Below are 57,671 nucleotides of genomic sequence, written 5' to 3'. Positions count from 1 at the left end.
TAGCTGCGCCGGCCAAGCAATTGCAGGTCGCCGGCGATGGTCGCGGTGCCGCTTACGTTCAAGCGGTCTCCGACGTTCAGCGCCAGACGCCCGTTACTGTCCTGGGTATAGTTCCCGTTGACCGATAGCACCGCGCTATTGACCTGCAGCGTGCCGGCATTGTCGACCCGCCCGCCGATCCTGCCGGCGCCGATCAGGCTCGCCCCATTGGCGATACCCACCCGTGCACTCTGCAGGCTGGCGGTCTGCAAGGTGCCGCCAAGTACCTGGGTGTCGCCGGTGAAGGTATTGGCCGTGCCGCCCAAGACCAGCGTGCCGGTTCCGCGCTTGGTCAGGCCACCGCTGCCACTGATGTCGTTGGCCCAGGTGGAACGCAAGGTGTTCACGTTGACGTCCACCGTGCCCCAGTCGAACCGCGCCGGCCCCAGTACCGCCTTGCCCACATTGAGCAGCCCATAGCCGAACACCGGATCGACGCCTGCTGCACCCAGATCGGTGGCCGTTCCCAGCAGCGTCTGGCGCACCAGATCATTGCTGAAATACGGAAATGCCTGCCATACCAGCGCCGCTGCACCGGACACCAGTGGTGCGGCAAACGAGGTACCGCTGCCATAGAAATAACGGATGTTGCTGGCGGTGGCGTCGGGGTCGATGAACATCGACGTCCCCGGCGCTACCAGGCAATAGCGCATCGCCATGCCGCAAGCGTTGGAGTACGACGCCAGCTGCGTGGGATTGGCGGTATCCAGCGCACCGACGACCAGCCAGCCACGCTCCAGGTCCGCTGCCGGCAACGTGCCGGCGGGGCCCGGCTGACTGGGGAGTGCTGCCGTGTCGGAAGGCTGCGCACGCGACTCGTTGCCTGCGGCAAATACCACCAGGCCATCGTTGTTGATGACGAAAGAACGGTATTCCTGCGCCATCTGATTGGTGACCGATGCGTCGTTCCAGTACACACCGCCCCAGGAGTTATTCAAGATGCGCACGCCGGCACCGATCAGGTCTGCATGCACCGGTCCCAACCCGAGCGGGCCATCCACCTCATTGCCTTGGCCGCTGCCGTCATCGACCGGCGCCCGGTCATTGATGATGCGCGCAGACACCAGGCCCGCTCCGGGGGCGATGCCACCCGGCCATTGGCCCACTGCGCGTCCGGCCGCAAGCTCGGCGACGACGGTGCCGTGGCCAACAACGTCGCCCTTGGCGACGTTGTTGGTCCGCGGATCGACATAGATGAAGCTGTCGCTCACCCGCCCCTGCAGCGCCGGATGATTGGTGTTGATGCCGCTGTCGATGACCCCGATGCGATAGCCAGCGCCGGTGAAGCCCAAGGCCTGCGCCGCACGTGCATTGGTCAGTGCCAGATGCGCATCGATCGCAGGCTCCGGCGTCGGCGCAGTGGCCGGCGGTGGCGGAGACGTGGGCGGCGGCGGGGGCGGTGGTGGCGAGGTCGGCGGCGGCGCACTCGGTGCCGTCGAGCGGATACCTCCGCCGCCACCGCCACCACCACACGCGGTCAACGCCACAGCCAACGCCGAGGCCAGGACAGTCCTGGCGACGTCTCTCTTCCTCATTGTGTTGCTCTCCCCGAACCCATTCCATGGACGGACCCAACCCTGGGCCCGATTATTGATTTTTATACTGTATGCCATGCACTTGCTCCAGCACGGCGTGCGCTGGCGTGATCCGGCCATGAGGCAGATAATCGTTTCACTTTAAACGGTATCCACTCATGTCCGACATCGTCATCGTTGCTGCAAAACGCACCGCCATCGGCTCGTTCCTCGGCCAATTCAACGGAGTGCCGGCACCTGCGCTCGCCGCTGCCGCGATCGAAGGCGCGCTGGCGCAGTCGGGGGTCGCCCCGGCCGATGTCTCCGAGGTCATCGTTGGCTGCGTGCTGCCGGCCAATCTCGGCCAGGCGCCGGCGCGGCAGGCCGCCATCGCGGCAGGCATTCCGACCTCGACCGGCGCCACCACCATCAACAAGGTGTGCGGCTCGGGCATGAAGGCCATCATGTTCGGCCACGACCTGATCAAGGCCGGCTCGGCCAGCATCGTGGTCGCCGGCGGCATGGAGTCGATGAGCAACGCACCGCATCTGCTGCCCAATTCGCGCACCGGTAACCGCTACGGCAATTTCCAGGCCGTCGACCACATGGCCTGGGACGGCCTGACCAACCCGTACGACGGCCAGGCCATGGGCGTGTTCGGCGAAGCCACTGCCGAAAAGTTCGGTTTCAGCCGCGCCGACCAGGATGCATTCGCGATCGCCTCGGTGGAACGTGCACAGGCCGCACAGCACAGCGGCGCGTTCGCCGAGGAAATCGTTCCCTTCACGGTGGCCACGCGCAAGGGCGAGGTCATCGTTGATCGCGATGAGCAGCCCGGCAAATCCGACGTGGCCAAGATCCCGACCCTGAAACCGGCCTTCAGGAAGGACGGCACCGTGACCGCGGCCAGTTCGTCGAGTATTTCCGACGGCGCCGCGATCACCGTGCTAATGAGTGCCGACGACGCGCAACGTCGCGGCGTGACCCCGCTGGCACGCATCGTCGGCCATGTCACCCACTCGCAGGCGCCCGAGTGGTTCACCACCGCGCCGGTGGCGGCCATCCAGTCGCTGCTCGGCAAGATCGGCTGGCAACTGGACCAGGTGGACCTGTTCGAAATCAATGAAGCCTTCGCCGTGGTGGCGATGACGCCGATCAAGGAGCTGGGGATTTCGCACGACAGGGTCAACGTGCATGGCGGTGCCTGCGCGCTGGGTCATCCGATCGGTGCATCCGGTGCGCGATTGGTGGTGACATTGGTGAATGCGTTGCGCACGCGCGGAGGCAAGCGCGGGATCGCGACGCTGTGCATCGGCGGCGGTGAAGCGACCGCCATCGCTATCGAATTGATTTAACAGCCTTTAACGGCGATTTTGCAAAACTGAATGCGCGTGCGCTTGACACCCGTCTTGTGGCCGTCATCATGTCGGGGGCGCGCAATAGCGCGTTGCCTAATCTAACGACGAGGATTGAAACAATGACCATCAACAAGCTGCTGATCGCAATGGCTCTGGGCCTGGCCCTGACCGCTTGCTCGAAGCCGGAACAGGCTCAGGACGCTGCTGCTTCGGCTAACGAAGCTGCTGCCGACGCTCAGACCGCTGCCGACCAGGCTGCTGCCTCGGGCTCGCAGTCGGCTGACGCCGCTCAGGCTGCTGCCACCACCGCCGCTGCTTCGGCCGATACCGCTGCTGACGCTGCCCAGGCTGCTTCCGGCGCCGCGACCGACGCTGCTGCTGAGCAGGCTGCCGACGCTGCCAAGACGGCTGAAAACACCGCCGAAGCTGCTAAGGACACCGCTGAAGAAGCCAAGAAGTAATCACTTCTTCGCTTTAAGCGCGTTCGGAAAAAGCCGCTGGTTTCCAGCGGCTTTTTCTTTGCCTGTCATCCACGCTGGTTCTTTGCTGATCGCCAGGGATGCGTCACTGCATCGCCAACAGATCTATTGACTGGCCTGCATTGGGTAGCAGGCTGCACCTTGACGCAGGCTGCATCGGCCCCTGCCTAAGCTCCGCTCTCCACTACCGGAACAGGAACAGGACCACCCATGAAGACGATCCGCATGCTGTCGTTGAGCGCCATCGCTGCCCTCACTCTTGCTGCCTGCCAGGGCCCTGACGCCGAGCAGGCGCGCCGCGACGCCGCCTCGGCCGCCAAGCACGCTGCCGCCGCGACCGAACAGGCTGCCGACCGCGCCGCCGTGGAAGCCAAGGCCGCCACTGCCGATGCACGTGTCGCCGCACGCGAGCTGGCCGCCGACGCCAGCCGCGCCACCGCCAATGCCGCCGACGCCACTGCCGACAAGACCCGCGAGATGGCCAACAAGGCCGAGCAGAATGCCGACAAGCACGATGCCGAGCATCCCCAGCACTGAGCGCAATTGACGCTGGATGCGCTCATCCACAAGCGCGCATCCAGCGCATGAAGGCCGGTGTGACTATCGCCTGGACCCGGGCGTCAACACACCGCCCATCTCTGATGACGGACGCTTGCCAACAAGGCGCCAGAGCTACTCCCATTTCGTTGCATCACTTCGTTTGCGCGCCGGCCATTTCGTGCCGGCGCGCACGTCTCCGGCCGGGATCGCGCTCGTGTTGTCGAGGCTGGCACGCTAGCATTCGGCTATGCCCTCTTCCTTTACATCGCGCCGCCGCAACCAGCTGGCGCTGGCCTTCTCTGCGCTGATCTTTATCGCCATCGGCGTTGGCATCTTTGTCGGTGCACGTCGCTCGCTGGCCGATGCAGCGCTGGTATCGCATACGCATGAGGTGATCGGCCGGGTCGACGAGATCCAGGCGCGGTTGCTGGATGCCGAATCGGCGCAGCGCGGCTTCCTGCTGACCGGCAACGACGCCTACCTGCTGGATTACCAGACCAGCGTTGAGCGCCTGCCGATCCTGCTCGCCAACCTGCGCCGGCTGATCGTCGACAACCCCGCGCAGGAGCAGCATCTGGACCAGTTGCAGGCCCTGGTGCAGACGCGGCTGCAGCAGATTCAGCGGGTGCTGGATGTTTACGCGCAGAGCGGCCTGGAGCCGGCACGTGCGAACATCCGGCAGACCGCGTTCCGGACCACCAGCGCCATCCGCGAGCAGGCGCTGACGATGGTGCAGCGCGAACAGGAACTACTGGCACAACGCGCCGAAAGCAGCCGGCAGAGCGCCACCTTGCTGCTGGTACTGGCACTGGCCGGCATTCCGTTCGGGCTGTTGGTGGTCGGCGCGGTGTATGCCTTGCTGATGCGCGAATTGCGCCATCGGGCGCAGGCCGAACGCCTGGCTGCGCAGGCCAACCGCGAGCTGGGCGATAGCGTTGGCGCGCTGCAGCGCAGTACCGCCGATCTCAACCTGCTCAGCCGCTATACCGGGCTGCTGCAGAGCTGCATCAGTGCAGAGGAAGCATTGGTGGTCACCAGCCGCACCCTGGCCAGCCTGTTGCCCGGCGTTGCCGGAAGCGTGTACCTGCTGCGCGCCTCGCAGGACCGTGCCGAGGCGATCAGCCACTGGGGCGAACCGCTGGTACAAAGCGCCCCGCACCTGTTGCCGGAAGAATGCTGGGCCTTGCGCCGCGGCCAGCCGCATCTCGTCGACGACCTGCACCGGGATGCGGTGTGCGCGCATATCGAAATACCCGACACCGACCTGCCCGTCAGCACCGCGTGCCTGCCGATGTCGGCGCAGGGCACTCAACTCGGCTTCCTGTTTCTGTCCTCGCCTGGCCCGGGGCCGATGCCGCGGCTGGAGATCGCCGAAGCGGCGGCCGAGCAGCTGTCGCTGGCGTTGAGCAATCTGCGCCTGCGCGAATCGCTGCGCCGGCAATCGATCCGCGATGCGCTGACCGGCCTGTACAACCGCCGCTACCTGGAAGAGTCGCTCAGCCATGAGCTGGCGCGCTGCGCGCGCCGCGGGCTGCCGCTATCGGTGCTGATGCTGGATGTCGACCATTTCAAGCAGTTCAACGACAGCCAGGGGCATGCCGGCGGCGACCTGCTGCTGGCTGCAGTGGGCGAATTGCTGCTGACCCGCCTGCGCGCCGAGGACGTGGCCTGCCGCTACGGTGGCGAGGAATTCACCGTGATCCTGCCCGAGGCCGATGGCGACGAGGCGATGCGCGTGGCCGAGCAGATCCGTGGCCATATCGCGGCGCTGGCGGTCAGCGACGGCCAGCGTGCGTTGCCGCGGGTGACCGCCTCCATCGGCGTGGCCAGCTTCCCGGCCGATGGCGAACTGGGCGCCAGCCTGATCCAGAAGGCCGATGCCGCGCTGTATGCGGCCAAGCATCGGGGACGCAATCGGGTCGAGCGCCATGGCGCCGGAATGCCTGCGCTGGACTGAGCACGCACCGCGTCGATCCTGGATTGCGCGCGCTGTCACAAAAAAGATCGATTGACGCGGCGATAGTCGGCTTCGACCCCCGAAGCGAGGCAATCCGATGTCGATGTGGCGCGATCAAGGTCCCAACAAGAAAGACGGCGTTCCCCCTGCCCCAGAGGTTCCGGCCGCCGACGGACGGCTGTTCACCGCAGACGCCAGCCCGGCCCAGCCCGTGCCGGCCACCGCCACGCCCAGCGTGGCGCCCACGGCCACACCGTCGCCGCGGCAGAGCGAGGCCAAGGAGTCGCTGATCGCCGCCGATATCAGCATCGAGGGCAAGATCGAGGGCGCCGGCCATGTCCGTCTGGCCGGCCGCTTCAAGGGCGATGTCAACGTCAAGGGCGACCTCACCATCGAACGCGGCGCCAAGCTCAACGGCGGCGTGCGCGCCAACAAGGTCATCATTGCCGGTGAGCTGGAAGGCAATATCGAATCGGCCGCGCAGGTGGAGTTGCAGACTTCCGGCGTGCTGGTCGGCGACGTCAAGGCCGGCAGCCTCACCGTGGCCTCGGGTGCGCGGATGCGCGGCCAGGCGGATTTCGGCTGGGGCGAGGATGCGGCCAAGCCGGGCGGTGGCAGCAAGACGAACGGCAGTGGCGGCAGTGGCGCATCCGGCACCAGCGGCGGTGACGACAGCGGCGCCGTATGAGTGCACCCCGCCCGGGCACGCCCGGCGCTACCCGCAGCTGCCCGCATTGCAAGGCCACGATCCTGGAAAGCGCCAGCGTCTGCCCGGCCTGCAAGCACCACCTGCGCTTCGACTCGGCGGCTGCGCAGCACGCGCAGCCGGCGCCGATCGTGCCGCTCAAGGTCGACGGCACCATTCGCCATCCTGCCGATGGCGATCCGTGGGAATACACGGTGGTCGTGATCGTGCGCAATGGCAAAGGCGAGGAGATCCGCCGCCAGGTCGTCGACGTGGGCGCGATGCTGGGCGGCGAAGAACGCGGCTTCACCCTGGCAGTGGAAGCGACGGCCGTGCGTGCGCCTGGGCGGCGCACGCGGCATTAGCTCGAGCGAGTGCGGGACCAGCGCTGGATCCGTTGCCCGGTTGCGCGAGCGCTCTGGAGAAGAACTGGCCGCTGCCCTGTCAGTACGCGCGGTGCATCGCCTCACTCTCGATGGCTGCGCGATGATGTCCCATGCGACCCAGATGCAGGTAATGCCTTTCGCTTGACCGTGCTTTGCTGCCTGCTTGTCGCTATTGACTTGCTTGTCGCCACTTGCCTGTTTGCAACTTGTCTGTTTGCAACTTGGTACTGCTGTTCAGCAGTTCAGCTACTTGTCGCATGCAGATCAATGCGTACTGCGCATTACTTGTTACAAGAGGCGGTTCGCACCGTCGAAAAATCCCGATTTCCAGATCCCCGCATCTAAGACCGGCATCCCAGCACCGGTGATGCCGTCCAATCAGCAGCGATGGCTGGCCCACGCCCACCCGCACGATAGCGAGGCCACTTGAAACCCCTTGAGCGACGGGTCTTGCGACGCGTCTGCTGGTGCCTGATTGCCTGTCACCAGTGCATCAGGCCGCACGGCAACGCACGACTGGCGACGCGTTGTGCTTGACGGCTGGCGTCACGCGATCGGGGACGCGGCAGGAAGTGACGTCTGACACCGATGCAGTCGCAGGCAGACAAATGCCGATGTCGATTCGCTGTCGCGCCTGTTGCGTTGCTTGAAGCGGACCGTCGTGGCATGCCCCGATGCAGTATCCATGGTTATCGCCCTCGCGACAGGTGACGCCGCAGAACTCCGGTGCATGCGAGCTTGCGAGCATGAGCGGCGCGACGATGCCGGCAAAACTCTCGCACCTCGCACCTCGTAGCGTGCCTGGTGCATCGCACCGGCACCCGGCACCCGGCACCCGGCACAGAATCGTGCCCGCGTCATCGATGCAGCGTTCGTCCACCCGTCCAGGCGGCACCCAGCGCGTCCCATCCGCCTGCATCCATTCCCCATTCTCAGGATCTGCACATCGGCTTGGCCAGAGTTGGACCATGCATAACGGCAACGACACACGCGGCGATCTGGTGGTATTGGGACCCGAAGGGCTGTATTGCCCACAGGGCGACTTCCACATCGATCCCTGGCGGCCGGTGCCGCGCGCGGTGATTACCCATGGGCATGGCGACCACGCGCGCAGCGGCATGGGCGAGTACCACTGCACCCGCGAGAGCCTGCCGATCCTGCAGTGGCGGCTTGGCGAACAGGCCTATCACACGCACGCCGATGGTGAAGCGTTTACGTTGGGACGTGCCCGCGTGTCGCTGCATCCGGCCGGACACGTGCTGGGCTCGGCGCAGGTTCGCATCGAAGTGGATGGCGAAGTCTGGGTGGCCTCGGGCGACTACAAGCGCCAGCACGATCCCACCTGCAAGCCTTTCGAGGTGGTGCCGTGCGACACCTTCATCACCGAAGCGACGTTCGGCCTGCCGGTGTATCGCTGGCCGGACACCTCGGACGTTGCCGCCGACATCGTCGCCTGGCGCCACGAATGCGCCGAGCGCGGCGAGGCCGCCATCCTGTATTGCTACGCGCTGGGCAAGGCGCAGCGTGTGCTGGCCGAGCTAGCCGCCTGGGACACGCAACCGGCGTTGCTGCATGGCGCGATCGCTACCGGCGTGGAGGTGTATCGCCAGGCAGGCATCGCGATGCTGGACACCCAGCCGGTCAGTGAGCATGCGCGCGGTGCCGACTATGCCGGCCAGCTGGTGCTGGCACCGCCTTCGGCCGCGGGCAGCACCTGGATCCGCCGCTTCCGGCATGCGCAGCAGGGATTCGCCTCCGGCTGGATGCGCATCCGCGGCAACCGGCGGCGACGCAATTACGACCGCGGCTTCGTGGTGTCCGACCACGCCGATTGGCCGGACCTGTTGCGCACCATCGAAGACACCGGCGCTCGCCGCGTGATCGCCACCCATGGCAATACCGATGCACTGATCCAGCACCTGCGTGAGCGCGGTGTCGCAGCCGAAGCCTTCCGCACCGACTTTGGAGCCGAAGAATGAACCCGCTCCCCGCACGCCGGTATACGCGCGCACGTCCGCGCATTCGTCTGAGCGGCGCACTGGCGTTCCGCCGGCATGCGCTGGCTTTTCGCGTGTACCGCAGCGCGCCGGCCGCCGTCATCGGCCCACCCCGGCCGCAGCGCCGCCCACGCACGCTGGCTGCATTCACGCGCCGCGCGCTGGAGCTGCGCGCGGCCGACCGACACGCTACGGCGCAGGCACTGCCGTGAAGCGGTTTGCTGCGCTGTACCGCACCCTGGATCGCAGCACCGGCACGCTCGACAAGCGTGCCGCGCTGGTCGCCTATTTTCGCGACGCCGCTCCGCTGGATGCAGCATGGGCGCTTTACCTGCTGGCCGGCGGCAAGGTCGCCAGCAGCCGCATGCGCATTGCCAGCAGCGGCGAGTTGCGCGAATGGATCACCGACACCGCCGGGATCGCCGACTGGCTGGTGGCCGACAGCTACGACCACGTGGGCGATCTGGCCGAAACGCTGGCATTGCTGCTCGACGACCCGGCCACCGAAGCGGCCGATCTGCCGCTGGCCGACTGGATCGAACAGCGGCTGTTGCCGATCGCCAATCAGGACGTGGACGTGCGCAAGGCGTGCATCGTGCAGGCCTGGCGCAGCCTGGCTTTCGACGAGCGCCTGGTGTTCAACAAACTGCTGACCGGCGCCCTGCGCGTGGGCGTCTCGCAGCGGCTGGTGCAACAGGCGCTGGCCGAGTTGTCGGGCGTGGACATCGCCCGGATCGCGCAACGCATGCTGGGCAGCTGGCGCCCGCATCCCACCTACCTGGCCGATCTGTTGACCAGCGAGGAGCTGCCCGGCGACCGCCAGCAGCCCTACCCGTTCTTTCTCGCCTCCCCGCTGGAGGCGGATGTGGACACGCTGGGCGCCATCGACGACTGGCTGCTGGAATGGAAATGGGACGGCATCCGCCTGCAGCTGATCCGGCGCGCTGGCGAAGCCGCCCTGTGGTCGCGTGGCGAGGAACGCCTGGATGGCCGCTTCCCGGAGATCGAACAGGCGGCGCTGCAGTTGCCCGATGGGACCGTCATCGATGGCGAGCTGCTGGCCTGGCAGCCCGAGCAACCGCTGCCGATGGCGTTCACTGCCTTGCAGACGCGCATCCAGCGGCTCAAGCCTGGGCCCAAGACATTGGCGGCCGCGCCTGCACGCGTGGTGGCCTACGACCTGCTCGAGCTGGACGGCGTGGATCTGCGCGAGCGTTCTTTGCATGAGCGGCGCGCACTGCTGGAGGGCGTGCTCACCACGCTCGACGATTCGCGCATCGTTGCCTCGCCGCTGGTCCAGGCCAACGATTGGCAGGCCGCCGCACAGCTGCGCGTGCAAGCGCGCGAACGCGGCGTGGAAGGCCTGATGCTCAAGCGCGCCAACTCGGTGTACCAGGCCGGGCGACGCCGCGGCGACTGGTGGAAGTGGAAGATCGACCCGCTCACCATCGATGCAGTGCTGCTGTATGCCCAGGCCGGCCATGGCCGGCGCAGCACGCTGTACACCGACTACACCTTCGGACTCTGGCACGCCGGTCAGCTGGTGCCGATCGCCAAGGCCTATTCGGGCCTGGACGATACCGAGATCCTGCAGCTGGACCGCTGGATTCGCGCCAATACCACCGAACGTTTCGGGCCGGTGCGTGCGGTGAGCCCGCATCACGTGTTCGAGCTGGGATTTGAAGCGGTGAACCGCAGCGCGCGCCACAAGTCGGGCATTGCTGTGCGCTTCCCGCGTATCCTGCGCTGGCGGCACGACAAGCCGTTTGCCGAGGCCGACCATCTGAGCAGCCTGCAGGCACTGGCGCGGTGACGGTACCGCAGCAACTGCGTGCTACGCCGCTGCAGCAATGGCGCGCCTGGTTCGCGCAGCGCGGCTGGGCGCCGCTGCCGTTCCAGCGCGATGTCTGGAAGCGCTATCTCGACGGCGAATCCGGGTTGCTGCATACCCCCACCGGTAGCGGCAAGACGCTGGCGGCCTTCGGCGGTCCGCTGCTGGAAGCGCTGGCCGCGCGCGGACGCAAACCAGCGGCACGATCCGCCAGGCCCGCAGCCAGCGCGCGCCGGCAGCAACAACGCACGCTGCAGGTACTCTGGATCACGCCACTGCGTGCACTGGCCGCCGACACCGCGCGTGCGCTGCGTGAACCGGTGGATGCCTTGGGCCTGGATTGGCAGGTGGGCCTGCGTACCGGCGATGCCAGCGCGCGCGACAAGCGCCTGGCACGCAGCGGCAAGCTTGATGTGCTGGTCACCACGCCCGAATCGCTCGCCCTGTTGCTGTCGTACCCGGACACCGCGCCGCAGCTGTCGGCGTTGCGCTGCGTGATCGTGGACGAATGGCACGAGCTGCTGGGCAACAAGCGTGGCGTGCTGCTGCAGCTGTGCCTGGCGCGCCTGCGCGGCTGGACGCCGACCCTGCGTATCTGGGGCCTGTCGGCCACCTTGGGCAATCTGGCGCAGGCACGCGACGTGCTGCTGCCGCATCTGCCCCATGCCGCACTGGTGTCCGGCGTCAGGCCACGTGCCATGACGCTGGAGACGCTGCTGCCCGACAGCGGCGAGCGCTTTCCGTGGGCCGGCCACCTGGGCCTGGCGCAACTGGCGCGCGTGCTGCAGAAGATCCTGCAGCACGGCACCAGCCTGGTGTTTACCAATACGCGCGCACAGGCCGAGCTGTGGCATCAGGCCCTGAGCGCAGTGTGGCCAGACGATCTGGCCACGCTGGCGCTGCACCACGGCTCGCTGGACCCGAGCTTGCGCACGGCCGCCGAGCAAGGGCTGCGCGATGGCAGCTTGCGCTGTGTGGTCGCCACCTCCAGCCTGGATCTGGGCGTGGATTTTCCGGCGGTGGATCAGGTGCTGCAGGTCGGCAGCCCCAAGGGCATTGCGCGGTTGCTGCAACGCGCCGGCCGCGCGCGTCACCGGCCCGGCGAATCCGGCCACGTGGTGTGCGTGCCCTCGCATGCGCTGGAGCTGGTGGAGTACGCCGCTGCGCGTCGTGCGATTGCCCATGGCCACATCGAAGCGCGGCCGCCGCCGCGGCTGTCGCTGGACGTGCTGGCGCAGCACTGTGTGACCCTTGCGCTCGGCGGCGGCTTCGATGCCGATGCCTTGTTCGCGCAAGTCCGCGGCACCGATGCCTTCGCCGCACTGGACCCGGCCACCTGGACTGCAGTGCTCGATTTCATCGTGCAAGGCGGCAGCGCGTTGGCGCATTACCCGGATTTCCACAAGGTGGTACGCGACGACGATGGCATCTACCGCGTCACCGATCGGCGCGTTGCGCTGCGCCATCGGCTGTCCATCGGCACCATCACCAGCGACGGCAGCGTGCGCGTGCAGTTCCTGCGTGGCGGCCGGCTGGGTGCGGTGGAAGAGCAGTTCGTCGGCCGCCTGCGTCGCGGCGACCGTTTCCAGTTCGCCGGCCGGCTGCTGGAGCTGGTGCGCCTGGAAGACATGACCGCGTATGTACGCGTGGCAAAAGGCGGCAGCGGTGTGGTGCCCAAATGGATGGGCGGGCGCATGCCGCTGTCGTCGGCATTGGGGCGCGAAGTGGAAGCGCTATTTGCCGACCCCGGCGAGGCGCCGGAGATGCAGGCGCTGGCGCCGCTGGTGCAGCTGCAGGCCACGCTGTCTGCATTACCCGGCCCGAACCATCTGCTGGTGGAAAGCATCAAGGCGCGCGATGGCCGGCACGTGTTCGTGTATCCGTTTGCCGGCCGCCAGGTCAACGAAGGGTTGGCCGCGCTGTTGGCCGCACGCTGGGGCCGCCGCCAGCGCAATACCTTCAGCTTCGCCGCCAACGATTACGGCTTCGTGCTCTCGCCGGCGCAGGACGTCGAGATCGATGCTGGCCTGTTGCAGGCGCTGTTATCCCCGGTTGGTCTGTTCGACGATCTGCGCGACAGCCTCAACCTGGGCGAGCTGGCACGCCGCCAATTCCGCGAGATCGCACGCGTGGCCGGCCTGTTGTCGCCATCGTTGCCCGGCCGCGCACCGCGCAGCCTGCGCCAGCTGCAGGCCTCCAGCGGTTTGCTCTACGACGTTCTGCAGCGCTTCGATCCCGACCATCTGCTGCTGGCGCAAGCCGAACGCGAGGTGTTCGAAGGCCAGCTGGAACTGGCGCGCCTGGCGCATGCGCTGGAGGACTGCGCCCGGCGCGAGCTGCGCCTGTGCACGCCACGCAGCCTCACCCCGTTGTCGTTTCCGCTGTGGGCCGAGCGCGTGCGTGGCCAGCTGAGCACCGAAGACTGGAAAGCGCGCGTGTTGCGCGCCGCCGAACAACTGGAGCGCAAGCATGGGCGATAGCGTGCAGCTGCAGCTGGGCGGTGAAACCGTGGAACTGCTCGGCGAACGCGCGCTGTACCGGCCGGCGCGACGCGCCTTGCTGATTGCCGACCTGCATCTGGGCAAGGCCGATGTGTTCCGGCGTGCCGGCATCGGGCTGCCGGCAGGCGGCACCGCGCATGATCTGGACCGGCTGGATGCCTTGCTCGCTCAACGCGAGGTGGACGCACTATGGATCCTGGGCGACCTGCTGCATGGGCCGGCACCGCGTGCGGCCTGGCATCGGCGCTGGAGCGCCTGGCGCGAACAGCACTGCAGCCTGCGCGTAATCGCGATCCGCGGCAATCACGATCGCGCCCTGGCGGGTGCGGACCTGCATATCGAAGCAGCCGGCGAACAGGTCGAAGACGGCCCGTTCGTGCTGCGCCACGATCCGCTGCCACACCCCACCGGCCATGTGCTGTGCGGGCATCTGCATCCGCTGGCGGCACTGCCCGGGCTGTCGCGGCGCTGGCCGGCGTTCTGGTTGCGCGAAAAGGTGACGATCCTGCCGGCGTTTTCGCATTTCACCGCCGGCGTGGTGCCGACCCTGATCCAGGGCGAGCGTCTGGTTGCATGCGTGGAAGGCGATGCGGTGGCCTTGCCGGTGCGCTGACGCGGCGCTGCGGCGGGTGCGGGTGCGGGTGCGGCGCCCTTGGTCGGCTCGATCGTTGGCCGTGCGGGGTTGCAGCCCGGCGCTGGCTGCTCCTTCCCAGCTGGTCGGCCAGACATGCGTCGGTCGGACACGCCCATGTGTACCGCAGTTGCTCGTCCATCCCTGCGATGGAATGGATCGGCGGTGTATGCGGACACGGACTGCCGTTCCATTCGCGCACCGACCCGGCCGACATCGCGCCGACCAGGAGCAGCCACAAACACCTGCGCAGCGGCCACGCAGGCGCGGACCGTCATCGGAGTGCGGAGATACTCCTCTCCTGCACACACGTTCCTGCGCGCCACCTGAAAGCCGCTGGCTACCTTTTGTCGACCGCTCCAATACCGGCCACGCGCTAACGCGCCACTACCGAGTCGCCGACATTGCCGATCGGTTGCGGCAACGGCTGCGATAGCGCCTCCACAAACTCCGGCGCCAACGCCAGCTTGCCGAACCAGCCATGCTGGGTACCGCTGAGCACACGCAACATGTGTCCACGCCCGCCCGGCACGCGGCCCATCGGTTGCAGCAACAGGTCACGCCCGTAGGCCCACAGATCGCGCTCGGATTGAAACAGCGGCGTCAGCCAGCGGCTCCAGCGGTGATAGATCGCCACATGCGCCTGGCGTTCGCGCTGGTAGTGCAGCAAGGCGTCATCCAGATCGGCCCCGGCGCGCAGCGCGTCGCGCATTGCCAGCGCATCCAGCAACGCCATGTTCACTCCCTGACCCAGCTGCGGACTCATCGCATGTGCGGCATCGCCGGCCAATACGAAACGCCCGCGATGCCAACGCGTCATCACCGCATCGCGGTAACTGGCGCGTGCCAGCGCGGTATGGACCTGCACCGTCTGCAGGCGCGTGATCGCATCGGGCCACATCTGCGCCACTTCCTCGCGCCAGGCATCGATGCCGCGTTGTTCCCATGCAGCGAAATCGGTGCATGGCAGGCTCCAGAAAAAACTCAGGCGCGGAGTATCGTCTCCCGGCCGCGTTCCGACCGGCAGCAACCCGATCATCTTGCGTGCGCCGATATAGCGCTGACGCAGCTCGTCCACGAACGGCCAGTCCTCGCGCGGCAGCAGGCACCACAACGCCCCCCACGGGTATACCCGGTCCAGCCGCGTGCCTTGCACCTGCGCACGCAGTGTCGATGCCGAACCATCGGCCGCAATGATCAGATCGTAAGGACCGTGCCATTGCCCGCGCTGGTCCTGCACGCGCGTTCCGTCATGGTCGATCGCAGTGATCTGCGTATCGGTGTGCAGCTGCGCGTATTCGGGCCAGGCATCGCACAACAGCGAGAACAACGCTCCGCGCTGCATGCCCAGCCCCATCAGTCGCGGGTCCAGGTCGCGGTACTGCATGTCCATCACTGCGCGCCCGCAGGGTGTTTCGCCGTAGAGCCGCCGCACCGGCGCACCATGAGCCAGGGCTTGCGACAACAAGCCCATCTTCCACAGCACCTGCAGGCCGCTGGGCTGCAACAGGAAGCCGGCGCCAACCGGTCCAGGTGCCGCAGCACGTTCGAAGACATCCAATTGATGGCCGTCGGCACCCAGCAGCACCGCCAAGGCCTGACCCGCCGTTCCATAGCCCACTACCGCAATCCGCAATGTCCGTTGCATCGTTCCTGACTCTGTTCTGCTCTTGCCGCCCCCGCACGGGCCGGCGCAAAAAAAACCCCGCCATGGCGGGGTTCTTCAACCGCACAATCGAGTCAGCTTACTCGACCGGCGTGATGTTCGAAGCCTGGGCACCCTTGGGGCCCTGGGTCACGTCATAGCTGACGCGCTGGCCTTCCTGCAGGCTGCGGAAGCCCTTGGAGTTGATCGCGGAGAAGTGCGCGAAGACATCGGCGCTGCCGTCCTCCGGTGAGATGAAGCCAAATCCCTTGGCGTCGTTGAACCACTTGACGGTACCGTTCGGCATGGTGATGCGAGACCTTTGCAATAATTAATGGGTGGTGTACGGCGGTGCGTACGCGCCGAGTATGCAAAGCTTATGCCCCGATGACAATCACCCGCGTGCAAGTTCGCCAATCAGCTCCGGTAGCCCGGACGAGGCCGCATCCACGTTGGCCAACACCTCCGCCATGGTGATCTCCTGGGCGTCGCCACACCCGGCTGCCCAGTTGGCCACGATCGCCAGACACGCATATTCCAGGCCTTTTTCGCGCGCCAGCCCGGCTTCGGGCATGCCGGTCATACCGACCAGGTCGCAGCCGTCGCGGCGCATGCGCGCGATCTCTGCAATCGTTTCCAAGCGCGGTCCCTGCGTTGCGCCGTAGCATCCGCCCGCGACCAGCGAGACGCCGGTTACTTTCGCGGCGGCGATCACCTTGCTGCGGAACATCGGCGAGTACGGGTGGCCGAAATCCACGTGCTGCACCTCGCTCCCCGGCTCTTCGCAGAAGGTGGAAATGCGGCCCCAGGTGTAGTCGATCAGTTGGTCCGGGCACGCCAGCACGCGCGGTCCAAACTGGTCGGTGATGCCGCCCACCGTGTTGAGCGCAAGCACGCGCGAAGCACCAATTTGCTGCAGCGCAGCGATGTTTGCGCGGTAGTTGACCTTGTGCGGCGGCAGCGAATGCCCCTCGCCGTGCCGGGCCAGGAACGCCACGCGATGGCCGAGCAACATGCCGACACGGATCGGCCCGGACGGTGCGCCGTACGGGGTGTCGAGCTCATGCGTCTGCACGTCGTCGAGTTGCGCAAGCTTGTAGACACCGGTGCCGCCGATGACGGCCAAGGCGATGGAATTGGGGGACATGGGCGACCTCTGCTAAGAACGGACGTGGATGCGCGCGAGGCGCGCCAGGTTGCCCGCGCAGTGGCGGGCCAGGACCAACGACGCCGACCAGGCTGTCGGTGTCGCTATTGAACATGCGCGACTGCGCTCTGCGCACTCCCAGCTCGGCACGCGCGGCGTTGAACGTCGTCCACGCACTGCCCAGGCTTTGAGCGCAGTCGACACACTCGGCCGCGCCGCGTGGACCTGGGGCGGCTAACAAAACGTAGCCAGCAGCCGGTGAGTGTGGACAGCGCGTCTGGAACCAGAATGCAGGAGTGATGCATGCCGCACCGAGCACCGGCCACGCCGCTTGGCGGTTGCGCAGCCGTGTGTCAGCCGCTCTTACTGCTTCATCGCATAGATGGCGGGAATGCCGCGCAGTTGCTCGTTGACGTCCATGCCGAAGCCGAACACGTAGCGGTCGGGCACTTCCACGCCGACATAGTCAGCGGTCACGCCCGGCACGCAGCGGTCGTGACGCTTGACGGTCAACACCGCCACGCGTACGTCGGTGGCGCCCTGCTCCAGGCACCAATGACGTACGCCCTGCAGCGTGTAGCCCTCATCGAGGATGTCGTCGACCAGGATCACCCGGCGACCGAACAGCGCGGTGGCCGGGCGATGCTTCCACACCAGCTCGCCGCCGACGGTTTCGCCGCGGTAACGGGTGGCGTGCAGGTAATCGAACTGCAGGTCCTGACCGCGCGCACCCAGCTCCAGCGCCAGCTGGCCGGAGAACGGCAGCGCACCGTGCATGATGGTGAGGTACACCGGCACTTCGCCGGCATAGTCGCGTGCGATGGCGTCGGCGATGGTGGAGACGGCCGTGTCGATGGCGGGGCGATCGACCAGCAGATCGGCTTGGGCCAGGGCCTGGGAAATGGTGAGCGTGGACATCAGGCGAGTGTTCCGAAAGGGGCAGAAGGAGTGTTGAAGGAAGCGTCGGTGCCGGCCAGCAGGCCGTCCCAGCCGAGCGCACCGCGCCCGATCAGGCCGATCAGCGCGGCAGTATTGAGGTGGCGGCCCTGCACGGCCTGCAGCGACTCGTCGACCAGCTCCGGATGGCAGACCAGCACCACATCGCAGCCGGCATCCAGATGCGCATGCACACGCCCGGCCACACCGCCGGCGCTGAACGAGGCGGCCATGCCGATATCGTCGGAGAACACCACGCCGCGAAAGCCCAGTTGCCCGCGCAGGATCTGCTCGATCCAGCGCGACGAATAGCCGGCCGGTTCCGGCGCCACCTGCGGGTAAACCACGTGCGCCATCATCACCGCGTCGGCGCCGGCCTCGATGCCCGCCACGAACGGCAACAGGTCTTCGGCCTGCAGCACCTCCAGCGGACGCGGGTCGCTGGCGTGATCCACATGGGTGTCTTCCAGCACCGTGCCATGGCCAGGGAAGTGCTTGAGCGTGGCCGCCATGCCGGCGCCATGCAGGGCCTGCACATAGGCGCGGGTGAAGCTGGCCACGACCTGCGGGTCGTCGCTGAAGGCGCGATCGCCGATGGCACGGTTGCCGCGGCCCAGGTCCACCACCGGCGCAAAGCTCAGGTCCACGCCGCTGGCGCGGACTTCGCTGGCCATCAGCCGTGCATGCGCGCGCGCCGCAGCCAGCGCGCCCTCCGGGTCCTGCGCGTACTGCGCACCAAAACTCTGCAACGGCGCCAACGCGCTGAAGCCTTCGCGAAACCGCTGCACGCGGCCGCCTTCCTGGTCCACGCAGATCAACACCGGGCGCGGCGCGGCGGCACGGATGGAGGCGGACAATTCGGCCACTTGCGTGCGCGAGGCGAAATTACGCTTGAACAGCACCACGCCGGCGACCGCATCGTGCTGCAGCCAGTCGCGTTCCTGTGCGCTGAGTTCGGTACCGGCAACGCCGATCAAAAGCATGTTGGGGGACTCCCGGGCCAGGCGCCACGAGGGCGCAGCGCGGCATTGTCGCAGATGCGCGTTGCAGCGTCAGATTGCGCATTCAGGCAAGGGCTGGCGAACGCGAGCTGGAGCGCTCCTGCGCCACGGGACCCACCGCCCGTGCGCTGCCACCGAGCGCGGGGGGTCCTGGCTGACCTGCGTTTGCGGCAGTGATGCCGGCCTGCGCCTGCCAGCATGGCAAGGCATGGGTGATTCACGCTGCCGCGCTGTGTGGGGCGTCCCTTTCGTTGGCATTGCAGATCCGTGGCGTGGTGCCGGGGCATGCGTCACCGCTGCGCAGCCCAGGTCGCCGGTGGGTCGAACTGTCTGTAACAGCGACGCATGCGACAGGCATGCATTCCCCCGCCGCACGGCAGGCGCGCTGCACCCTGCCCGGTTCAGAGCTGCTCCAGCTTCGCCCGCCAGTGCGCGGCCTGGGCCTGGATGCCTTCCCGTACCTCCGGCGCCATGCCGTCGAGCTGCCGGTACGGCATCGCCAGGCGCTGGTTACTCCCCAGCAACGAACGTTGCCGCTGCAGAAAATCCCAATACAAGGCGTTGTACGGGCAGGCCCGTGCACCGACCCGCACCTTGCGCTGGTAGCGGCAGCCGCCGCAGTAATCGCTCATGCGGTCGATATAGGCAGCGCCGCTGATATAGGGCTTGCTGCCGAGCAGGCCGCCATCGGCAAACTGACTCATGCCCACCGTGTTGGGTAGCTCCACCCACTCGAAGGCGTCGATATAGACACCCAGATACCAGCGATGCAGCGCCTGCGGGTCAAGCCCCGCCAGCAGTGCGAAATTGCCGATCACCATCAGCCGCTGGATATGGTGCGCATGCGCATTGGCCAGCGAATTGCCCACCGCATCGGCCAGGCAGCGCATGCCGATCTGCCCATCCCAGAACCAGTGCGGCAATGGCAGGTGCTGATCCAGCTGATTGGTCTGCGCGTAGTCAGGCATCTGCGACCAGTACACGCCGCGCACGTATTCGCGCCAGCCCAGAACTTGCCGGATGAAGCCTTCCACCGAGGCCAGCGGTGCCTGTCCCTGCCGCCAGGCGGCTTCGGCGCGCGTGATGACTTCGGCCGGGTGCAGCATCTTGACGTTGAGCGCAAACGACAGCAGCGAATGGAACAGCCGTGGGCTACGCGTGCTCATTGCATCTTCGTAGCGGCCGAAATCCGGCAAGGCGCGTTCGATGAAGGCATCCAGGTGCCGCAGCGCTTCGGCACGATCCACTGGCCACGGCAGCGCGTCGGCGTTGGGCGTGCCGAAACTGCGTACGCCTGCCGCTTCGATGCTGCGCCACAACCGGCTGTGATCGTGTGCGCTGCGCCAGTCCTGCGGCGCAGGCGGATCGCCTGGCCACGGCGCGCGATTGTCGTGATCGAAGTTCCAGCGCCCGCCTTCCGGTTGCCCGGCGGCATCGAGCAGGATGCGATGGTGCCTGCGCATCTTTCGATAGAACACTTCCATGCGCCACTGGCTGCCCGCGCGGAAGCACGCAGCCACCTCGTCACGCGTGGTCAGAAAATGCTCGCTGTCGACCATGCGGGTGACGAACGCCTGCGCGGCACTCCACTGCTGCAAGGCCTCGTCCAGCCGCCATTCGTCCGGTGCCTGATACTCCAGTTGCTGCGCGCGGTAATGCGCCATCAGCGCGTCCAGGTTGACCGGAATCGACTGCCGATTGCTGGCGGTGTCGATTGCCACGTACCGCACGCGGTGGCCGGCCTGTCGCAGCGCAGCGGCAAATGCACGCATCGCGGCGAAGATCGCCAGGATCTTTTGCGCATGGTGCAGCACGTAGTCGGTTTCGGCACGCACCTCCATCAGCACATAGACCACGCCAGGGTCATGCGTGGCGAACCAGCTGTGCTGCGGATTGAGCTGATCGCCCAGGATCAGGCGCAACGTATGGGCAGGCGTCTGCGCCGTGCCATCAGTCGAATGGGTTTCGGGCGGCGTCATCGACGTCGGCCCAGCGCAGCCGTGGCGGGCACTGCGGACTGCCTAGCGCGCAGCAGCGTGTGCAGCGTTGTCGAAAGCATGCCGGGCGATGCTGCCACGCGCGTGCATTGCAGGCTGTGCTGCATCGACACCGACACGCCGGCACGCCATCGCATCACTGCGGCTCGAGGCCTGTTGCCGCGATGCCGGCCACCTCGCGTGCCAGGGCGGTTCCGCTGAGCCAGGCGCCTTCGACCTTGCCACCCGCCAGCCAGTCGCCACACAGGCCGAGCCCAAGGCTCGCGTCCCAGACAGAGCCGGTTTGCAATGGCGGAGCGGTACTGGCGGTCACCCAGTGATGCGCGTCGCAGGCCAGCGGTGGCGGCAGGCCCAGCGCCGCCAGTTCGGGCAACAGGCTGGCGATCACCTGCGCGGGCGTGGCATCGCCATGCGCCAGGCTCCATGTCGCCGTGGCATGCAGCAGCCAGGTCTCGGCACCTGCGCGCGCGGGTTTGCTGGAATCGCGTGCCACCCAGCGCAGCGGGCCGGCGTTGACGAACAAGGCGTCGTAGCCCGGATCGATGGGCGCAGCAAACCGCAGCACGGCGGCCCAGGCCGGCAACATTTGCGCGCTGCGGGCAATGCGTAGCAGCACGGGTGCGCGATCGGCCAACAACGTGACCGCATCGGGAGCCGGCACTGCCAGCAGCACTGCATCCACCACCTGCGTTGCGGCTGCGGTCGCAGCGCCGAGGTTGACCACCCATCCCCCACTGCTGCGCTCGAGCGCATGGACGCTCGCCCGCGTGCGCACCTCCAGGCCGGCGGCAAGCGCGCGTGCGGGTGCGGCCATTTCAGGAGTTCCCACAAACCGCGCCAATGCGCTGTGCGAGTGGCGCATCGTGGTGCCATCCCAACTGGCGACCCGTGCCGGCCAGCGCGCGACCACGCCGTCGGCCATCCATCGCTCGACCAGGGCCGCGAAACCCGGATCGCGCGCGGTGAAGTATTGCGCGCCGTCGTCGCACTGCCAGCCCCGGCCGGTGCGGGTATGCATGCGTCCGCCAACCGCATCGGCGCCTTCGTACACCGTGACGTCAATGCCTGTTTTCTGCAGTACATCGGCGCAGGCCAGCCCCGCCAGGCCGGCACCAATGATCGCCACGCGCGTTGGGCGGCGTGGCGGCATCATCGGATCAACGCCTTGCACAGACATGCTGCCATCGGCAGGGTCAGAGCGCGCAGCCATCCGGCCCGCAGGCATCGGCGCCACCGACCGGCACCGATTCGGCGGCGAGCTGCAACAGCGCCTGGGCAAAACTCTCCGGCGGTTGCGCGCCCTGGATCAGGCTGCGTCCGTCGATCACGAAACTGGGCACCGCGCGGATGCCCAGCGCGCTGGCCTGCGCCAACTGCGCCTGCACTTCCACCGTGCCTTCATCGGAGTCCAGCATCGCCTGCACCCGCGCAGCCGACAGACCGCCGGCCTCACCGGCACGCACCAGCGTCTCGGTCGCCGCAACGTTACGGCCTTCGGCAAAATGCGCATGGAACAGCGCTTCCATCACCGCGCCGACATCGCCTTCGTGGGTGGCCAGCCACAGCAGCCGATGCGCACGCAGGGTACTGACCTGCACCTGGCCGCGCCCGAAGTCGAATGGCAGGCCTTCGGCGCGTGCAGTGGCCTGGGTCTGCGCAAGCATCTGCTCCACGCGTGCGGTGCCGCCGAACTTGCGTGCCAGGGCATCGCGCAACGGCACCGGCGCTGCGCCGGCCTCCGGATCCAGCTCGAACGCATGGTAATGAATGTCCAGCGCAGGCGCCTTGTCGCCAAGCGCGGCTATTGCCTGCTCAAACCGGCGCTTGCCGATCCAGCACCAGGGGCAGACCACGTCGGACCAGATATCGATGCGCATAAGCGAAGGTTGGGGATTGGGCAGTGGGGATTGGCAGAGCATAAGCCCCAACACGCGGATGGGGGATTGGAGATTCGCAACGCATCGCCCGGAGCCGACGCATCACCCTTGCTCCTTTATGAATCCCCAGTCCCCGATCCCGACTCGCGCCACTGCTTGAACGGATGCGATGCCAGCGCCAGATTGTAGTAACGCGTGTCATCGGTCACTTCCGCGCCGATCCAATCGGGCTTGGCAAAGGCTTCCTCGGCACTGGCGAGCTCGATCTCGGCCACCACCAGCCCGGCGTTGTCGCCGAGAAATTCGTCCACTTCCCACACATGGCCCTGGTACTGGACCAGATGCCGGCGCTTGTCGATCAGCCCACCGACGCACAGGTCCAGCAGCGCGCGCGCATCGGCGACGGGAATCGGGTACTCGAACTCCTGGCGGGTATGCCCCACCTCACGCGACTTCAGATTCAAGAACGCGCCCTCGTCCTGCACCCGCACACGCACCGACGCATTCTGCGCCCCGCTACGCAACGCCGCCTGGTCATTGATGTAGCCCTGCGCCATCGGGATCACCGCATGCGCGGCAGCACGCCATCCATCACCGGTGACGAGAAACTTGCGTTCGATTTCTAGCGGCATGGGAATCGGGAATCGAGAGTCGGGAATGGCAAAAGCATAAGCCGTTCGCCGTTACGATTCCCTATTCCCTATTCCCTATTCACCGCTTCTCAAACACCGCAATGCTTTCCACATGCGCGGTATGCGGGAACATGTCCATCGCCCCTGCCGACACCAGGGTAAAGCCCTGTTCGTTGACCAGATAGCCGGCGTCGCGCGCCAGCGAGCCGGGGTGGCAGCTGACGTAGACGATGCGCTGGAAGCGATTCAATGGCAGCTGTTGCAGCACTTCCAGTGCGCCGGAGCGCGGCGGATCGAGCAGCAACTTGTCGAAGCCCTGCTTCATCCATGGCGCATTGCGTTGGTCCTGGGTGAGGTCGGCGGCGTAGAACTGCGCGTTGGCCAGGCCATTGCGCTGCGCATTTTCCCTGGCGCGTGCCACCAGCCCGGCATCGCCTTCCACGCCCACCACTTCGCGCACCGTCCGCGCCAGCGGCAGGGTGAAGTTACCCAGGCCGCAGAACAGGTCCAGCACCCGGTCTTCGGCCGTGGCATCCAGCAGCGCCAGCGCATGCGCAATCATCTTCTGGTTGAGCGAGGCATTGACCTGGATGAAGTCCAGCGGCCGGAACGCCAGCTCGACATCCCATTGCGGCAGGCGGAACGACAACGGCACCTCGCGCGGCCACAGCGGGTGCACGCTGTCCACACCGCCGGGCTGCAGGAAGATCGCAAAGCCGTGCGCCTGTGCAAACTCCACCCAGGCCTGCTGATCGCGCTCGCTGAGCGGCTGCATGTGGCGGATGGTCAGCGCCACTGCCTCGTCGCCGGCGATGAACTCGATCTGCGGGATGTCGCGCTTGCCGTCCATGCCTTCGATCAGCGCCGCCAGCAACGGGATCTTCTCGCCGATCTGCGGAATCACCGTGTAGCACACCGACAGGTCGGCCACGAAACGCGGGTCCAGCTCGCGGAAGCCGACCAGGGTCTTGTCCTTCTTCTCCACCCGCCGGACCGAAAAGCGCCCCTTGCGCCGGTACCCCCAGCTGTCGCCGACCAGGGCAGGCAACACGGTCTGCGGGGTGACATGCCCGATCCGTTCGAGGTTGTCGGTGAGCACCCGCTGCTTGGCAACGATCTGCTGCGATTCTTCCAGGTGCTGCAGCACGCAACCGGCGCAGACGCCGAAGTGCGGGCAACGCGGTGCCACCCGCTGCGGCGAGGCTTCCAGGACCTCGATCGTCCTGGCCTCGTCGAAATGGCGGCTGCGCGCGGTGGGTTCGGCACGTACCAGCTCGCCCGGCAAGGCGCCGCTGATGAAGGTGACCTTGCCGCCCTCGCCATCGCGACGGGCCACGCCGCGGCCGTCGTGGCTGAGGTCGGTGATGGCGGTCTGGAAAGGAGTACGGTCGAGGCGATTGCGGGTTCTGGCCACGTGGCGACAGGCTGCGGGCAAAAAGGGTGCGTATTGTCGCAGATGCGATCGACGGAGGCCGCTCCACGCAGCACGGCAATTGTCGTGCCACACAAACACAGGCAAACTTCCTGTGCGCGCGGCAGCTCGGGTCGCGGCACCGCTGACAAGGAGGCAGCATGAATATGGCGACACGTCAGGAACCCCATCCACGCTTACTGTTGGTGGAGGACGACCCGATCAGCCGTGGCTTCCTGCAGGCTGCACTGGAAGGCCTCCCGGCCCAGGTGGATTGGGCCGATTCGTTGTCCTCGGCGCTGGACCGCGCGCGCGAACGTCGCCACGATCTCTGGCTGATCGACGTCAATCTGCCCGATGGCACCGGCAGCGGCCTGCTGCGTGCGTTACGCCTGCTGCACCCGGACGTGCCCGCGCTGGCGCACACCGCCGACGGCACCCTGGCGATGCAGCAAGGCCTGCAGTCCGATGGCTTCCTGGAAATGCTGGTCAAGCCGCTGACCACCGAACGCCTGCTGCAGGCAGTGCGCCGTGGCCTGGCGCGCGGTCGCTACAGCGTGGCACCGGTCGGGGTGGTGGACATTGCCGCCAGCGACTGGGACGAGGCCGCGGCACTGAGCGCGCTCAATGGCCAGCAGCATCACCTCAACGCCCTGCGCGAGTTGTTCCTGGCGGAATTGCCGGGCACCCGCGACGCAGTGACATCGGCGCTGAACATCAGCGACGAGCAGGCCCTGCGCAATCACCTGCACCGGCTGCAGGCCAGCTGCGGATTCGTCGGCGCCGCCCGGCTCGCTGGAGCGGTACGCCTGTTGCGTGGCGATCCGCAATCACGCACGGCGCAGACGCAGTTCCATGCGGCGGTGGCCGCGTTATTGCACTGAGCTGAGGGTGTCGTCGTTGGCGCCCCCCATGGGTCAGGCGCTGGCGGGATGTCGACAGGACCGAAGACGCGATGGGTGGAATGACGCCCGGCGCTGCGCTTGGACCGGGTCGTGCAGATCAACGCCGCCGCGCCAGATCCTCCAGCATTTCCCAGGATTTCAGGCCGCGCCCGTTCAGATGATGCAGCAGCACGCTGCGCAGGCTGCGGCGCAGGCCGGGCATGTCTTCGGTGGCCGGCATGCGATCCTCCCCGAGGGCCAACAGCGCCGCACCCGTCACGGTTTCGCGCCGATCCTGCGCCAGACGTTCGCTCAAGACCCGCATGGCGCCCTCCTGCGGGTCGAGTCGATAGCGCGCCGCCGCATCGATCGGCTGTCCGTCGCTGTCGTGCTGCAGATCGAAGGCAAACCCCAGCCCCTCCAGTACGTCGCGCTCGAACCGGCGCAGCCCCCACGCCAGCGACACCTCCGACGCCAGATGCGCACGCGCCTGCGCATAGCACGCGTAGAGCTCCGGCACCGAATCATTGCGAGGGGCCAGGCGCAGCAACAGCTCGCTGATATAGAAACCGGCCAGCATGCGTTCGCCGACCAGTCGCGGGGCAGTATCCAGCGCTTCGGCCTGACGCAGCTGCGCAAGTTCGCCACGTTGCACGGCTGTGAACTGGATCAGTTGCAGCGGCTGCAGCGCCGCACGCAGCGCCTGCTTGCGCGGACCTTGCACGCCACGCGCCAGCAACCCGACCCGCCCGTACTGCTCGGTCAGCACTTCCACCAGCACGCTGGTCTCGCGCCAGGCACGCACATGCAGGACGAAGCCCTGTTCGTGCTCGATCAGCATGGAATCGCGCGCGATCCAGGAAAGTCCGGCACGGAACCAGACAACTGCGACAAGAACGCACTGGCGAACAATCGACGGGTCCGCACTGGAATGCCAGCGCGTGTCGGGGTCGCGTGGAAATACATGTCTATCGCCATGCGCTGCCAACCCTCAACGGTCACCGAGCCGCCCTTTCCGTTGCCGAGTTCGGAGCCAGAGCGGCGAATAAAACGCTGCGAGCGGCGGCCAGGCGGATGTGGGCAGCGCATAGGACCGGGGAAGGACCGCGTAAGTACACACTCGCTCCGAGCAGCGGCGTGGCCGCATCATCGAATCCCGGCTGCGCAGGTTCGGCGGTCGCGCAGTCGGTGCGTTGGTCGCGCTTACTCGTAGCCGAACGCCTTCAACGCGGCCTCATCGTCCGACCAGCCTTCGCGTACGCGGACCCAGGTTTCGAGGAAAACCTTGGCACCGAACAGCCGCTCCATCTGCAGACGCGCCTTGCCGCCGATTTCCTTCAGGCGGGTACCGCCCTTGCCGATCACGATCGCCTTCTGGCCTTCGCGCTCGACCCAGATTACCGCGCCGATGCGCAGCAGTGCACCGTCTTCGGCGAAGCGCTCGATTTCCACGGTGGTGGCATACGGCAGCTCTTCGCCCAATTGACGCATCAGCTGCTCGCGGACCAGCTCGCCGGCCAGGAAACGCTGGCTACGGTCGGTGATTTCGTCCTCGCCGAACATCGCCTCGGCTTCGGGCACCAGCTTGAGCAGATCGCTCACCAAGGCTTCCAGGCCTTTGCGCTTGAGCGCGGAGACCGGATGCACCGCCGCGAAGGTGCGCCCTTCGCTGACCTGGGCCAGGAACGGGAACAACGCGGTCTTGTCCTTGAGCCGGTCCACCTTGTTGACGACCAGCACCACCGGCACATTGGCATCGCTGAGCACGCGGAAGGCCAGGGTGTCTTCTTCATCCCAGCGGCCGGCTTCGATCACCAGCACGGCGGCATCCACGCCTTCGAGCGAGCCGCGTGCGGCACGGTTCATCACCCGGTTCATCGCGCGCTTCTGCTCGCGGTGCAACCCGGGCGTGTCGACCAGCATCAGCTGCCCTTCGGGGAACGTAGCGATGCCCAGCAAGCGATGCCGGGTGGTCTGCGGCCGGTTGGACACAATGCTGACCTTGGCGCCCACCAGGGCATTGGTCAGGGTGGACTTGCCGACATTCGGCCGGCCGATCACGGCAACGCTGCCGCTACGGTGGGGAGTGGTTTCGCTCACGTGTTTACATCCAGTTGTGCGATGACGGTAGCCGCCGCCTGCTGCTCGGCAAGACGGCGCGACGTGCCCTGGCCTTCGGCGCGGGCGACGGGCTGCTCCAGGATGCAGGCGACATGGAATTGCTTGGCGTGCTCGTCGCCGCTTTCGCTGATCAGCGCGTAAGTGGGCAACGGCAGCTGCCGTGCCTGCAGCCATTCCTGCAGCCGGGTCTTGGGATCTTTTTCGGCCTTGCCGACCGGCAATGCCGCCAGCGAGGGCTCGAACCACGGCAGCACCACCGCGCGGCAGCGCTCGAATCCGCAGTCCAGATAGATGGCCGCGACGATCGCCTCGACCGCATCGGCCAGGATCGAATCGCGCCGATGACCGCCGGACTTCAGTTCGCCCGGCCCCAGCGTCAGCCGCTCGCCCAGATTGAGCGTACGCCCGATCACCGCCAGTGCACCTTCGCGCACCAGCTCGGCACGCGCACGGGTCAATGCGCCTTCGTCGGCCTTGGGCCAGCGCTGATACAGCGCCTCGGCAATCAGCAGGTTGACGATGCCATCACCGAGGAATTCCAGCCGCTCGTTGTGCGGCGTCCCGGCACTGCGGTGGCGCAGCGCCTGGGCGAGCAGACCCGGATCGGCGAACGCATGCCCGATCGGATCACCGCGCTGGAAGGTTCTATTCGACACTGCGCCCTTTCATGTCCTCGGACGTGTCGAACTTGCCCACGATATCCAGATTACCGATCAGTTCGCGACGCACTTCATAGTTGACCTTCATCCGCCAACCGCCATCGACCCGCTCGAACTTCACGTCTTCTTTTTTGACGTTTTCCGAGTAGTTGATGTACAGGCGACGAAAAAACAGGTCCTGCAACTTGGACGGGTCCATGTTGGCACTTCCCGGCTCATTGGCCAGGCCCTTCATCGCCGTGCGCACGGAGTAGTACTCCTGATACATCGGAAACAGCTTCATCCCGATGTACAGGCCGAACCCCACCACCGCCAGCACCACCACGAACGACGTCAACGTCATACCGCTTTGCTTGCGCTTCATTGTGCTTCCCCTGGCACGCCGTGCGTGCATTTACTGGATTCCAGTCCCGATCCGCGATGGATCGAAACTCCCCTTGCAGAACCACCCTTCGCAATTGAGCCAGATCAGGAACGCCTTGCCGCGCAGATTGGCTTCCGGCAGAAAGTGCGTCTGGGTCCAGAACCGGCTGTCTTCGCTATTGTCGCGATTGTCCCCCATCACGAAATAGCTGTCTGCCGGCACCGTCCAGTCGCCCTGGCCGGCCGGCATGTTGCGGTCCACCCACTCCAGCACGGTGTGGGTGCGGCCCGGCAGGTCTTCCACCAGCAATGTGGTGCCGGTCATCTCGGCGCCCTTGCCCTTGCCGATGTACTCGCCCTTGACCGTGTAACGCATGGGCTTGTCGTTGATGTACAGCGTATCGCCATGGAAGCCGATCTTGTCGCCCGGCAGGCCCACCACCCGCTTGATCCAGTTCTGGTCCGGCGCATGCGGCGGCTTGAACACCACCACGTCGCCGCGCTTGGGCTCGCCGGTGGGGATGAACTTGGTATTGGTGATCGGCAGACGGAAACCGTAGGCGAACTTGTTGACCAGGATGAAATCGCCGATCAGCAGGTTGGGCATCATCGAACTGGACGGAATCTTGTACGGCTCGGCCACGAAGCTGCGCAGGATCAACACCACCGCCAGCACCGGGAAGAAGGCGCGCGAGTAGTCGATGATCGCCGGCTCGCTATCCAGCAACCCGGCGCGTGCGGCCCGGCGCTTGGCCAGGAACAGCTTGTCCAGCAGCCAGATGAAGCCGCTGCCCAGGGTCAGCACAACCAGGACGATTTCAAACCATTTCATTGATGTTCCTTTCGGAAAGGGAATCGAGAATCGAGAATGGGGAATCGGAACAGCAGGAGCGCTCGCGCTCTTACGATTCCCGATTCCCGATTCACCATTCCCAGCTACTTATCCATCTGCAAGACAGCCAGGAAGGCCTCCTGCGGAATCTCCACGCGGCCGACCTGCTTCATGCGCTTCTTGCCTTCCTTCTGCTTTTCCAGCAGCTTTTTCTTGCGCGAAACGTCGCCACCATAGCACTTGGCCAACACGTTCTTGCGCATCGCCTTGACCGTCGAACGCGAGATGATCTGCGAGCCGACAGCGGCCTGAATCGCCACGTCGAACATCTGCCGCGGGATCAGGTCTTTCATCTTTTCGCACAGCTCGCGGCCGCGACGATCGGCGTGGCTGCGATGCACGATCAGCGACAGCGCATCGACCTTGTCGCCATTGATCAGCACGTCCACGCGCACGAACGGGCCGGCATCGAACCGCACGAAGTGGTAATCCAGCGAGGCATAGCCACGGCTGACCGACTTGAGCTTGTCGAAGAAATCCAGCACCACTTCCGCCATCGGCAGCTCGTAGCTGATCTGCACCTGGCTACCCAGGTAATTGATGCCGATCTGGGTGCCGCGCTTTTCCTCGCACAGCTTGATGATGTTGCCGATGTACTCCTCGGGAGTGAGCACGTTGGCGCGAATGATCGGCTCGCGGATCTCATCCACCAGGTTCAACTGCGGCAACTTGGCCGGGTTGTCCATGTTGATGATGGAACCGTCGGTCTTGAGCACTTCATACACCACGGTCGGCGCGGTGCTGATCAGGTCCAGGTTGTATTCGCGCTCCAGCCGCTCCTGCACGATTTCCATGTGCAGCATGCCCAAAAAGCCGCAGCGGAAGCCAAAGCCCATCGCCTCGGAGCTTTCCGGCTCGAAGCGCAGCGCTGCATCGTTCAGGCGCAACTTGTCCAGGGCTTCGCGCAGGTCCGGATAGTCCTCGGCATCGACCGGGAACAGGCCGGCGAACACGCGCGGCTGCATTTCCTGGAAGCCGGGCAAGGCATGCGGGGCGGGATCGCCGGCCAGGGTCAGGGTGTCGCCGACCGGCGCACCGTGCACGTCCTTGATCGAGGCGTTGATCCAGCCCACTTCGCCGGCGCCCAGTGCGGCCAGTTCCTTGCGTTTGGGCGTGAACACGCCGACCTTGTCCACCAGATGGGTGCGGCCGGTGGACATCACCAGGATCTTGCTGCCCGGCTTGATCTCGCCCTGCATCACGCGCACCAGCGAGACCACGCCCAGGTAGTTGTCGAACCAGGAATCGATGATCAGCGCCTGCAGCTTGTCGGTATCGCGCGGCTTCGGTGGCGGGATGCGATGCACGATCGCTTCCAGTACCAGATCGATGTTCAGGCCGGTCTTGGCGCTGACTGCCACGGCATCCTCGGCATCGATGCCGATCACCGCTTCGATCTCGGCCTTGGCGCGGTCGACATCGGCGGTGGGCAGGTCGATCTTGTTGAGCACCGGCACCACTTCCAGGCCCTGCTCCACTGCCGTGTAGCAGTTGGCCACCGACTGCGCTTCCACGCCCTGCGCCGCATCCACCACCAGCAGCGCGCCCTCGCAGGCGGCCAGCGAGCGACTGACTTCATAGGAGAAGTCGACATGCCCGGGGGTGTCGATGAAGTTCAGGTGGTAGGTCTGCCCGTCCTTGGCCGTGTACGGCAGGGACACCGACTGCGCCTTGATGGTGATGCCGCGTTCGCGCTCGATCGGGTTGGAGTCCAGCACCTGGGCCTCCATCTCGCGCGCCTGCAGGCCGCCACACAGCTGGATGATCCGGTCGGCCAGGGTGGATTTACCGTGGTCGACATGGGCAATGATGGAGAAATTGCGGATGTTCCGCATTGAATCAGAGGACATTGAGGTGGGCGCCGGCGGTGCCGTCGTCAGGATAACGCAGCATTATCGCACGGCCGACCCCTCTAGGGCCGGAATTGGGAATCGGGAGTGGGGAATCGGAAAAGGCAGGCGTGCTCTCGTATCGCAGAGCCGCTCTTGCCATTCCCGATTCCCGATTCTCCATTCCCTGCGTTAGCCGCCGGCCTTCAAGGCCACGTAGCTGGTGGCCTTGCCATCGGTGACCAGCAGCATGACCACGTCGCCCTTCTTGTAGCTGGACAGCGCGCGGTTGAGCTCGGCGACGCTGCCGACCTTGGTGCGGCCGACGCGGGCGATGATCAGGCCCGGCGACAGCGGTGGCTGGGTGCTACGCGCAGCAGCGCCAGTGACTGCGGCAATCCGCACGCCCTCGCCTGCTTCCAGGCCCAGGCGGCTGCGTTCGGCCGCGGTCAGGTCGGCCACCTGCAAGCCGAGCAAAGCCACGCTGGCCGGGGCCTCCGGCTTGGCGTCCTCGGCGGCGGTGCGCGGTGTAGCGCTCTCGCTGCCGTCCTGCAACGGCGCCAGGGTCACGCTGACCTGGCGCGGCTTGCCGTCGCGCAGGATGTCCAGATTGACCTTGGCGCCCGGAGGCATCAGGCCGATCATCGGCGGCAGGTCGCTGGCCACCTCGATCGGCTTGCCGTTGACCGCACGAATCACATCGCCCACCTCGACGCCGGCCTTGGCGGCCGGGCTGCCCGCGGGAATGTCGTTAACCAGGGCGCCGCGCGTATCCGGCAGGCCCAGGCCCTGGGCCTTCAACGAGTCGATCGGGCCCACCGCCACGCCCAGCATGCCGCGACTGACCCGACCAGTGGCCTTGATCTGCTCGGCCGCACTGAACGCCAGGTCGATCGGGATCGCAAAGCTGATCCCCATGTAGCCGCCCGACGCGGAGAAGATCTGCGAATTGATGCCGACCACCTCGCCGCGCGTGTTGAGCAGCGGGCCGCCGGAGTTGCCCTGGTTGATTGCCACGTCGGTCTGGATAAAGGGCACGTAGCGCTGGTCCGCATACGGATTGCTTCGCCCGGTGGCACTGACGATGCCGGCAGTGACCGAGTGGTCCAGGCCGAACGGCGAGCCGATCGCCACCACCCACTGGCCCGGCTTGAGCGTGTTGGAGTCGCCCAGGCGCACGGTCGGCAGGCCCTTAGCCTCGATCTTCAGCAGCGCCACGTCGAACTGCTCGTCGCTGCCCACCACCTTGGCCTTGAACTCGCGGCGGTCGGTCAGCTTGACGGTGACCTCGCTGGCGCCGTCGACCACATGGTGATTGGTCAGCACATAGCCGTCGGCGGAAATGATGAAGCCCGAGCCCATCGACTTGCCGGCAATGCCGCCATCGTCATCGCCACCACCCGGCCCCTGCCGCGGACCGCCCGGCATCTGGAAATCCGGCCCGAAAAAGCGCTTGAAGAACTCCGGCATCTGCTCGTCGTCGGGCATGCCGCCCTGACCGGGCATCCCACCCTGACCACCGCGCCCGCCACGCGCCGAACGCGCCATCGCATCCTTGCGGGTGATGGTGGTTTCGATATTGACCACACCCGGGCCGACCTGCTCGACCAGGTTGGTGAAATCCGGCAAGCCCGCCACCAGCTGCGGCGCCGGGGTGGCGCTGCGGTTGGCAGCGATCGGAGCACTGGCCTTGGACGCTGGCGCGGGTGCGGTTTGCTGGGCACAGGCGGCCAGCGGCAGGGTCATGGCAAGCAGGCCGAACATCTGGGTACGGATGCGGTGATTCATCGAGTTGCCTCCGATGGCAGGGCGACAGGAACCGGAACCCGTGCAGCGACACGGGTCCGACAAGGTAACGGGAGGGAGGGCGCCGAATGGATGAAGGTCGGCCGCCGGATCAGCGTTGCGGGCCCTGCGTCGACGACGGCTGGCTCGGTGCGGGAGCCCGGGCCGCCTGCGGCGCTGGTTCGAACGGATAGAACGCCGGGCCCTGACGACTCTGACTGAAACTGGCATTGAGCGGACTGTCGCCAACGCCAGACAGTGCCGCGCGCGGCCAGGGACGTGCCTGCAAGGTGGTATCCGGATGCGTAAACGGGTTGGACGATACCGCCGGGCTCGCCGCGGCCGGGGGAGCGGCAGCGACCATCTGCACCGGCGCCTGCTGCTGGCGCGCGGCCGCACTACGCGCGACCTGCTGATTGCGGGTAGCGGCACCGCGACGCGTGGAGGCCAGCGCAGCGGCCGGAACCGCTGCGACAAGCGCCCCGCCATCGCCGGGATTGGCCGGATCGGGAGCTGCAGGCACCTTCGGCGCCACCGCTGGCTGGGCTGCTGCGGCAGGCACCTCGGCAACAGTGGCATACACCGGCACCTCGGTCCCCGACGGGGCCGGATCCGGCAAGCGCTCGCGCGCCATGAACATGGCGATCGCCGCGACCGAGGCGGCAATCGCCGCGCCGCCGCCCCACCGCCAGCGTGCGGCCGCACGCGGCGCCGGCTGCGGCAGGGGTGCGGGCTCATCGGCAATCGCGCTGCGGACCCGCGCGGCAAAATCCAGCGGCGCCGGCGCACTGGCCGCACCGCGCAGTACATCGCCGCATAGCTGCCAGCGCTCGTGGCAACCGGCCAGCTCTTCGTCGTGGGCCAGCCGGCGCAACAGGAAACGCGATTCGTCGGCACTCAGCTCGCCGTCGACCAGCGCAGACAACTGCTGCCGGTAGTGGCGTTCGAACTTGTCGGTGGTAGACATGTCGGGGTTATGGCTCATACACGGTGTCGCTCACGGGTAGCGCTTTCGGTCTCCAGCAGAGGCCGCAGCTCGATGTCGATGGCCTCGCGCGCCCGGAAGATGCGCGAGCGCACCGTTCCGATGGGGCAATCCATCTTTCGCGCGATGTCCTCGTAACTCAGACCTTCCACCTCGCGCAGGGTGATGGCCGACCGAAGTTCTTCCGGCAGGGCTTGGACCGCGCGCATCACCGTTTGTTCCAGCTCCTGTCGCATCAGTTCACGCTCCGGCGTATCGGTATCGCGCAACCGGGTGGCCCCATCGAACTGCTCGGCATCGCTGATCTCGATGTCGTCGGTGGGCGGCCGGCGGTTGTGCGCAACCAGATGGTTCTTGGCAGTGTTGACGGCAATGCGGTGCAGCCACGTGTAGAACTGGGAGTCGCCGCGGAAACTGTTGATGGCGCGATACGCGCGCACAAACGTGTCCTGGGCCACATCCTGGCATTCGCTCCAGTCGGCGATGTAACGCCCGATCAGTGCGACGATCCGATGCTGGTACTTGCGCACCAGCACATCGAACGCCGCGCTTTCGCCGCGTTGCACACGCCGGACCAGTTCAAGGTCCAGCTCCTGAGGTGTATCGACTTCGGCCATGGTGGGCCGCACTCCTGTCAGCCCACCGAAGTCGGGCAATGAGACCGCCGTTGAAGAGGAAAGTTCATACCGATCCGTACGAGCGTCACGCATCAGGGTAGCGGTACCGATGCGCCGCTTGCGACGCCTCGCCGAAGCGCGCGCCGTCCCTGTCGACAGGTATGGGTATTTGACGTGAAGGAAACAACCTCTGGATGATAACGGCCTTTCCTTCTATCGCCGGACGGCCAACCGCATGCTTCCAGGTTTCGACGGGCTCCGATTCAGCCACTGGCAGGCCGACCTGCGCGAGGACGGCGTGCTCGTGCTCAGCCTTGATCGCCAGGGCGCAGCGGTCAACGCATTTTCGCAGGAGGTGCTGCTCGAACTGGGCGCACTGGTGGAACGGCTGGCGCTGGATCCGCCCAAGGGCGTGGTGCTGCGCTCGGCCAAGGCCAACGGCTTCATTGCCGGTGCCGATCTCAAGGAATTCCAGGACTTCGATCGCAAGGGCACGGTCAACGACGCGATCCATCGCGGCCAGCAGGTGTTCCAGAAGCTGGCGGAGCTGCCCTGCCCCACGGTGGCGGCCATCCACGGCTTCTGCATGGGCGGCGGTACCGAAATCGCGCTGGCCTGCCAGTATCGGGTGGCCTCCGATGACGGCAGCACCCGCATCGGCCTGCCGGAAACCAAGCTCGGCATCTTTCCCGGCTGGGGCGGCAGCGCCCGCTTGCCGCGCCTGATCGGCGCGCCTGCGGCGATGGACCTGATGCTGACCGGCCGCACCGTATCGGCCAAGGCCGCGCGGGCGATGGGGCTGATCGACAAGGTCGCCGCGCCTGCCGTGCTGGTCGATGTCGCCGCCGCGCTGGCCTTGAACGGCACCACGCGTCCGTTCAAGCAACGTGCGACTGCTTGGGCCACCAATACATTGGTGGCACGCAAGCTGCTGGCGCCACAGATGCGCAAGCAGGTCGCACGCAAGGCGCGCAAGGAGCACTACCCGGCGCCCTATGCCTTGATCAATGTGTGGGAGCGCGCTGGCGGCAGCGGTATCCAGGCGCGGCTTGCGGCCGAGCGCAAGGCGGTGGTCAAGCTCGCCAGCACCCCGGCCGCACGCAACCTGATCCGCATCTTCTTCCTTACCGAGCGGCTGAAAGCGCTGGGCGGCAAGGATGCTGGCGCCGCAGCGCTGCCCCCCATCCGCCATGTGCATGTGGTCGGTGCCGGCGTGATGGGCGGCGATATCGCGGCCTGGGCGGCCTACAAGGGCTTCGAGGTGACGCTGCAGGATCGCGAGCAGCGCTTCATCGATACGGCACTGGGCCGTGGCGGCGAGCTGTTCGCCAAGCGCGTCAAGGACGAGGCCAAGCGCCCGGCAGTGGCCGCGCGTTTGCGTGGCGATCTGGCCGGCGCGGGCGTGGCGCAGGCGGATCTGGTGATCGAGGCGATCATCGAGAACCCGCAGGCCAAGCGCGAGCTGTATCAGTCCATCGAGCCGCAGCTCAAGCCCGATGCGGTGCTGACCACCAACACCTCGTCGATTCCGTTGACCGAGCTCCGCGGGCATCTCCAGCGCCCGGCGCAGTTTGCCGGCCTGCACTATTTCAATCCGGTTTCGATGATGCCGCTGGTGGAAATCGTGCAGCACGACGGGCTGGATCCGGCCAACGTCGCGCGCCTGGCGGCATTCTGCAAGGCGCTGGACAAGTTCCCGGTGCCGGTGGCGGGTACCCCGGGCTTCCTGGTCAACCGCGTGCTGTTTCCATACCTGCTCGAAGCGGCCACCGCCTATGCCGAGGGCATTCCGGGACCGGTCTTGGACAAGACCGCGGTCAAGTTCGGCATGCCGATGGGGCCGATCGAGTTGATCGACACCGTGGGCCTGGACGTGGCGGCCGGCGTCGGCGCCGAGCTGGCGCCGTTCCTGCATCTGCCGATTCCGGCCGCCCTGGCGACCGTGGAAGCCGGCAGGCGCGGCAAGAAGGATGGACAGGGGTTGTACAAGTGGGAGAACGGACGTGCGGTCAAACCGGAGGTGGCCAGCGGCTACGAAGTGCCGGCCGATCTCGAAGACCGCCTGATCCTGCCACTGCTCAACGAAGCGGTGGCCTGCCTGCATGATGGCGTGGTGGCCGATGCGGACCTGCTCGATGCCGGCGTGATCTTCGGCACCGGCTTCGCCCCGTTCCGCGGCGGCCCGATCCAGCACATCCGCACCGTCGGCGCCGATGCCCTGCTCGCACGCTTGCAGGCATTGCATGCCCGCTACGGCGAGCGTTTTGCTCCGCGCCCGGGCTGGGACTCGCCGGTGTTGCGCCAGCCGGTGGCGTAAGGCGCCACCGACGCGCGCAAGGGGGGGCTGGAGACGCGTTGAAGTCACTCTTGATCCGTTCGCACCGCAGCTGCGTGTCGATGGCATCGATGCAGACGCACCAGACAAAAGAACGGCGAGCCAAAGCTCGCCGTTCTTTTTTACAAGGCCTTGAAGCAACTTAGAAACGCAGGCCCAAGCTGGTGAAGATGTAACGGCCGGCCTGGTCATAACCGCTCAAGGAATTACCGTTGAAGGTCAGGCTGCCGCCCACCAATGGCGGTTCCTTATCGGCGATGTTGTTGATGCCCAGCGTCCATGTCACGTAATCGCCCAACTGCACCGAACCGGAAAGATCGAAGTAGTTGTAGGCCGACACCTTGTTGTCCTGGTTGACCAGGCGCACGTCGGTGGTGCCACGGGTGCCGTCGGTGTTCTGGTAATCCAGCTCGCCGATGTAGCGCCAGCGCAAACCAATGGTGTACCGGTCAAAGCTGTAGCGCGTGCTCAGCACATGCCGCCACTCGGCACTGTTGCATGCCACGTTGACCACGCCGGCGCAGTCGTAGGTCACTTCCTGCACGCCCGGAACAGGTTCGTACTCCTGCTTGAGGGAATAGCTCCCCATCATCGTGGTGCTCAGGCGCCCCGGCCCGATGCTCCATGCATACGATGCGGTGAGATCGATACCCTGGAAGTGCAAGGAACCAAAATTGTCCTGGGAATTGAAGATCAGACCCGAGACGTCCGCATCGCTGCCACGGAACAGATCGCCCGTCGTGGCATTACGACGAATGCGGCTGCAGATATCCGCGTTACCGGTCACACCGCAGGCGGTCAGGATATTGGACGACCCGATGGCGCGGATGGCGTCGTCGATCTTGATGTCGTAGTAGTCCACGCTCAGATCCAGGCCCTTGATCGGGCTGGCAGCGAAACCGACGGTCCAGGTATTGGCCGTTTCCGGCTGCAACGCTGTATTGCCGCCGCCGATCTCGTTGTACTGGCCGGCCGGGTTGGCTGCAACGCGACCGTACTGCGCTGCCGTCACGCCCGTATTGGCGCACTGGGCCTGGGTGAGGACCGGATTGGCACCGGCGCAAGGGTCGCTACCGCTCCACAAATTGATCGTATTTTCGTTGTACAGCTCGGTCACGTTGGGTGCGCGGATCGCACGGTTCCACCCTGCACGCAGATGGTATTTACCATCTACGAATGTCGCGCCCAGACCGGCCTTGTAGGTACTCACACCGCCAGAAATATCGTAGTCGGAGTAGCGGTAGCCGAGCTGCATGTCGAGATGATCCAGGCTACCTGCGTTGGCCAGCAGGGGCACCGCACCTTCCAGGAACAGCTCCTTGACGCCGATATCGCCAGAGACATTGGAGGTAGGGCCCCCCAGGCCGGTGAAATTGCCAGTCTGCATATTGCTGTCGGCAATACGCCTGAAGGTCTCGGTACGGGTTTCCACACCACCCACGACGCTGATCGGATTATCGCCGGCCCACGGCAGGCTGTAGCCGAAATTGCCGGTCACAAAGGCATTGAACACGCGCATGGAGGTTTCGTAATTGACGATACCCACGCCCTGCAGCGCCTCCGCTTCCGCAGCGGTCACGCTATCGTTCCAGACGCTGTAGGGAACGCAGCCATCGAACGAACCCGGCTGGCAGCCCAGCAACGCGTCGCGCACGCGCGTGGTGACGAAGTCGTTCCTGTTCTCCGACTTGGTGGTGCTGCGGTTGTAGGTAAACGAGGCGTCATACGACCAGTTGTCGCTGATGTCGCCCTGGGCACCGGTGGTGATGCTGAAGCTATTGGTGTCAGAGTCGGTGATACGCGGGCCGCCTTCCACATTGCGCTTGGCGACGTAGACAGTGAACTCATCGTCGGTGATGCCGACATCGTTACAGAGACTGCCGATCACCGACGTGGCGCAATTGACGTTGAGGTCGGTAAAGAAGGCGCCGGACGGCGCGATCTGGGTGGAGCTCTTGCGATTGACGAACAGGGTTTCCAGGTAGGGCTTGAAGTGTTCGTTGACTTCGTACTTGATGCTGGTGCCAGCCGTGTAGCGTGTGTCAGGACGCTGGTAGTAGTTCAACGGAGCAAAGTTGTACAGGTTCGGAGACGCGACCTGGGACCAGGTCCCGCCAGCCGAAGGCTGCACGTAGAAAGCGCCAGCCGATGGGGCCACGACGTAGAAGTTGGCAGGGTCGGCAGTGGCCGAGCCACCGCAGGCGGTGCCTGCCGTACTCAGCGCACAGGCGGAGTAGTCGCGTTGCCCCTGCAGCAATGGATCATTCTCGCGCCAGGTCGCCCAGGCCGTGGCATGACCGGATTCGCCAAAACTGCCGCCGATCGCCAGATCCACATTGCGGGAAATGCCGTCAAAGCCGGAATTGCCCTTGGGATAATCGTATCCAGCCTCATCCATCAAGCCGCGCATCAGCTTGTTGCCGTTATCGTGCTGATAGGCGTTGTAGCCCATGTCGACGCTGACGCCTTCGAACTCGTCGTCGAGCACGAAATTGACCACGCCGGCGACGGCATCGGATCCGTACACTGCCGACGCACCGCCGGTCAGAACGTCCACGCGGCGCACGAGTGCTGCAGGGATGATGCTGATGTCCGGGCTCTCGCCCACGCCCTTGGGAATGCGCCGGCCATTGACCAGGGTCAAGGTGCGCTGCGCGCCCAGCCCACGCAAATCGACGGTGGCATAGCCGTCAGAACCATTGTTGGCAAAGTTGTCGAAGCTTGCCGAAAGCTGCGGATACTGATTGATCAGATCTTCGACCTTGGTCGAGCCGCTGTACTGAAATTCTTCCTTGTTGATTTCCGCCACCGGGCTGGAGGCTGTCATCGTCTGGCTCTTGATACGTGTACCGGTGACGTTGACCGTATCCAGGCTCTTGGCATCCAGCGACGGCTGCTCCTGCGCCGCCACGGTGCCCGTCAATGCCAGTGCAGCGGCGCCAACCGTGAGCGACACCCTGATCGCGTCACGCAGTTTGCTGGTCTTCAATCTCATCTCTCTCTCCGACAGTCCGAACGGATAGCGCAGGGCAAGGCCTGGCTCTGGGGAAGCACAGGTGCGGAACCACTGCGACGACGTTGGCGAGCGCCCAAAAAGCGCAGGCCACATTGGCTAACGAGGGCGAATAGGCGCCCAAAAAAGTTGCCAACCCGATGTTAAGACGATGTTGAGGAAAATTAAAGCCCCGTTAAATCATGCGCCTCAGCGGTGCACAGATTCCCCAGAAAGGTGCGCAGCGTCCGGCGCGCGCCCTGGACCTGCGAGTGGTCTGCTGCAGCTCGCTTTTTCCATCGCGGGTTCAGCAAGATTCTTTCAAATCCGCCAGCGCGAAGCCGCCCGCCTGTAGCCGATCGACCAACACACCGAGCCCCGACAGGTGCCGACGAGAGCCGTGCACCGACCGTTGATGCACCTCTCCGCGCACCTGCGCCGCGCTTGCGGTAACAAACGCCACCTCGTCCAGTTCGGGAGGTGCATCGCCCGGCGCGAGCCCGCACCACTGGAGCACGCGTGCCATCTGGGTGTCGGTTTCGCGCACCAGGTCCTCGTAGCGCACATCGAGAATCTGTCCCGGCAGCACGGTGTGCCAGTGCTGCATGGTCTGCCGGTATGCAAGGTAGTACTCGGCAATCTCCTCGAGCCTGTACGAAAACGGATAGGCGTTGTAGAACAACGTCTTGTACATGGCGTAGCAGGTGTCGAGCGGGTCGCGCACCAGATGGATGATGCGGGCCTTGGGCAACGCAGTGGCGATCATTCCACAGTAGAGATAGTTGATCGGCATCTTGTCGATCAGTACCGGATGCCCCTGTACGACCTCGCGGGCGCCGCGAACATACTCCACACCGAGCGCGGCGAAATCGATCTGCAGCGACGCCTGTGCCGCAGTCACCTTCCCTGGATCACCAGACATCACGCGAGACGTCGCCGCCCCGAGGACGGCGCCGAAATCCATCAGCTCACCTGCCGAACGTGCGCCACCGCGCTGCACGAGGAGCCGTTCGAGCAGCGTGGTGCCCGATCGCGGCAAGCCAACGATGAAGATCACGCCTTCGCCCCCCTGCCCCGGACGCAAGGCCTGCAACGTGTGTTGCCCGTAAGCATCCCGTATTGCAGCGATATGCGCGCACTCGGCCGCGACGTCGTACTGCAGGCTTGCGCGCTTGCATGCCGCCGCCGCAGTCAGTGTCTCAAACGACTCAGCGTGTTGCCCGAGATCCTCCAGTTCCTTGGCCAGCGCAAACAGGCCTGCGGCCCTGGCCGGGGGATCGAGCGTGCAGGCGGCCAGCCTGCGACGCAGGTCGTCCAGGTGATTTTGCTGCACGGTCTGCCGCCGCAGCGTGGCGCGCAGGTACAGGGCGTCGCCAGCGCCTGGCATCAGCTGCAACAGCCGATTCAGGACGCGCTCCGCCGCTTCGAATTCGCCGCTGAAGAACTGCATCGTTGCAAGGTCGTACATCAGCCGTGGCTGTTCGCCCAGCAGCGCCAGCGCGTCCCGATAGGCATCGCGTGCCGCAGCCACGTCCTGGCAGCCACTCTGCAGCGTGCCGATCTGCCAGAGCGCTGCTCCATCCCCCGCAGACAGCGCCTGCGCACGCTGCGCAACCATGCGAGCCTCGCGGCGGCGGCGCAGTTGCACCAGCAAACTGCCGTACTTGATCAGCAGCGCAACGGGCGACGTCGCAACCGATGCGGCCTCCTCGATACGTTCGGCCGCGGTGTCCGGATCGCCGTTGGCCAGCCAGGCTTCGCTGGCCAGCTCAAGCAGGTGCGCATCCATGGGGTAATCCGCGCAGGCGCGCTCGGCCAGTTCGACCGCTTCGCGGTAACGTCCCTGACGCAGCAGCTGATATCCATCGCGCAGGATGTGCTCTCGCGGGGTTTCACTCACTCCTGCCTCCTTATCGCCCACGTTGATCATGCGCGAGATCAATCGACGCGGCGCGCGCGCAGGGCGACACCGCCCGGGGTGACCAACATGAAACTGCCCATCGCCGCCTTTCGGATCGTCACCACATCACGCTCGGCCACGTGACCGCGACTGGTGGGTTCGGTCACTGCCCAGCGCTGCTGGTTATCCAGTGTCACGATGCGGGTGCCGTCGGTCCGATACGCCACTGCAAGCACGGCGGCGCTGACCTGCGCAGGCGGCTTGTCGGCAGACACTGACGCTGGGCGGGCCACATCGTGGCCGAATTCCCGTACCGCCCTGCTGGCTTCGGCAGCGCGCACCGCCGGCGTTGGCGGGAAGCTGGCGTCATAGCAGGCCAGGCGCGGCAATGGATCGGGCACCGAGGCGCAGGCGTGCGTGGGCATCTCCTGCGCGCCCGCAGTCCATGCGCAACCCAGCAGCATCAGGCCCCACAGCATCCGCTTGTGCATCGTGCATCTTCGCCTTTCGAGAATGCGTGAGCATACAAGGCAACCGCCAGCCAGTGGTACGGACATTGCCACCACACTCCCGTGCCGATTGAACAGCCAAGGCGCGCCGCCTAAGCTGCAGCCAGTTACCTGGTATCCATACGTCGAGGCCGCGTATTGAAGACATCTTTGCAGCAGGCTGCGCACCTTCTGCAGCAGGGACAGCTGCCGCAGGCCATTGCCGCCTATCGACACATCCTGCAAGCCGAACCGGACTGCGCCGATGCCTGGTACAACCTGGGTTATCTGCTACGCCGCACCGGCGAAGCCGCAGCGGCACTGGACGCGTACGGGCAGGCGTTGCGGTGTGGCGCGGACGCCCCTGAGCAGATCCACCTCAACCGGGCCGCGCTGCTGAGCGAGCAGTTGAATCAGGACACGCTGGCGCTGCACGAACTCGGGCGCGCGCTGCGCTGCCGCCCGGACTACCCGCCTGCCTTGCTCAATCTCGGTAATCTGCACGAGGAGTTGGGAGACCGCGATCAGGCGATCGCGGCGTATTCGCGACTCATCGGCATTGCCCATCCCGACGCGTCGACGCATGCACTGCAACTGCAGGCCGGCGCGCGCCTGCTGCATCTGGATCCTCCCACACATGCGACGGATGCGCGACTGGCCGGCCTCGCCCGCGCAGTCGCAGTGGCGGGCCATGACGCAGCGCTGATGAGTACCATCTCGCATGCGGTGGCGCAGGCCTATGATCGCCTGGGACTGCATCAGCTTGCCTTTGCGGCGGCGAGCACGGCCAACCGCCACGGTCACACGCAGGCCAGGCGCTATGACCCGCAGCGGATCGAGCAGTTTTTTTCCGATCTGACCTGTGTGTTTGCGCAAGACAACCCGGAGCACCGCCACGACACGTCGGCCGCTGCACGCGACACGACGGAGCCCTTGTTTATCTGCGGGATGTTCCGTTCCGGCTCGACCTTGCTGGAGCAGGTGCTTTCGCGCCACCCGAACATCGCCGCAGGAGGCGAGCTGGATGCGCTGCCGCGCCTGGTTGCGCAGACGCTCTCGCCGTTTCCACAAGCCGCGCACGCGCTGTCCGGGCAGAGGCTGACGCAACTGGCAGCCCGCTACCGACAACGCGTGGCGATGGCAGTGCCGGAACAAGCCCAGCTGCGCTACATCACCGACAAGCGTCCAGACAACTTTCAACTGATCGGCCTGATCAAGCGGCTGTTTCCTCTGGCCAGGATCGTGCACACCCGCCGCCACCCGCTGGACACCGGGCTGTCGATCTTCATGCAGCAACTCAACCCGCACCAGTTCGGCTATGCGGGCAGGCTGGAGGACATTGGCCACTTCTATGCAAGCTATGCGCAACTGATGCGCCATTGGCTGGCACTGTATCCGGACAGCATCCATACCTTCGATTACGACGCCTTTGTTGCTGCCCCGGAGCCCACGCTGCGCGCACTGCTCGACTTCCTGCAGCTGCCCTGGGAACCGGAATGCCTGGACTTCCATCGCGCGCGCAATGCGGTCAGGACTGCGAGCTACTGGCAGGTGCGCCGGCCGCTGCACAGTGAAGCGTCGGGCCGCTGGCGTGCTTACGCCGCGCAACTGTCTCCACTGCGGGACGCGCTCACCCGGGCCGGTGTCGCCATCGCGGAGTGAGCGCCGGCCGGCCGGCGCTCATCCGGCGCGGTGGCTCGCGATGGCTGTCTCCATCGCATTGACCATGGCGCGCTCTTCGTTGCTGAGCAATGGATTCCACACATCGAAGATCAGCACGACGCGCGCCTGCGCGCTGTCGTTGCGCGCCTCATGCTCGATCGAATCATCGAACACCAGCACCTGCCCGACCTCCCAGCGGCGCCAGTCAAAACCCACCCGGAAGCTGCAGCCTTCCGGCACGATCAGCGGCAGATGCGCCACCAGGCGTGCATTGGTTTCGCCATGATGCGGGGGGATCACGGTGTGCGGCGCAAGCACCGAAAACATCGCGTTGGGGCAGACCCCATCGATCCGTGCCGCATCAACCAGGGACAGCGCTGCGGCGGTCACCGGGCAACGCTGCACATGCGACTGGACGGGCTGGCCGTGCTGCCAGAGCGGATACGAGCTCCATGCGGGCGAGTGATTGAGCGCCTGCCACTGGTTCACCGGCTGACCGGCGGCGTAGGCGATGTAGGGCGCAAACCCTTCCCTGTCGCCGTGCATCACCGCGTGCAATTCTTCGGTGATGGCAGCTGTCTGTTCCTGCAGGGCAGCGACCCACGGAAACGCCGCGATGTCATGAAAGGTCACCGCCGGTAGCCGGGGAATATGCAGGCGATTGGATTGAGAATGGAACGGCCGACTCCGGCCGCTTGCGATCGCTGCCGCCTCGTCCCAGCGCCCGTGTAGTGCAGCATCCACCGACGCGCGCGGGGCGTGCAGCACGGCACGCAGCTGCGCTTCCAGCTCCAGCGTGTCCTGCTCCACCGCCTGGCTTGCGCGTGCGAGCTTGCGCCGCAGGACCGCCGGCCATTGCGGCTCAGGCGGCGCCACCTTCAGTGCATCGCGGTAGACACCGGCGGCCGCACGTGTCCTGCCGCGCGCGTCCAGAAACGCCGCCTTGGCCAGCAAACCGGGCAAGAAGTAAGGATCGATTATCAGCACCGCGCTGATCGCCTGCCATTCCCCGTCGATATCACCCTGCGCCTGCTTCACCACGGCGATGGTCAGCACGATCATCGGATCGGCAGGGCTGCTTGCGCGCGCGCCTTGCAGAAACTCGAGGGCGGCCAATGCATCGCCTCGCTGGTGCGCGTGCACCCCGAGGCTGTACAGGGCCTGCGGATGCGCAGGCGACAGCTGCCGCACCTGCCGCCACAACTGCTCGGCCTGCTGCCAGCGCCCCGCCGATGCTTCCGCACCCGCCTGCTGCATCAACTCGGCGATGCGCGCGTTGAGTTGCTCGACCTGTGCTGCCATCACATCTCCCCCGTTTCGGCCCCCGTCCTGGCACGATCATACGGTCTGGAAGCTGATGCAACCGCCTTGCGCGCGACCACAGCCCTGACTGTCGCACCGCCCGCTACAGGCGCCAGGCGCCAGGATGCCGCACGCCTTTCAGGGTCTCGCCAATCGGGAGCAGCTGGCAAAACGTAGGCAATAGTCGCCAGGTGGGTGTGGACGGCGCGCTCACAACCCAAGTGCATGAGTGGTACATGTCGATTCCGAGCACCGGCCGCGCGGCTGCGTACTCGTTTTGTTGGCACTCCTAGTGGCTGTGACCATCGTGGGCATGGGAGTGCCCATGTGCGTGATGTCCGTGGGAGTGAGTCCGATCGGAATGCGGTGAGGCATGCGCGTGACCGGCATGCGACTGCGGCGTGGAACGCCCCTGCACGTGGCCGGATGGCATGGCGTCATGCGCGGGCAGCGGCGTGCCACACGGCGGCGTGCCGCAATCGCCACTTTCCACCTGCAAGGTGACGTGGGCGATGTCGAAGCGGTCGTGCAGGAGCGTGCCGAGCGCGTCGCGCAGGCGGTCGCGGTCGATGGACTCGCCCACCACCACGTGCGCGGTGAGTGCAGGCGTGCTGGAGGCCAGCGCCCAGACATGCAGGTCGTGCACATCGTCCACGCCCGGGTAGCCGATCAGGGCCTGGCGTACCTGCGCCAGGTCGATGCCCTTGGGCACACCTTCCAGCAAGACGTTGATCGCTTCGCGCAGCAGTACCCAGGTGCGCGGCAGCACCCACAGGCCGATCAGCACGGCCAGTACCGGGTCGATCCACTGCCAGCCGGTCCAGCGGATCAGCAAGGCACCGATGATCACCGCCACCGAGCCGAGCATGTCGCTCCAGACCTCCAGGTAGGCACCCTTGACGTTGAGGCTTTCGCCACTGCCGGCGTGCAGCAGCTTCATGGCGATCAGATTGATCACCAGGCCGAGCCCGGCGATCAACAGCATGCCGTTGGAGGAAATCTCCTGTGGCGTGCGAAAGCGTTGCGCGGCTTCCCACAGGATGTAGGCACCTACGCCAAACAGCAGTGCACCGTTGACCAGCGCCCCCAGCGCTTCCAGGCGCACATAACCGTAGGTACGGCGTGCATCGGCCGGGCGCCGGCTCAGGCGCACGGCGAGCAATGCGATCATCAAGCCGAGTGTGTCGGTGGCCATGTGCGCGGCATCGGACAGCAAGGCCAGACTGTTGGACACGAACGCACCGATGACTTCAGCCACCAGGAAGGTCGCCGTCAGGCCGAGCGCCCACCACAGCGGTGCTTCGTGGCGGATGTCGCTGGGGGCGTGGCTATGATCGTGTCCCATGATGTGCGGCCTCGTGCAGTGCGCGCACACAGTAGGCGCGTGGGCATGCGGAGACTATTACACCTGTGCGTGATGAAATCACATCACGTGAGCACGGCACTGCGCCGTCTTGCCCGGGCCGGATAGCAACGTGAAGCGGCTGGCAAAAATTTCGCTCGAACACCGTCGCAATGGCGGCACGTACTGACCCCACTGCCTTCATTGGCGGGTGGAGTGATGTCGTAGTGACAGCGCGATTGCTCGGGCGGAAGCGGCTACCCAGACCGCGCTTCATCAGACGCCGCGCCGCATGCGCTGCTTGCACGCTTGCATACCGACCATCTCGACAGGCCCTTGCCCGCCTATTGTCGCGGGACCTGATGCGGCAGGGATGCCGCCTCAGAGCCTGCCGGGATGTACTTGCGGCGTGTCCGGCGATGGTAGGCGGGGCAAGGGCCTCGCAGCCGAGCCGCAGATCATCGCTGCGCACCCTACGCACCCCGTTCAATCACGTACGTGACGAAGGCGAGTTACAAAGCCGGCAACGCCCACTTGGCGGTGGGCGCAGTGGCTGTCTAAGCCGCTCTCAAACCTTGGCGACCAGCTTGACCACGCTGGAAAAATCCAACCCACCGTTACCGGCCTGACTATTCATCGCATACAGATTGCGCGCCAGCTCGCCCAGCGGGATCGAGACGCCGGCCTGCACCGCCGATTCGGCCACCAGCCCCAGGTCCTTGAGCATCAAATCATTGCCGAAGCCACCGGTGTAGCCGCGCGAAGCCGGCGCGTTGGGCAGCACGCCCGGCCAGGGATTGCAGACCTCGGTGGCCCAGCTGCGACCGGTGCTGACCGCCATCATCTGCGACAGCACCGCCGGGTCCAGACCCTGCGCCACACCCAGGGCCAGCGCCTCGCCGGTGGCGGCCATGATCACGCCCAGCGCCATATTGTTGCACAGCTTGGCGACCTGGCCGGCGCCGTTGTCGCCGACGTGGAAGATGTTTTTGCCCATCGCCTGCAGCACGGGACGCGCACGCTCCAGTGCATCGGCAGCACCACCGATGATGAAGGTCAGCGTGCCGGCCGCCGCACCGGCAGTGCCGCCGGAGACCGGAGCATCCAGCATCGCCAACCCGCGTGCGTGCGCAGCGTCGGCCACCTTGCGCGCGGAGACCGGCGCGATGGTGCTGCAGTCGATAACCAGCGCGCCGTCCGGAATCTGCGCCAGGATGCCGCCATCGCCCAGGTACAGGCCTTCCACGTGGCGGCTGGCCGGCAACATCGAAATGACGATCTCGGCGTCGGCCAGGGTGTCGTGCGCCGAGCCGGCCGCCTGCGCGCCGGCGGCCGCAGCAGCGTCCAGCGCAGCAGGCATCAGGTCGAACACACGCAACTGGTGCCCGGCCTTGATCAGGTTGGCGGCCATCGGGCCACCCATGTTGCCCAGGCCGATAAAGGCGATCTTGCTCATCGTGTCGATCTCCAGGTTGGAGCACTCATCAGAAGAAGAAACGGATTGCGTCCGTGCAGCAGCGACCTCGCGACTGCACGGACGCAGCGCGCAAGCTGCCTGCCTGCGCGCTGCCGCGCATCGCGGTGCCTAGCCCGTGCCCAGATCGACCAGCGGATGCTGCTCCGCCGGCCAGGGAGCGTCGAAGAAGCCTGCTGCCCAGGCCGCATCGGCGTCGCCCAGCGATGCCGGTTGCCAGCGCGGCTGGCGGTCCTTGTCGATCAGCAGCGCACGGATGCCCTCGGCAAAATCGCCATGCGCGGCGGCGTGCAGCGCAACCACATACTCGGTACGAAACGTGTCGGCCAGCGTGGCGGTACCCGGATGACGTTGCAACTCCCAGGCCAGACGTGCCGAACCCGGCGCACCGGCGGCCAGCGTGGTGCGCGCGGCCTGCAGCCAGGCATCTTCGCTCTGCAGGGCGTCGATCGCCGCGACGACCTGCTCCAGCGTGTCGCCGGACACCAGCTGCGCAATCAACCCCGCATGCAGTTGCAGCGGACCCGGCTCCAGCGGCTGTGCCAGGCCTTGCAGGAAGGCGCCCAGTTGCGCGCGATCCTCCTGCGCATCGCCGCTCCACGCGTGCGCGCCCAGCGCTTCCAGCACCGCCGGATACTGCGCATGCTCCAGCTGCACATCCGCCAGCCCGGCATGGACGGCATCGCTGGCATTGAGTGGAGCCCCGGTCAACGCCAGGAACAGGCCGGCGCCGTCCGGCACGCGACGCAATAGCCAGCTGCCGCCCACATCCGGGAACAGGCCGACAGTGATTTCAGGCATGGCCAGGCGCGAGCGCTCGGTGACCACGCGATGGCTGGCGCCGGACATCAGCCCGATGCCGCCGCCCATCACGATGCCATGGCCCCAGCACAGCACCGGCTTGGGATAGGTGTGGATGTGGTAGTCCAGCCGATATTCTTCCTCGAAGAAGGCAGCGGCATGCGCATTGTCCTGCGGCCTGGCGCGTCGCTGCGCAGCCTCGGGTACCGCATCGCGATGCGCGCGCATGCTCTGGTAGAGCCCATGCAGATCGCCGCCGGCACACAAGGCCTTGTCGCCGGCGCCACGCAGCACCACGCAGGCAACCTGTGCATCATCGGCCCAGGCCCGCAATTGCGCATCCAGCAGCCGCGTCATCTCCAGCGACAGCCCGTTGAGCGTCTTGGGCGCGTTCAAGGTGGCGATGCCGATGCGATGCCCATCGGCGCAGTCGCGCTGCTCGAACAGCACCGGCGCGTCTTCGCGTGTGCTGGTCTCCGCCATCAGTGCGCGCTCCAGCGCGGCGCGCGCTTTTCCAGAAACGCGGCAACGCCTTCGGCCTGGTCGGCCTGCTCGAACAGATCCACGAAAGCCTCGCGTTCGGCCACCAGGGCTGCGGCGTGGGTGCCGGTACGGGTGGACTGCACCAACCGTTTGCAGGCCGTAACACTGACCGGGCTCTGCTTGCCGGCACGCTGCGCCCAGGCGATCGCCAATGCGCGCGACTCACCCTGACCGACGACCTCTTCCACCAATCCGATGCGCTGCGCAGTGGCGGCATCGATGCGTTCGCCGAGCAGGATCATGCGCTTGGCCCAGCCCTCGCCGACCAAACGCGGCAGATTCTGCGTACCGCCGGCGCATGGCAGCAGGCCGACGCTGGCTTCGGGCAAGGCGAGCTGTGCGTGTTGCTCGGCAATGCGCAGATCGCAGGCCAGCGCGCACTCCAGCCCGCCGCCCATGGCATAGCCGTTGATGGCGGCAATCGACACGCCGCGGAATGCGCTCAAGGCCTCGAAACCTTCGCCGAAGCGACGCGCCGCCTCGCGCGCCACGGCCTGGTCGCCATTGGCAAACTGCTTGAGGTCGGCGCCGGCGCTGAAGAACTTCTCGCCCTCGCCGGTGATCACCAGCGCGTACACGCTGCGGTCGGCATCCAGCGCCTGCATCAGATCGCGCAAGGCAGCCAGGCTCTGCACGGTCCAGGTGTTGGCCGGCGGGTTGCTCAGGGTGACGATGGCCACGTGGCCATCGCGCTCGATCTGCAGGCCGGTGTGGATGCGCCCTTCCCAATCGCTCATCGCAGTTCCTCCTCGCCGTTGAGCAGGTGACGCGCCACGATCATGCGCATCACTTCGTTGGTGCCTTCCAGGATGCGATGCACGCGGCTGTCGCGCAGCAATCGCTCAATCGGGTACTCGCGGATATAGCCATACCCGCCGTGGATCTGCAGTGCCTCGTCGCAGATCGCAAAGCCGGCATCGGTGGCGAAGCGCTTGGCCATCGCGCACCACACGGTGGCATCGTGGCTGCCGGCATCGAGCTTGCGCGCTGCGGTGTGCACCATCTGTCGCGCGGCCACCAGCTGCGTGGCCATATCGGCCAGCTTGAATTGCAGCGCCTGGAAATCGGCCAGCTTCTTGCCGAACTGGCGACGCTCGCCCATGTAGCGACGCGCGGCGTCCAGCGCACCCTGCGCGGCGCCCAGCGAACAGGCGGCGATATTGATGCGGCCGCCGTCCAGCGCCTTCATCGCCATCTTGAAGCCCTCGCCCTCCTTGCCGAGCAGGTTGGCGGCGGGAATACGCACATCGGCGAAGGTCACCCCGCGCGTGGGCTGGCTGTTCCAGCCCATCTTTTCTTCCTTGCGGCCGTAGCTGATACCCGGCGCATCGGCCGGCACCGCGAACGCGCTGATGCCACGGGCGCCGTCTTCGCCGGTACGTGCCATCACCACCAGCACATCGGTGGCGCCGGCGCCGGAAATGAAGGCCTTGCTGCCGTTGAGCACGTAACTGTCGCCATCGCGCTGCGCGCGGGTCTTCAGCGAGGCCGCATCCGAACCGCTGCCCGGTTCGGTCAGGCAGTACGAGCCCAGCTTGACGCCACTGGTCATCGCCTCGCCCCACTGCGCGCGTACCGCATCGTTACCGTAGCTGGCGATCAACCAGGTGGCCATGTTGTGGATGCTGATGAAGGCCGAGGTGGACGGATCGACCGTGGCCAGTTCCTCGAACACCACCGCCGCATCGAGCCGGCGCATCCCCAGGCCGCCGACGCCCTCGTCGGTGTACAGGCCGCAAAAGCCCAGTTCGGCGGCCTTGGCGATGGCCTCGCGCGGGAAGTGCCCTTCCGCGTCCCACTGCGCCGCATGTGGAGCAAGTTCCTTGTCGGCGAAGTCGCGCGCGGCGGCGCGGAAGGCTTCCTGCTCGTCGTTCAGATCGGCCGCGTTGGGGTGGAGCTGGATGGCTGCATTCATGGCGATCGGCTCACTTGAGGGAGATGGTGGTGTTGACGCCATGGCTCAGCGTCTGGTCGTCGAACCAGCGCGCGGTCACGGTCTTGGTCTGGGTGTAGAACATCACCACCTGCTTGCCGTACGGACCGAGGTCACCGAGCTTGGAAGCGCGCGAGCCGGTGAAGGAAAACAGCGGCACCGGCACCGGAATCGGCACGTTGATGCCGACCTGGCCTACATCGATGTCTTCCTGGAAACGCCGCGCGGCCGCGCCGGACTGGGTGAACAGCGCCGTTCCATTGCCATTGGGATTGGCGTTGACCAACGCGATGGCCTCATCCAGCGTGGCGGCTTCGAGAATGACCAACACCGGCCCGAAGATTTCTTCGTCGTAGATGCGCATGCCGGGTTTGACGCCGGAAAAGATCGTCGGGCCGACAAAGTTGCCTTGCTCGAAACCCGGCACCTGCGGCGCGCGCCCGTCCAGTTCCAGCGTGGCGCCCTGCTCCACGCCTGAGGCGATCAAGGCTTCCACTCGCTCGCGCGCGGCGCAGGAAATCAGCGGGCCGACATCGGTGCCAGCGGCGTTGCCTGCACCGAGCTTCAGGCTCCTGGCCTTGCTGACAAGCTCCGGAATCCACTGCCGCGCTTCACCCACCAGCACCAGCGTGGAGGCAGCCATGCAGCGCTGGCCGGCCGCGCCGAAGGCGGCGCCGACCATCGCATTGAGCGTCTGTTCCTGGTTGGCGTCCGGCAGCACCACGGCATGGTTCTTGGCGCCCATCATGCATTGCACGCGCTTGCCGGCGAGCGATGCGCGGCGATAGACGTGCGTGCCCACCCTGGTGGAACCCACGAACGACAGCGCCTTGATCTGCGGGTGGTCGCACAGCGCGTTGACCACGTCTTCGCCGCCGTGCACCACGTTGAGCACGCCCTTGGGGATGCCCGCTTCCAAGGCAAGTTCGACCAGGCGCATGGTGACCATCGGGTCCTGCTCGGACGGCTTGAGCACGAAGGTGTTGCCAGTGGCAATCGCCATCGGAAACATCCACAGCGGAATCATCGCCGGGAAGTTGAACGGGGTGATGCCCGCACACACACCCAGCGGCTGCAGCAGGCTGTAGGTATCCACGCCGGTGGCGACGTTGTTGGCCAGCTCGCCGAGTTGCAGGTTGCCGATGGCCGCGGCGTGCTCCACCACTTCCAGCCCGCGGAAAACATCGCCCTCGGCATCGGCCAGGGTCTTGCCCTGCTCGGCGCTGAGCAGCGCGGCCAGCTCGGGCATGTGCTCGCGAATCAGCTGCTGGTATTTCAGAAAGATGCGCGCGCGGGTGCCAATCGGCGTCTTGCGCCAACTGACAAAGGCACGGCTGGCAGCGGTAACGGCGGCATCGACTTCGGCGACGGTGGCAAACGGTACCTGCGCCAGCACGGACTGGTCGGCGGGGTTGACCACGTCCTGCCACTGCTCGCTGGCCGAGATCACCATTTCGCCATCGATCAACAGGGACACACGGGGGACGGATTCGCTCATCACAGGGCTCGCTCACAGGGGGCATCGGGCCACGCTGGCCCAGTGCTTCGCATTGTTCGCACCCCGCTCCGGCATTCCCAGCCATGATTTGCTTAATCGCGCTAAGCTACCTGCAACCTTTTGCGAAGTTTGCGAATGCCCCAGTCCCTTCCTCCCTTGCGGCACCAGCTGGGCCTGCGCCTGCAACGGCTGCGCCAGCGCCACGGCCTGACCCAGGCCGAGCTGGCGCGCCGGCTGGGCTTGTCGCCCAGCTATCTGAACCAGATCGAGCGCAACCAGCGGCCGCTGACCCTGGCGATTCAGCAGCGCCTCAAGGCCACGTTGGGCGAACTGGACGGCCTGCACGACCTGGACGACCCGGCCGCCCTGGTCGAGCCGCTGGACGATGCGTTGCGCAGCCTGGGCCACACCTTGTCGCCGCCCGAACTGCGCACGCTCGCCGGCAACCTGCCGCAGGTGGCGCAGGCCTTGCTGGACCTGCAGCGTGCCCATCAGCACCTGCTGGAGCGCACTGGCGCGCTGGAAATCCAGGTCGGCGTGGGGCATGCGGCAATGCCGTCGCTGTCGCCCGGCGAGCAGGTCCGCGACTATTTCAACCGCGCGCACAACTATCTGCCCGAACTGGACGAACGCGCCGAAGCACTGCACGCCGAACTCGGCGCAACCACCGACAGCCTGCCGCTGCGGTTACGCCAACGCCTGGCCGATCGCCACGGCCTGCTGGTGCAGGAATCGCCCGACCTGCACCACGACAAGCGACATGTGGATACGCAGGCGCGCGTGCTGTGGCTGCCCGCGCATCTGCGGCCCGGGCAACAGGCGTTTCAACTGGCTGCGCAACTGGCCTTGCTGGAATCTGCCCCGTTACTGGAGGCGCGCATCGCCGATGCCGGCTTTGCCGATGCCGAGCGCATCGCGCTGTCGCGGATCGGCCTGTCGAATTATTTCGCCGGCGCGCTGGTGATGCCATACAGCGACTTCCTGCACAGCGCACAGGCCTCGCGCTACGACATCGAATGGCTGGCGGACCGCTTCGGGGTGGGTTTCGAGGCGGTCTGCCATCGCCTGAGCACCCTGCAGCGGCGCGGTGCGGCCGGGCTGCCGATCTTCTTCATGCGGGTGGACCGCGCCGGCAATGTCTCCAAGCGCCACTCGGCCACCGACTTCCACTTCTCGCATGTCGGCGGCGCCTGCCCGCTGTGGATCGTGTACGAAGCCTTCAACCAGCCCGACCGCATCCTCACCCAGATCGCGCGCATGCCCGATGGCCGGCGCTATTTCTGGCTGGCACGCCAGGTCAGCAGCGGGCCGCCAGGCTATGGCCGCCCGCGCAAGACCTTCGCGCTGGCAATGGGCTGCGACCTGCGCCATGCCGACCAACTGGTCTACGCGCGCGGCTGGGATCTGGGCGCGGTGGACGATGCGGTGCCGATCGGGCCCGGCTGCCTGACCTGCGAGCGCAGCGACTGCGTGCAGCGCGCATTTCCTGCCCTGCCCCGGCTTCCGGCCAGTGCACGCTGACCGTGAGACCAGGGCGCACGGTCACGACATGGAGCAACCTTTGATCGCCACTGGCACCACCCATGCCGGAGTGTGACGAAGCAGACGCTAGCGCTGCACTGCAGCATTCCAAGCCGAGATAGCTCCCGCAAAATGCTTCATTGGAATGGAATGACTCGCGCTTCTACCCTGAAGCGGACACATGCAGGACAGGGGGACGCCAACGCGCTCGTCGAGCGTCTCGGCGCCACACAAACACACCGCACCACGCATTACCGCCGCACGCCACGCCCGCCCATTCGCGCCTCGCACGTCGGCGCCGGCAGGCCGACGCAGCCAACCACCTTATTCGGTCACTTTGTCCTGGGAGGGATCAACCGATGCCTGTTCACCACACCGGCCGCTCGGCCAGCCGGCCTGCGCACCGCACGCCGGTCCGCGACGTTCTCTGCACCACCATCGCCTGCGTCCTGGCCACCGCATTCAGCGCGCACGCGCAGGACACCGCGCCCGCCGCGCCGCCGGCCAACGACACCAGCAGCGCCGCCAGCAATGGCCAGGCGCCGGTGACGCTGGACAACATCACCGTGATCGGCCAGCGCGCCAGCCTGAATCAGGCCGTGCAGGCCAAGCAGATGTCCGATCACGTCATGGAAGTGATCTCCGCAGACAACATGGGCCAGATGCCCAACGTTACCGTGGCCGAGGCGCTGGTGCGCCTGCCCGGCGTCAACGGCACCCGCGACCGCGGCAACGAGAGCCTGGCCACCGTGCGCGGCCTGGGCCCGCGCATGACCATGGGCACCGTCAACGGGCGCGAGATCGCCTCCTCCGAGCCCAACCGTGCAGTGCGCTGGGAGGTGTTCCCCACCGAGATCGTCTCCACCGTCAAGGTCTACAAGACTCAGTCGGCCGACCTGGTGGCCGGCGGCCTGGCCGCCACCGTGGACATCTCCACCATCAGCCCGCTGGACTACACCGGGCCGGGCTTCGTCGGCACCGCCGGCCCGGTGTTCTACGACCACGCCAAGGACGTGGACGGCTACACCCCATGGGGCAGCCGCTTCGGCGCCAGCTGGGTGCACAAGTTCAACGACACTCTGGCCGTGGCCTTCGGCGCCACGTACCAGAAGCAGAAAAACGCCAGTTCGTCGATCGGCAGCTGGGGCTATACCGATGCCACCACCTCGCGCGACGTCGATGGCGATGGCACCGTCGATCCCACCCCCTGGGGCGCGGCCGACCAGCTCAAGCTGATCGACCAGACCCGTACCGGCGCGATGGGCACGGTGCAATGGCGCTCGGGCAATTTCGAGTTGAAGTTCGACGGCCTGTATTCGCGTATCGAGATCGACGAAGACCAGTTGCAGAACTGGTTCAACGGCCTGGCCTTCAGCACCTTTTCCGGCGCTACCAATCCGTACACCACGCCGGGCTCGTCCTACACCATCGTCGATGGCGATGTGGTGGCCGGCACGCTGGCCAATTCGAACCTGCAGGTCGACCACGTGGTCAGCCACTACAACGAGGTCAAGACACTCACCGCCGGCGGCCTGAATGCCAAGTGGAACGGCGATGTGTGGACCCTGGGCAGCGACCTGTCGTTCTCCCAGGCCAAACGCGACAACACCTGGCAGGCGGTGCGCTTCGGCAGCAACCCGGACACCATCTCCTTCGATTTCCGCCGCAGTGTTACTCCCACCATCAGCACCAGCTCGGACACGCCCGAGTGGGGCATCAATGGCCAGACCGAGCCGCAGGCGCTGCGCGACAAGATCGCCGCCCTGGCGCTCAATGCCAGCCGCTCAGTGGATGCCGGCCCGTTCACTTCGCTGGAATTCGGCGCACGCGCTGCGCGTCGCGAAAAAGAGAACCGTCGCTTCCTCAGCAACCAATCCGGTTTCGATCAACCGATCTCGGCGTATCAGGACCTGATCTACCCGGTGACCATGCCGGACTTGAACGTGCCCACGCTGACCGGCGGCAACATGGCCGAGATCGCGCGCATCGGCTTCGGCGGTTTCGACCCGAGCACGCTAGACGAACAATTGCTCGACCATTGGAACGTCAAGGAAGACGTGCGCGAAGCCTTTGCCAAGGCGGTCTTCAGCTCGCAGCTGTTCGGCACCGATGTCACCGGTAATGTCGGCGTGCGCCTGGTCAACACCAAGACCACCAGCGACGGCTTCGATTCGATCGGCAACACCATCCAGCCCAGCACCGACAGCAAGGAATACACCGACGTCCTGCCCAGCGCCACGCTCAACTTCCTGATCGACGACCAGCGCATCCTGCGCTTTGCGGTGGCCAAGGTCATCGCGCGTCCGCCGCTGGACGAACTGCGCACCGGCCGCCGCCTGGACGACCCCAACGTCACCGTCGGCCAGCTCACCGGCAGCGGCGGCAACCCGCAGCTGGACCCGTTCAAGGCCACCCAGGTCGACGTGTCGTACGAGTGGTACTTCCACAAGGAAGCGCTCGCCGCACTGGCCGTGTACCGCAAGGAAGTGGATTCGAGCATCGGCTACCGTACCGACCGCGAAGTGATCAACGGCCTGGACTACCTGGTCAGCGCACCGTTCAATGGCGGCGGCGGCTACATCAATGGCGTGGAACTCACCTTCCAGACGCCGTTCTTCTTCATCCCGCACATGGAAAACTTCGGCGTCTACTCGAACTATTCGCTGGTGGATTCCAACCTCAAGGAATTCTCGCCGGAAAACAACCCGCTTCCGCTGAGCGGCCTGGCCCGCAAGACCGGCACCTTCGACCTGTGGTACAGCAACGGCACCTTCGAAGCACGTGTGGGCTACAAATACCACAGCCCCTACACGGTGGTGTACGGCTGGAATGCCGCGCGTCTGGCACGCCTGCAGAGCGAAGGCACCGTGGATCTGAGCTTGAACTGGCAGTACAGCAAGCAGCTGGGCTTCCGCTTCCAGGCCGGCAATCTCACCAACGAGCCGCTGCGCGCCTATACCGACAACAAGCCCAATCGCCTGGCCAACCAGGACGATGGCGGCTACCAGCTGTTCGGGCGTCGCTACCAGCTGGAAGCGACGTACCGCTTTTAAGTAGTGCGGACGCCTAACGTGCAGTCGCCGGCAATGCATGCACGGCACGCACAGAACCGGCAGATACGCGTTGTATCTGCCGGTTCTGTGCAGGCCACCATGTCCCTGGCGCGGGCACCGTCGTGTTC

General features: G+C 66.1%; 46 protein-coding genes and 2 other RNA genes (1 of these 48 running past the window's edge). 16 read left to right on the top strand and 32 right to left on the bottom strand.

Going from position 1 to position 57,671, the window contains the following annotated elements; translation table 11 throughout:
- Positions 1-1,574, bottom strand: partial view of an autotransporter serine protease gene (locus A7D17_RS11125; protein WP_064509137.1) — the 5' portion only. It extends 1,264 nt beyond the left edge of the window; only the first 1,574 of its 2,838 coding nucleotides appear in the window; its start codon is at positions 1,572-1,574; its stop codon lies off the left edge, out of view.
- Positions 1,575-1,732: 158 nt separating this feature from the next.
- Here A7D17_RS11125 and A7D17_RS11120 point away from each other — a divergent pair, with 158 nt between their 5' ends.
- The 11 genes from A7D17_RS11120 to pdeM all read left to right on the top strand — a co-directional run bounded on the left by A7D17_RS11120 (position 1,733) and on the right by pdeM (position 13,900).
- On the top strand, positions 1,733-2,908 hold the full coding sequence (locus A7D17_RS11120) for a thiolase family protein (RefSeq protein WP_064509136.1): 1,176 nt from the start codon (positions 1,733-1,735) through the stop codon (positions 2,906-2,908).
- 122 nt (positions 2,909-3,030) lie between these two features.
- Positions 3,031-3,372, top strand: coding sequence for a hypothetical protein (locus A7D17_RS11115; RefSeq protein ID WP_029221720.1), 342 nt, complete (start codon positions 3,031-3,033; stop codon positions 3,370-3,372).
- Positions 3,373-3,600: 228 nt separating this feature from the next.
- Positions 3,601-3,927 (top strand): XAC1346 family secretion chaperone, encoded by a 327-nt coding sequence (locus tag A7D17_RS11110; protein ID WP_064509135.1) that lies wholly within the window; start codon positions 3,601-3,603, stop codon positions 3,925-3,927.
- 250 nt (positions 3,928-4,177) lie between these two features.
- Positions 4,178-5,887 carry a diguanylate cyclase gene (locus A7D17_RS11105; protein WP_064509134.1) on the top strand — a complete coding sequence of 570 codons (1,710 nt, stop codon included), beginning with the start codon at positions 4,178-4,180 and terminating at the stop codon, positions 5,885-5,887.
- Positions 5,888-5,984: 97 nt separating this feature from the next.
- Positions 5,985-6,575 carry a bactofilin family protein gene (locus tag A7D17_RS11100; RefSeq protein WP_064509133.1) on the top strand — a complete coding sequence of 197 codons (591 nt, stop codon included), beginning with the start codon at positions 5,985-5,987 and terminating at the stop codon, positions 6,573-6,575.
- Positions 6,572-6,937: a hypothetical protein gene (locus A7D17_RS23640; protein ID WP_064509132.1), complete on the top strand. Its 366-nt coding sequence runs from the start codon at positions 6,572-6,574 to the stop codon at positions 6,935-6,937. The genes A7D17_RS11100 and A7D17_RS23640 overlap by 4 nt, the downstream gene beginning before the upstream one ends.
- Positions 6,938-7,926: 989 nt before the next feature.
- Positions 7,927-8,937, top strand: a complete 1,011-nt coding sequence (locus A7D17_RS11090; protein WP_064509131.1) for a ligase-associated DNA damage response exonuclease — start codon at positions 7,927-7,929, stop codon at positions 8,935-8,937.
- Complete coding sequence (locus A7D17_RS11085) at positions 8,934-9,167, top strand: hypothetical protein (protein WP_064509130.1); 234 nt, start codon at positions 8,934-8,936, stop codon at positions 9,165-9,167. Before A7D17_RS11090 ends, A7D17_RS11085 begins: the two co-directional genes overlap by 4 nt.
- Complete coding sequence (locus A7D17_RS11080) at positions 9,164-10,768, top strand: ATP-dependent DNA ligase (RefSeq protein ID WP_064509129.1); 1,605 nt, start codon at positions 9,164-9,166, stop codon at positions 10,766-10,768. Before A7D17_RS11085 ends, A7D17_RS11080 begins: the two co-directional genes overlap by 4 nt.
- Complete coding sequence (locus A7D17_RS11075) at positions 10,765-13,266, top strand: ligase-associated DNA damage response DEXH box helicase (protein ID WP_064509128.1); 2,502 nt, start codon at positions 10,765-10,767, stop codon at positions 13,264-13,266. Before A7D17_RS11080 ends, A7D17_RS11075 begins: the two co-directional genes overlap by 4 nt.
- The gene (gene pdeM / locus A7D17_RS11070; protein ID WP_064509127.1) at positions 13,256-13,900 is read left to right on the top strand and encodes a ligase-associated DNA damage response endonuclease PdeM; all 645 of its coding nucleotides are present in this window, start codon (positions 13,256-13,258) and stop codon (positions 13,898-13,900) included. The genes A7D17_RS11075 and pdeM overlap by 11 nt, the downstream gene beginning before the upstream one ends.
- Before the next feature lie 394 nt (positions 13,901-14,294).
- Here the strand turns inward: pdeM and A7D17_RS11065 are convergent, their stop codons facing one another.
- The 11 genes from A7D17_RS11065 to rlmD form a co-directional block, all read right to left on the bottom strand.
- The gene (locus A7D17_RS11065) at positions 14,295-15,566 is read right to left on the bottom strand and encodes an FAD-dependent oxidoreductase (protein WP_064509126.1); all 1,272 of its coding nucleotides are present in this window, start codon (positions 15,564-15,566) and stop codon (positions 14,295-14,297) included.
- A gap of 97 nt (positions 15,567-15,663) precedes the next feature.
- Entirely contained in the window at positions 15,664-15,870 is a 207-nt protein-coding gene (cspE, locus tag A7D17_RS11060; RefSeq protein ID WP_003488188.1) for a transcription antiterminator/RNA stability regulator CspE, read from the bottom strand.
- Positions 15,871-15,957: 87 nt separating this feature from the next.
- The gene (locus A7D17_RS11055) at positions 15,958-16,710 is read right to left on the bottom strand and encodes an S-methyl-5'-thioinosine phosphorylase (RefSeq protein ID WP_064509125.1); all 753 of its coding nucleotides are present in this window, start codon (positions 16,708-16,710) and stop codon (positions 15,958-15,960) included.
- A 232-nt stretch (positions 16,711-16,942) separates the two neighbouring features.
- Positions 16,943-17,015, bottom strand: a non-coding RNA gene (locus tag A7D17_RS11050) — sX9 sRNA.
- A gap of 58 nt (positions 17,016-17,073) precedes the next feature.
- Positions 17,074-17,628 carry a hypoxanthine-guanine phosphoribosyltransferase gene (locus tag A7D17_RS11045; protein ID WP_064509124.1) on the bottom strand — a complete coding sequence of 185 codons (555 nt, stop codon included), beginning with the start codon at positions 17,626-17,628 and terminating at the stop codon, positions 17,074-17,076.
- A complete protein-coding gene (gene nagZ, locus A7D17_RS11040) occupies positions 17,628-18,629 on the bottom strand; it encodes a beta-N-acetylhexosaminidase (protein WP_064509123.1) in 1,002 nt (333 codons plus the stop codon). The genes A7D17_RS11045 and nagZ overlap by 1 nt, the downstream gene beginning before the upstream one ends.
- 419 nt (positions 18,630-19,048) lie before the next feature.
- A complete protein-coding gene (locus A7D17_RS11035) occupies positions 19,049-20,626 on the bottom strand; it encodes a cryptochrome/photolyase family protein (RefSeq protein ID WP_064509122.1) in 1,578 nt (525 codons plus the stop codon).
- Between the two features lie 154 nt (positions 20,627-20,780).
- Positions 20,781-21,821 (bottom strand): NAD(P)/FAD-dependent oxidoreductase, encoded by a 1,041-nt coding sequence (locus A7D17_RS11030; RefSeq protein WP_064509186.1) that lies wholly within the window; start codon positions 21,819-21,821, stop codon positions 20,781-20,783.
- Positions 21,822-21,837: 16 nt separating this feature from the next.
- Positions 21,838-22,521, bottom strand: a complete 684-nt coding sequence (locus tag A7D17_RS11025) for a DsbA family oxidoreductase (RefSeq protein ID WP_064509121.1) — start codon at positions 22,519-22,521, stop codon at positions 21,838-21,840.
- A 116-nt stretch (positions 22,522-22,637) separates the two neighbouring features.
- Positions 22,638-23,153 (bottom strand): CYTH domain-containing protein, encoded by a 516-nt coding sequence (locus A7D17_RS11020; RefSeq protein WP_064509120.1) that lies wholly within the window; start codon positions 23,151-23,153, stop codon positions 22,638-22,640.
- Positions 23,154-23,232: 79 nt separating this feature from the next.
- Complete coding sequence (rlmD, locus tag A7D17_RS11015; RefSeq protein WP_064509119.1) at positions 23,233-24,567, bottom strand: 23S rRNA (uracil(1939)-C(5))-methyltransferase RlmD; 1,335 nt, start codon at positions 24,565-24,567, stop codon at positions 23,233-23,235.
- A gap of 158 nt (positions 24,568-24,725) precedes the next feature.
- On the opposite strand from rlmD, the gene A7D17_RS11010 reads away from it, so the two are divergent.
- Entirely contained in the window at positions 24,726-25,448 is a 723-nt protein-coding gene (locus A7D17_RS11010; protein WP_064509118.1) for a response regulator, read from the top strand.
- A 118-nt stretch (positions 25,449-25,566) separates the two neighbouring features.
- Here A7D17_RS11010 and recO read toward each other — a convergent pair whose 3' ends face one another.
- From recO to rpoE, 9 genes are all read right to left on the bottom strand, one after another.
- Positions 25,567-26,289 carry a DNA repair protein RecO gene (recO, locus tag A7D17_RS11005; protein WP_064509117.1) on the bottom strand — a complete coding sequence of 241 codons (723 nt, stop codon included), beginning with the start codon at positions 26,287-26,289 and terminating at the stop codon, positions 25,567-25,569.
- Between the two features lie 362 nt (positions 26,290-26,651).
- On the bottom strand, positions 26,652-27,548 hold the full coding sequence (gene era / locus A7D17_RS11000) for a GTPase Era (protein ID WP_064509116.1): 897 nt from the start codon (positions 27,546-27,548) through the stop codon (positions 26,652-26,654).
- Positions 27,545-28,225 (bottom strand): ribonuclease III, encoded by a 681-nt coding sequence (gene rnc, locus A7D17_RS10995; RefSeq protein ID WP_064509115.1) that lies wholly within the window; start codon positions 28,223-28,225, stop codon positions 27,545-27,547. Before rnc ends, era begins: the two co-directional genes overlap by 4 nt.
- Positions 28,215-28,622 carry a DUF4845 domain-containing protein gene (locus tag A7D17_RS10990; RefSeq protein WP_082861896.1) on the bottom strand — a complete coding sequence of 136 codons (408 nt, stop codon included), beginning with the start codon at positions 28,620-28,622 and terminating at the stop codon, positions 28,215-28,217. The genes rnc and A7D17_RS10990 overlap by 11 nt, the downstream gene beginning before the upstream one ends.
- Positions 28,623-29,423, bottom strand: coding sequence for a signal peptidase I (gene lepB / locus A7D17_RS10985; RefSeq protein ID WP_039564413.1), 801 nt, complete (start codon positions 29,421-29,423; stop codon positions 28,623-28,625).
- A gap of 104 nt (positions 29,424-29,527) precedes the next feature.
- Complete coding sequence (lepA, locus tag A7D17_RS10980; protein WP_064509113.1) at positions 29,528-31,318, bottom strand: translation elongation factor 4; 1,791 nt, start codon at positions 31,316-31,318, stop codon at positions 29,528-29,530.
- Positions 31,319-31,504: 186 nt separating this feature from the next.
- On the bottom strand, positions 31,505-33,100 hold the full coding sequence (locus A7D17_RS10975) for a DegQ family serine endoprotease (protein ID WP_064509112.1): 1,596 nt from the start codon (positions 33,098-33,100) through the stop codon (positions 31,505-31,507).
- A gap of 109 nt (positions 33,101-33,209) precedes the next feature.
- On the bottom strand, positions 33,210-34,082 hold the full coding sequence (locus tag A7D17_RS10970; protein ID WP_064509111.1) for a sigma-E factor negative regulatory protein: 873 nt from the start codon (positions 34,080-34,082) through the stop codon (positions 33,210-33,212).
- Complete coding sequence (gene rpoE / locus A7D17_RS10965; RefSeq protein ID WP_064509110.1) at positions 34,079-34,699, bottom strand: RNA polymerase sigma factor RpoE; 621 nt, start codon at positions 34,697-34,699, stop codon at positions 34,079-34,081. Before rpoE ends, A7D17_RS10970 begins: the two co-directional genes overlap by 4 nt.
- Before the next feature lie 235 nt (positions 34,700-34,934).
- Between rpoE and A7D17_RS10960 the strand changes: the two genes are divergently transcribed.
- A complete protein-coding gene (locus A7D17_RS10960; RefSeq protein WP_064509109.1) occupies positions 34,935-37,016 on the top strand; it encodes a 3-hydroxyacyl-CoA dehydrogenase NAD-binding domain-containing protein in 2,082 nt (693 codons plus the stop codon).
- A gap of 160 nt (positions 37,017-37,176) precedes the next feature.
- Here A7D17_RS10960 and A7D17_RS10955 read toward each other — a convergent pair whose 3' ends face one another.
- From A7D17_RS10955 to A7D17_RS10945, 3 genes are all read right to left on the bottom strand, one after another.
- The gene (locus tag A7D17_RS10955) at positions 37,177-40,029 is read right to left on the bottom strand and encodes a TonB-dependent receptor (protein WP_064509108.1); all 2,853 of its coding nucleotides are present in this window, start codon (positions 40,027-40,029) and stop codon (positions 37,177-37,179) included.
- Positions 40,030-40,333: 304 nt separating this feature from the next.
- Positions 40,334-41,926 carry a sulfotransferase family protein gene (locus A7D17_RS10950; protein WP_425479591.1) on the bottom strand — a complete coding sequence of 531 codons (1,593 nt, stop codon included), beginning with the start codon at positions 41,924-41,926 and terminating at the stop codon, positions 40,334-40,336.
- A gap of 38 nt (positions 41,927-41,964) precedes the next feature.
- The gene (locus A7D17_RS10945) at positions 41,965-42,417 is read right to left on the bottom strand and encodes a hypothetical protein (RefSeq protein ID WP_095522600.1); all 453 of its coding nucleotides are present in this window, start codon (positions 42,415-42,417) and stop codon (positions 41,965-41,967) included.
- Between the two features lie 156 nt (positions 42,418-42,573).
- Here A7D17_RS10945 and A7D17_RS10940 point away from each other — a divergent pair, with 156 nt between their 5' ends.
- Complete coding sequence (locus A7D17_RS10940) at positions 42,574-44,076, top strand: tetratricopeptide repeat-containing sulfotransferase family protein (RefSeq protein WP_064509107.1); 1,503 nt, start codon at positions 42,574-42,576, stop codon at positions 44,074-44,076.
- An 18-nt stretch (positions 44,077-44,094) separates the two neighbouring features.
- On the opposite strand, the gene A7D17_RS10935 is transcribed toward A7D17_RS10940, so the two are convergent.
- The 8 genes from A7D17_RS10935 to A7D17_RS10900 all read right to left on the bottom strand — a co-directional run bounded on the left by A7D17_RS10935 (position 44,095) and on the right by A7D17_RS10900 (position 52,969).
- Positions 44,095-45,378, bottom strand: coding sequence for an aspartyl/asparaginyl beta-hydroxylase domain-containing protein (locus A7D17_RS10935; protein ID WP_064509106.1), 1,284 nt, complete (start codon positions 45,376-45,378; stop codon positions 44,095-44,097).
- A 161-nt stretch (positions 45,379-45,539) separates the two neighbouring features.
- Positions 45,540-45,616: non-coding RNA, sX9 sRNA (locus tag A7D17_RS10930), on the bottom strand.
- A gap of 51 nt (positions 45,617-45,667) precedes the next feature.
- Positions 45,668-46,723 carry a cation diffusion facilitator family transporter gene (locus tag A7D17_RS10925; protein ID WP_064509105.1) on the bottom strand — a complete coding sequence of 352 codons (1,056 nt, stop codon included), beginning with the start codon at positions 46,721-46,723 and terminating at the stop codon, positions 45,668-45,670.
- 565 nt (positions 46,724-47,288) lie between these two features.
- Positions 47,289-48,191 (bottom strand): 3-hydroxyisobutyrate dehydrogenase, encoded by a 903-nt coding sequence (mmsB, locus tag A7D17_RS10920; protein ID WP_193395336.1) that lies wholly within the window; start codon positions 48,189-48,191, stop codon positions 47,289-47,291.
- A 114-nt stretch (positions 48,192-48,305) separates the two neighbouring features.
- Entirely contained in the window at positions 48,306-49,478 is a 1,173-nt protein-coding gene (locus tag A7D17_RS10915) for an enoyl-CoA hydratase/isomerase family protein (protein ID WP_064509103.1), read from the bottom strand.
- Positions 49,478-50,275, bottom strand: a complete 798-nt coding sequence (locus tag A7D17_RS10910) for an enoyl-CoA hydratase (RefSeq protein WP_064509102.1) — start codon at positions 50,273-50,275, stop codon at positions 49,478-49,480. Before A7D17_RS10910 ends, A7D17_RS10915 begins: the two co-directional genes overlap by 1 nt.
- A complete protein-coding gene (locus tag A7D17_RS10905; protein ID WP_064509101.1) occupies positions 50,272-51,453 on the bottom strand; it encodes an acyl-CoA dehydrogenase family protein in 1,182 nt (393 codons plus the stop codon). Before A7D17_RS10905 ends, A7D17_RS10910 begins: the two co-directional genes overlap by 4 nt.
- A 10-nt stretch (positions 51,454-51,463) precedes the next feature.
- The gene (locus A7D17_RS10900) at positions 51,464-52,969 is read right to left on the bottom strand and encodes a CoA-acylating methylmalonate-semialdehyde dehydrogenase (RefSeq protein ID WP_064509100.1); all 1,506 of its coding nucleotides are present in this window, start codon (positions 52,967-52,969) and stop codon (positions 51,464-51,466) included.
- 135 nt (positions 52,970-53,104) lie between these two features.
- On the opposite strand from A7D17_RS10900, the gene A7D17_RS10895 reads away from it, so the two are divergent.
- Positions 53,105-54,490 (top strand): helix-turn-helix domain-containing protein, encoded by a 1,386-nt coding sequence (locus A7D17_RS10895; RefSeq protein ID WP_064509099.1) that lies wholly within the window; start codon positions 53,105-53,107, stop codon positions 54,488-54,490.
- A 359-nt stretch (positions 54,491-54,849) separates the two neighbouring features.
- On the top strand, positions 54,850-57,543 hold the full coding sequence (locus A7D17_RS10890; RefSeq protein ID WP_064509098.1) for a TonB-dependent receptor: 2,694 nt from the start codon (positions 54,850-54,852) through the stop codon (positions 57,541-57,543).
- The last annotated feature ends 128 nt before the right edge of the window (positions 57,544-57,671 follow it).

Source organism: Xanthomonas floridensis (genome assembly GCF_001642575.1).
Lineage (GTDB): Bacteria > Pseudomonadota > Gammaproteobacteria > Xanthomonadales > Xanthomonadaceae > Xanthomonas > Xanthomonas floridensis.
The sequence above is the reverse complement of the archived record's forward strand: the minus strand, read 5'-3'. Positions and strand labels throughout refer to the sequence as shown.

Excerpts from the sequence above, each read along its gene's own strand:
- A7D17_RS10900 (WP_064509100.1), bottom strand. The coding sequence starts at position 52,969 with ATGAGCGAATCCGTCCCCCGTGTGTCCCTGTTGATCGATGGCGAAATG.
- rpoE (WP_064509110.1), bottom strand. The coding sequence starts at position 34,699 with ATGGCCGAAGTCGATACACCTCAGGAGCTGGACCTTGAACTGGTCCGG.
- A7D17_RS10960 (WP_064509109.1), top strand. The coding sequence starts at position 34,935 with ATGCTTCCAGGTTTCGACGGGCTCCGATTCAGCCACTGGCAGGCCGAC.
- A7D17_RS11025 (WP_064509121.1), bottom strand. The coding sequence starts at position 22,521 with ATGCGCATCGATATCTGGTCCGACGTGGTCTGCCCCTGGTGCTGGATC.
- pdeM (WP_064509127.1), top strand. The coding sequence starts at position 13,256 with ATGGGCGATAGCGTGCAGCTGCAGCTGGGCGGTGAAACCGTGGAACTG.
- A7D17_RS11105 (WP_064509134.1), top strand. The coding sequence starts at position 4,178 with ATGCCCTCTTCCTTTACATCGCGCCGCCGCAACCAGCTGGCGCTGGCC.
- A7D17_RS11120 (WP_064509136.1), top strand. The coding sequence starts at position 1,733 with ATGTCCGACATCGTCATCGTTGCTGCAAAACGCACCGCCATCGGCTCG.
- A7D17_RS11090 (WP_064509131.1), top strand. The coding sequence starts at position 7,927 with ATGCATAACGGCAACGACACACGCGGCGATCTGGTGGTATTGGGACCC.
- recO (WP_064509117.1), bottom strand. The coding sequence starts at position 26,289 with ATGCTGATCGAGCACGAACAGGGCTTCGTCCTGCATGTGCGTGCCTGG.
- nagZ (WP_064509123.1), bottom strand. The coding sequence starts at position 18,629 with ATGCTTTTGATCGGCGTTGCCGGTACCGAACTCAGCGCACAGGAACGC.
- A7D17_RS10945 (WP_095522600.1), bottom strand. The coding sequence starts at position 42,417 with ATGCACAAGCGGATGCTGTGGGGCCTGATGCTGCTGGGTTGCGCATGG.
- A7D17_RS11035 (WP_064509122.1), bottom strand. The coding sequence starts at position 20,626 with ATGACGCCGCCCGAAACCCATTCGACTGATGGCACGGCGCAGACGCCT.
- A7D17_RS10975 (WP_064509112.1), bottom strand. The coding sequence starts at position 33,100 with ATGAATCACCGCATCCGTACCCAGATGTTCGGCCTGCTTGCCATGACC.
- lepB (WP_039564413.1), bottom strand. The coding sequence starts at position 29,423 with ATGAAATGGTTTGAAATCGTCCTGGTTGTGCTGACCCTGGGCAGCGGC.
- A7D17_RS10910 (WP_064509102.1), bottom strand. The coding sequence starts at position 50,275 with ATGAGCGATTGGGAAGGGCGCATCCACACCGGCCTGCAGATCGAGCGC.
- A7D17_RS11045 (WP_064509124.1), bottom strand. The coding sequence starts at position 17,628 with ATGTCCACGCTCACCATTTCCCAGGCCCTGGCCCAAGCCGATCTGCTG.
- A7D17_RS11065 (WP_064509126.1), bottom strand. The coding sequence starts at position 15,566 with ATGCAACGGACATTGCGGATTGCGGTAGTGGGCTATGGAACGGCGGGT.
- A7D17_RS10915 (WP_064509103.1), bottom strand. The coding sequence starts at position 49,478 with ATGGCGGAGACCAGCACACGCGAAGACGCGCCGGTGCTGTTCGAGCAG.
- A7D17_RS10955 (WP_064509108.1), bottom strand. The coding sequence starts at position 40,029 with ATGAGATTGAAGACCAGCAAACTGCGTGACGCGATCAGGGTGTCGCTC.
- A7D17_RS10990 (WP_082861896.1), bottom strand. The coding sequence starts at position 28,622 with ATGCACGCACGGCGTGCCAGGGGAAGCACAATGAAGCGCAAGCAAAGC.
- A7D17_RS11115 (WP_029221720.1), top strand. The coding sequence starts at position 3,031 with ATGACCATCAACAAGCTGCTGATCGCAATGGCTCTGGGCCTGGCCCTG.
- A7D17_RS10925 (WP_064509105.1), bottom strand. The coding sequence starts at position 46,723 with ATGGGACACGATCATAGCCACGCCCCCAGCGACATCCGCCACGAAGCA.
- A7D17_RS11020 (WP_064509120.1), bottom strand. The coding sequence starts at position 23,153 with ATGCCGCTAGAAATCGAACGCAAGTTTCTCGTCACCGGTGATGGATGG.
- A7D17_RS10905 (WP_064509101.1), bottom strand. The coding sequence starts at position 51,453 with ATGAATGCAGCCATCCAGCTCCACCCCAACGCGGCCGATCTGAACGAC.
- A7D17_RS11085 (WP_064509130.1), top strand. The coding sequence starts at position 8,934 with ATGAACCCGCTCCCCGCACGCCGGTATACGCGCGCACGTCCGCGCATT.
- A7D17_RS10970 (WP_064509111.1), bottom strand. The coding sequence starts at position 34,082 with ATGAGCCATAACCCCGACATGTCTACCACCGACAAGTTCGAACGCCAC.
- A7D17_RS11100 (WP_064509133.1), top strand. The coding sequence starts at position 5,985 with ATGTCGATGTGGCGCGATCAAGGTCCCAACAAGAAAGACGGCGTTCCC.
- lepA (WP_064509113.1), bottom strand. The coding sequence starts at position 31,318 with ATGCGGAACATCCGCAATTTCTCCATCATTGCCCATGTCGACCACGGT.
- A7D17_RS11030 (WP_064509186.1), bottom strand. The coding sequence starts at position 21,821 with ATGTCTGTGCAAGGCGTTGATCCGATGATGCCGCCACGCCGCCCAACG.
- A7D17_RS23640 (WP_064509132.1), top strand. The coding sequence starts at position 6,572 with ATGAGTGCACCCCGCCCGGGCACGCCCGGCGCTACCCGCAGCTGCCCG.
- A7D17_RS10895 (WP_064509099.1), top strand. The coding sequence starts at position 53,105 with ATGCCCCAGTCCCTTCCTCCCTTGCGGCACCAGCTGGGCCTGCGCCTG.
- cspE (WP_003488188.1), bottom strand. The coding sequence starts at position 15,870 with ATGCCGAACGGTACCGTCAAGTGGTTCAACGACGCCAAGGGATTTGGC.
- A7D17_RS11010 (WP_064509118.1), top strand. The coding sequence starts at position 24,726 with ATGAATATGGCGACACGTCAGGAACCCCATCCACGCTTACTGTTGGTG.
- A7D17_RS10890 (WP_064509098.1), top strand. The coding sequence starts at position 54,850 with ATGCCTGTTCACCACACCGGCCGCTCGGCCAGCCGGCCTGCGCACCGC.
- A7D17_RS10935 (WP_064509106.1), bottom strand. The coding sequence starts at position 45,378 with ATGGCAGCACAGGTCGAGCAACTCAACGCGCGCATCGCCGAGTTGATG.
- A7D17_RS11110 (WP_064509135.1), top strand. The coding sequence starts at position 3,601 with ATGAAGACGATCCGCATGCTGTCGTTGAGCGCCATCGCTGCCCTCACT.
- A7D17_RS11055 (WP_064509125.1), bottom strand. The coding sequence starts at position 16,710 with ATGTCCCCCAATTCCATCGCCTTGGCCGTCATCGGCGGCACCGGTGTC.